Raw genomic sequence first — 57671 nt, 5'->3', positions numbered from 1 at the left:
TGAAAAGCAATTTGCATGTTGGATCACAATTATTGGATGCACTAAGTAAAGTGAAGCATCCGGTCGTAAAGTATCCTGGATTCTCCTATTATCCTAAATAATAATTGCTCAAAGCCACCCTTACTATAAAAATAACCTCTTGCCAATATTTATCTGCAAGAGGTTATTTTTTCTTCTTCAAATATTCTACCGAATAATTTGAGTACTTTACAAGCGTACTCCGACTCCCAGATGTTCATTCATTGCGCATTCTTATGCTATAATTCCATAACGATTTAGGTATTCCTTTTATCTCGAGAAAGCCACTATATATTAAATGCCGAATCCTATATTCCAAATAGAAAATATCAACAAACTCTTCCAGTTGTACAATTAATTCTCCTAATACTTCCCCAATTTTGATGAAAACATTGTTTCCTTGCTGTTTTTGGAGATTCTCGATCATCTGTAAAATCGGCGAATCAACATGATCTTCAGGCACGCCTTTTATTTCCCCATTTCTCCAAATACGCAGTACTTCTTTCGTTTTTGCTAATGCTTCCCACTCCAATTGTAAATGATTCCGTTCTTTATCAGATAGTGGAGTGTCCTTATTATTTTTTTCAAACAACATCTTTATATCTTGGGATTCAATTTGGCTGGTATTGAAAATATGTAACGGTTGTTTTTGAGTACTTATATGTTTTTCATACAGATCAGTAGAGTTTATTAGAAATAGCTTATTTGTTTTATCCTTTAATAAGTGGATTAGAAACCGCATACATACCTGTTCATTTGCATTGTTGCCATACCAGATATAGATAGGAACTTCACTTGGTATATCTTCTATTTCTCGAAGTGTATTTGAAAATTTTATGGGATATTCTGTTTCCTGTTCGAAGTTAATATTGTCGATTAACCAATCTTTTCGATAAGTTTGCGCCATTTTTTCATCCAGTTTACCCAATGGTCCAATGGAAAGAAAATCTGGAAAGCCTATTACAGTCTTTGGCCTTAGTAGACCGCTTTTTAAGGAACCCGCCGTAGATTCCGAGGAAACGATATGTACCGGTCCATTTGTACGTAACTGACGATTTTTTTGGATCTGTTGATTGATGAATTCTACCAGCAAGACCATGTCATCCTGATTGGCAAAAAATGTTCGACCTTGAGTAGATTTATTTTTTCGATGATCAAATGTTTCAAATTCAACTTCTTGTTCTAATTCAAATGTTCCCCAAGCTTCCGTTCTACTTAAATCCAAAACAGTTATGTAATTTTGTGTTTCGATTTTATAAACAAACACTATAGTTGGATCCATCAAGATATATATAAATGGATAGTTAATTTTAGTTTTTATGACCACAACCTCCTAAGAAATTACTTTTATTAAACTCGGACTCTATCTCAAAGTGACTTTTTCAAAAGATTTTTAAACAAAGATTCTATAAACAATATACATAATGAAATTTAACAGCATTAAAATTAACAACTGTACGGTTGAAGTGATAATAATAAATAAAACATCTGCAAATAATACCACTTCACCAGGTGGAAGTTCCGGATGGTCTAACACTATTAATATAAGAAATGAAGAAACAATAATCGAAACAAAGAATGCGCCATAGACGAATAGCGCATGTTGATAGAATTTTAGTTTTAACTTGCTGAACCAAAGAATAGTATTTATTAATACAATGATTATAGGAAAAACTAAAAATTGAAAAACTAATGTATCCATCATTTCGACTAGGATTGACCAATAAATAATTTGAGCCAAACAAAGAATAATCGTATTTGTAAAAGCCATCCAAAAGTACGAACGTTTATTTTTATCCATTTTCCACTCCGTATCTTATTTAATGATGAAGCTCGACATGAATATTCTTTTTAATTTCACCTAATGAAAAAGTGTTTCTTTGGAAGCTCCTTTCACTTTACTTATTCAACGTAAATACTATTAACTCCTTCTATAATAAGAAAGTACCGTTACGAGCAAATGCTTTCTGTACAAATCAAAGAATTCGATTTTGTACAACCTTGCTTCCATCATACAATACTTGTATATTGAGGATTAACGAATAAATATATTCCAAAGAGTGATCACATTGACTATTAAAAACGAAAATCTCCATTTCCGTTACTTTAAAATTAGAATAGCTTATGTAATTGTAGTTGCCACTACTATTTTCTTTGGGCTAGCCTCTAGGAAATACAGCTATAATCTTCCGTCGTTTTTAGCGGAAAACGCAGGGGATGTTATTTGGGCTATGATGGTCTATTACGGACTCCGTTTCCTTTTGGTACGTAAAACGTTATCTTTAGCTATTTGGATTAGTTTCCTTTTTAGCTTTAGTATTGAATTCAGCCAGCTATATCAAGGAGAATGGATAAAGCAAATTCGTGCTACTTCACTCGGAGCTTTAATATTCGGCAAAGGATTTCTGACAGAAGATTTATTTCGATATGCAGTTGGGATTCTGTTAGCCGCATTCCTCGATAAAGTGGTACTTTTGTTCATCCAGCGAAAACCTATCCGAAAATCACCAAAATGATATGCTAACAGAATAGTTTTTTTCAATATCACCTTTCGACGCGAACATTTTAACTTTTATTGACCTATCCTAATACACAATAAACCCCGCCGCCAAGAGGACTTACTTTCTTATAACGGTGGGGTTTGTTACTTAAAGGTAAAAACCCTATTCATAAAGGGGTATATCAATTTCTACCTTACCGTCCAAATACAGTGGATAGCTATTAATATGGAACCGAATTGGATTCACTACCTTTTCAAAATCAAATGTAGAAACTTCTGTGACATAAGGTTCTTCTCTGCTCATATGCGTTTCAATTAGATTATTACTTAAATTTTTGCCTTCTTGATCCACCATTTGAGAAAACAGCAGCCAACCGCTAGATGGATAAGTGACTTCCAATGTATTATCCGATGGTACTTGAACAGTAATATCCAAGTCACTCGGCAGATACAGCACTTTCTTTTGCTCAAAATCTACCTCGATATAGTTCGAGCCTTTTGGAAGTGCTTGAATTCTATCTATTTCTAGCGTTAATTTTTTCGGTTGTCGGAAGTAATTACTTTGTAAAAATAAGCTCACGTCACCGTCATGTACATTGCTGACTCCTCCCGAGTCATTACTTAGTTGGCCCCAATCTTCGCCATTCTCATCAATCAATCGTATCGATGTAAATTTTAGTAATTGCATCGTATTTTGTTCATCAGCAGCTAGACGGATTTCTGCACGTAATGGTGAAACTTTCAGCTGCTTAATATTAATTGTTTGACCGTCTACAACAACGTCTTGATTCACCTCATATACTTTTGGTTGTTCAATAGGCTTAGTGAGTGTGAACGGTACGGTGATCTTTGTTTCTGCTTCTGCTACATCACTCAAACTCATATTAAATTCAAATTTCCTATTTTCATACGATAAATCAGTGGCGGATACAATTTCAATTTTGTCTTCCTGCTCAGTCCTCTTACCTGTTTTCGAGGAAACGTAGGGATTTGTGACCCCAATTGGGATACCTTGTTGTGATACTCCTAAAGAAGTTATACTCAATTTGGAAAGGTCATAGGGAGATTCAAGCTTATAGAATAAAGTCATACCCGAATGATCAGCCACAACTCCCTGTAAAGTCAATGTATAATCGTCTTCTGTTACTACAATTCCTAGTTCTTCATAGTAATTATTTTCAACAATGTCACTGATTCCTTTATCAAAAGAAATCATATGTACGATAGAATCAAATCCTGGAATCTTGGCCATAGTCTGCGCAAATACCGGAGATACTCGAATAGAAGTTACAAACAGCAACAGCATAATAGCAGCGACACTGGCAAATGAATACAGACGACGTTTTCTTCTCTTACTCAACCCGTGCTGTTGCACAGCTTTTATGCGTGCTTGATGTAAGGCTTCTTTGGGGATTTCAATTGCTTCTAATTCCTCGGTGAGCTTTTGCAATTCCTGATTGTTCAAGTTAGTCATTTACAGTTCCTCCTTTTCCATTAGTACACGTAATCTTTTTAATGTCGTATGTAGCCTTGATTTCACAGTGCCCTCGGGAATTTTCTTTAACTGTGCAATATCCGCGTTCTTCATATCATGGAAATATTTTAAGTAAATGAGTTCTTGTTGTTCTGTTGGTAAACTTGCGATGATATCAACTATTTCGAATGGTTGCTGATCCACCGAAGCGACTTCCATATCATGATTATAGACAAATTTCTTTTGCTTCTTTTTCACGTCTAAACAGATATTAATGATAATTCGAACAAGCCATGTTGCTATGTATGCGGGTTCTTTTACAGTATGAATCTTTTTTAATGCTCGATAAGTCAGCTCTTGCACCGCTTCAACCGCATCATGCTCATTTTTCAGGTATGCAAAGGCAATCCGATAGAGCATCTCCTCATGTCGGGTTAATAGCTCCAATAAAGCCTGTTCTTCACCTGCAATTGCTTGTTTTTCCAAATCCATGCTCCCACCCCCTTGTTATCTATTAGACAGTTTGACATTGTAAATCGTTCATTTTACTTTCTCCATAAAAGAGTTCATTTTCGAAAGTGGATATCCGATCCAAACCTCTGTTCAAATTGTAACGCTTATTTAATTGTTGGAATAGATAAACTATTTCTTTTGACTCTGAAGCCAATTTCATCATCAGAAATTCCGTTTCCAAATACATCTAATAAAAAGAAGGGCGGCTTTCCCTAAGTTTTAATTAGGAGAAGCTGCCCTTTGTTTGTAATATTAATCTCTATTAAACTAATCGCTCTTTACTAATATTTACCTCGTTCATTTTATTTATTGATGCACAACTTCCTTCTCTAGTAATTCGTGTATAGATTTATATACATACCCAAGGTCTTCCGCAACCGCCTTGTACGTAACATGACCGTCTAATATGTTGACGCCTTTTGAAAGGGGCTCATTATCTAGACAAGCTTGGACATATCCTTTGTTCGCAATTTGTAAAGCATATGGTACGGTCATGTTTGTTAAAGCCATTGTCGACGTATAAGGAACTGCACCTGGCATATTAGCAACTGCATAATGAACAACCCCATGCTTTTCATATGTCGGGTTATCATGCGTTGTAATTCGGTCCGATGTTTCAAAAATGCCACCTTGATCAATCGCAATATCGACAAGTACAGAACCAGGACTCATGGACTTAATCATCTCTTCCGAAACGAGTTTTGGAGCTCGTGCACCCGGTATAAGAACTGCTCCAACAACCAGATCTGAATCTTTCACCGATACAGCGATATTATAAGGGTTGGACGCAAGTGTCTGCACATCATTTCCGAAAAGCTCTTCCAATTGGCGAAGTCGATCTACACTTAAATCGATAACAGTTACTTGTGCTCCCATACCAATTGCAACACGTGCAGCATTCGTTCCAGCAATCCCGCCTCCGATAATTGTCACTTTGCCGCGTGATACACCTGGAACGCCTCCTAATAGAACCCCTTTTCCACCGTGGATTTGTTCCAGATACTGTGCGCCAATTTGTGTAGCCATTCGACCAGCTACCTCACTCATCGGCGATAGCAATGGCAATGTGTTATTCGGCAATTGTACTGTTTCATAGGCAATTGCAACGACTTTGTTGTCAATTAGAGCTTTCGTCAGAGCTGGCTCAGCTGCTAAATGCAAATAGGTGAAGAGGATCAAACCTTCTCGGAAGTAGCCGTACTCTTCTTCTAATGGTTCTTTTACTTTCATCACCATATCAGCTAGCCAAGCCTCTTTTGCTGTTGCAACAACAATGGCTCCTTCGCGGTTGTAGTCCTCATCAGTAAAACCTGATTTTAAACCAGCTCCTGTTTCGATATAGACTTCATGACCAGCATTCTTTAATGTAACAACTCCACTTGGTGTCATTGCAACTCGATTTTCATTGTTTTTTATCTCTTTTGGAACACCGATTTTCATTTATACTCCTCCTCAGTCTACGTGTAGTATTCCTTGATATTGTTCAACCTTTGAAAGACTCGTTTTCTTTAAATACTTTTTTTAGTACCGCAAGGATAAAATCGACATCTTCATCCGTACAAGAAAGCGGTGGGCTAAGTGCTAGAATATTGTTATAACCGGCAACCGTATCCCCATTTCTTCCAATAATGAGTCCGTTTGCCTTACACTCGCCAATAATTTTTGCGACACGCGCATTAGTCGCTGGCTCTCTTGTTTCCTTGTCTTCTACAAGCTCAATCCCTATTAGGAAACCAAGACCGCGGATATCTCCGACAAATGGATGCTCTTTAAGAGTCTCTAACTCTTTTAGCACACGTTCTCCAATTTCAGCAGAACGTTCAAATAGATTTTCTCTTTCCATGATGTCTAGGTTTTTTAATGCAACCGCACAAGCTGCTGGATTTCCACCAAACGTATTTACGTGACGGAAATGGCTGTTTTCTTCTCCAGTGTCGAATTTTTCATAAATATCTTTGCGAATCGCGGTTACAGATAGTGGCAAGTAAGCACTTGTCAGTCCCTTTGCCATCGTAATGATATCCGGCTTTAGATTGAAATGCTGATGACCAAACGCTTTTCCTGTGCGTCCGAAACCACAAATCACTTCGTCTACAATAAGCAATACACCGTGACGGTTACAAATCTCTTGGACTTTTTCTAAATAAACAGGATGTGGAATGAGAATACCGCCACCTGTGATAAGCGGTTCCATTATAATTCCCGCAATCGTCTCTTTTTGCTCCCAAATAATCTTTTCTTCAAACTCCTGAGCACGTTGGATATTATATTCTTCGATCGATTGTCCTGCTGGTCTACGGTAATTATCAGGTGGTGCTACATGTAAGAATCCAGGTGCAAGCGGCTCATATTTATATTTACGTAATGCTTGACCTGTCGCTGCTAGTGCCCCCATTGAACTTCCATGATAGGCACGATAACGGGAAATGAATTTATAACGAGAAGGTTCCCCGTTTTGCTGATGGTATTGACGCGCCAGCTTAAACGCTACTTCATTAGCATCAGATCCGCTATTCGAATAAAAAATCTGATAATCGTCGCCAAGCATTTTGTTTAACCTTTCTGCTAATTCAATTGCTGGTCCGTGACTTTGAGTCATCGGTACATACGCTAGTTTTTTCATTTGCTCGTATGCTGCTTGTGCAAGTTCTTCACGACCATAGCCAACATTCACTGCCCACAATCCAGACATCCCGTCAAGATAACGGTTGCCATCATGATCAGTAATCCATGCTCCCTCTCCGCTCTCTACAACCATCGGAGGATTCTTTTCGTTGTAAGCAGAAATGTGATGCCATACATTTTCACGGTCTTTTTGCACTAATGACTTTGTCGTTTCTTTTGCTGTTGTCATTTTCTCCACTCCCTTTTTAATTTATAAGCTTCAGCCCATTTATCCTTTGTTGAACAAATACTTTACGATCAGTGACGTGCTGTTAACATTTTTTTGCGGGTGTAAAACTCAATTCCATCACGGCCATTGGCATGTAGATCGCCGTAGAATGATTTTTTATAACCAGAGAATGGGAAGAATGCCATTGGTGCAGGTACTCCAAGGTTTACACCAAGCATTCCCGCATCGATCTCCTCTCTGAACTGACGGATTGCTTTTGCACTATCTGTAAATAGACATGCTCCATTTGCGAACTCTGATTTGTTCGCAAACTCAATTGCTTCCTCCAATGCCTCCACCCTCACGATAGATAATACTGGTGCAAAAATTTCTTCTTTCCAAATCTTCATTTCCTGTGTTACATGATCGAAAATGGTCGGTCCAACAAAATAACCACCTTCTGAAGAGGATTTATCGCTACGGCCATCACGTAACAGCTTCGCGCCATCTTCAATACCTGATTCGATATAGCTTAATGTTTTGTCTTTATGGGAATCTCGAATGACTGGACCAAGGAATACCCCTTCTTCTAAACCGTTACCAATTGTCATCTTATTCGACTCTTCCACTAATCTTTCAACCAACTGATCTGCTACATCGCCTACAGCAACGACGACTGCACAAGCCATACATCTTTCTCCAGCAGACCCAAATGCAGCATTAATGATGTTAGTTACAGTTAAGTCCATATCAGCATCAGGCATGACAATCGTATGATTCTTGGCACCTGCTAATGCTTGTACGCGCTTGCCATTCGATGTTCCTGTTTTGTATACATATTCTGCTACTGGCTGTGAGCCTACAAATGATACAGCCGGGATGTCCGGGTGGCTAAGGATGCCGTTCACGATATCATGTGCACCATGTACGATATTGAAAACTCCATCCGGTAGGCCTGCTTCATGCAGTAGCTCTGCAAGACGATTTGCCAAAAGTGGCGTGCGCTCTGATGGCTTTAGAATGAACGTATTACCACTCGCAATTGCTAGAGGGAACATCCAGCACGGCACCATCATAGGGAAGTTGAAAGGGGTAATTCCTCCAATCACTCCAAGTGGATAACGGTACATACCAGACTCAACATTCGTCGCAATATCCGGTAGTTGTGTACCCATCATGAGTGTCGGAGCACCAGCCGCAAACTCTACACATTCAATTCCTCGTAGCACTTCACCATATGCTTCGTTGTAATTTTTTCCGTTTTCCATCGTAATGAGCTTCGCCAGTTCATCCCAGTTTTCAGTTAATAACTGTTGATATTTGAACAAAATTCGAGATCGCTGTGGAACAGCTGTCTTTTTCCATTTGGCAAACGCTTTTTTTGCAGCTCTTACTGCATTGTCCAAATCTTCCTTCGTAGAAATCGGAACTTCTGCAAGAATTTCTCCGGTTGCTGGATTCGGTACTTCTTCATATTTATCTGTCGTTGACTTTACCCATTGTCCATTGATGAAATTTGTTAGCGTTTTCTTTTCTACTGCTGTAGTCGTCATATTTTATTCCTCCTATTCTATTTCTCTTGATAGTTCATGCTATTTTCGATAGACTTCATAGTATACTTTACAAATTATTTTGACTATTGTCACTTTACACTATGTTAAATCATGACCTTATTATTTTTACGTTATGGGGAGGTATCTTTTGGATGAATGAATTGAAATTGACTGTTCGGGATGTGCTTGCTCGTGATTCGTTCAAATGTGCAAGAGTTATTGCGGGAGAAAGTGGATTAGAGCGGCAAGTGAAATGGTCACATGTGTTAGAAGTAAATGACTTTGAATCATTAATAAACGGAGGTGAAATGATTCTTACTACGGGAGGAGGTCTCCTACCAGATCTTCCTACGCAATTAGAATATGTGATGAAGTTGATAGAAAAAGATGTCGCATGTATTTGTATTGAGTTGGGAATTTACTTCAAGGAAATTCCGTTAGAACTCATTGAACTTGCAAATAAGCACTCTTTTCCGATTATTACATTTGAGAACACCGTGAAATTTGTTGATATCACCCAAGACCTACATACATTTATCATCAATCAACACCATCAAATGCTTTCACAGCTCGATACGCTGTCTAGAAAATTCAATGCTTCGTCTCTTACACCCAATGGTATTTTGAAAATCCTACTGGAGCTACACCATTTTTTTCAGCAAGGGGTTATATTCATTTCTGATAATGGGCGATCCTATTATTACCCATCCGAAAGTAAAGAGTTTGAAACAACCATCCGAACTTATCTTGAAACTTCTTCATCTTTCCATATAGAACAGAAACTATTTACGCTTGATAAACAAACATTTGCGCTTATGCCAGTTGAAGGACTTGGACAAACCTGGGGGTATCTGTGCCTCCAAGTGAAGCAATCAATGTCAGATGATTTCACCTTCCTTATTTTGGATCGTGCAGCACTTGCTATTGCACAAATTTTATTACGAAACCGCACGATTGAAGAACGTAAGCAGCATAGCGAGGATGAGTTTGTCCAAAACCTCTTAAACGGTCGAGATGTTGATCAGGACGATTTACAAACTTATTTGCCTGCTACTAGTCGCAATATGTATTATAGAATTTTTATCATTCGAATGAATTTCCCTGAGTCAAGATTCGATGAGGAAGATTGGGAAGAAATTAAACTGCAAAGGTCGATGATGATCCGTACACTCTTTAAACGTCATGGGTTTTTCCCAGCTGTTTCTTCGAGTAAAAGTGAAATAGCAGTCATAGCTTCTTTCATCGCAGCGGATTATTTAAAACTGGACAAAGACCGCTTTTCTCAGATCATTGATAGTATTATGGCAATGAAAGAGAATCACTTTATAGATCGGAAAGAATGTTCGTTTGGAGTTAGTATGGTGTATAAAGAAATTTCAGATGTAACGAACGGCTATGAAGAGGCAAACGAAGTACTCCAACTACTCCAAGCAACAATTTTAGACTCACATTTTTATGAAGACCTTGGTGTATATCAAATTTTACTCCCTTTAAAAAAGAGCGGATGTCTAGAAAATTATGTTCAAAATTATTTGGGAGCACTTATCGATTATGACGAGAAAATGGAAAGCGACCTTTTAGAAACGCTTTCTGTCTACCTAGAATATATGGGCTCCAAAAAGGAAGCTGCAGAACGCCTCTTTATCGTCAGACAGACGTTATATCACCGTATCGAAAAGCTGGAACAACTTCTTGGAGACGACTTTATGAAACCTGCGAATCGTCTAGCTCTTGAAACAGCCATTAAAGCATACGGACTATTAAACGGAAAAGCCCACCAAAAAAAGAAAGTCGCCACTGCTCACTGAAGCAAGGCGACTTTCTTTTTTTGTATACAAAATCAACAAGTTATTGTTGTATAAACTTCTTTACTTAAACAAGGATTTCCTAATTTGACAGAAAGCTTGTTGCCAGTTAAATCCATCACAATACTAAAAACAGTTTCCATCTTTTCATGTGACAACTTGGTTGGATTTTCATGTCTGCAAATAGAATCAGGATAGTTATCATGATCAGCTAATAAGGAAAAGATATCACTAGCCCATACATCGCCACTTAAGGAAGTTATCAGTCTATCAATTGCTTTTAAGCGATGATAGGAATCATCAAGAGGCTTATCAGCTACTACCTTTTGCATAGCAGGTGCGCAAATATGATTCGTGTGGATAAGTACCCCATTTTCTGGTTTAATTTGTGCTGTATAGATTGGTGAAACCTCTACACTTACTATTTTCTTCTCTCTTGAAGCAATTAAAAAATGCGCAGGTGAAGCCATCTGGTTGTGACTAACTGCAGATAATGCCTCATCGAACGTAAACGAATCTAAAATTGCCCGTAATCCAAGATGGATTGGAACTTTTGGCTCACAAGTACGCGTCATCAACGCATTTAAACATACTCCTACCCCTGCATCATTGCACCCAATCTTGCCAATAATACCGCCTTCTGTAACCATTTCAATGTTAGGTTTGTTACCTTGTTTAATTTTTAAAAATAGCAGAGAATCCGTTTGTTCACCTTTCCAATCCCAGTTTTGGGCTAACCAAGTTTTAGAACTTCGCGGCTCCGTAATTGCAAGCGATGTACATCCATCCGGTGAATTTGTTAGTGCGATTTCACTTCTTGTATTAAGCGTCAGTATATCTTCAAATTCGACACCAGCGCCTCGTGCAATTCCTTCCATTTCCTCTAGGTAATTAGGGCGATATGCCTCGATGGCATCCAAGTGCAATAGCGCTTTTTCTTTCGCTTCTTGCCAGGATAGTGAAGCATAGCCCTTAAATAGTTCTTCATATGTTTCCAAACTGCGATGTACTTCTTTCTTCCCTTGTACACCGTGTTCCAACCCAATATTAAAAGATGTTCCATGTAGTTCAATCGTTTTCAAGATTCCACTCTCCTATTATGAATTTACACCTTGCGACAGTTTTTCATAAACAACATCACCGTCAATCATCGTGAATTCAACTTGTATAGATGGAATATCCTCTACATTTGACTGTATGATCGATCGATCTAGGATAATAAGATCAGCTAATTTGCCGGGCTCGATTGACCCTGTCTCCTTTTCACTAAAAGAAGCATATGCCCCATTAATGGTATACATACGAATTGCATCCAATAATGATACCGTCTCTTTTTCACCAATTACCCTACCTGTTTGTGAACGTCTCGTAAGAGCACTATGGATTCCCCGCATTGGAGTGAAATCCGTAACTGGGCAATCGGAAGCTACTGCGGCAGGAACCCCTGCTTCTATATAACTTGCTAGCGGATACATTTGCTCCGCTCTTTTTCCATAACTTTCACAATAGCCATCCCCATATTCATATAAAAAAGCAGGATTCGGAGTCGGTATGACTCCTGCCGTTTTCATCCTTGCAATTAAGTCCGGAGCAGCAACCCCTGCATGTTCGATACGATGCCGAGCATCTTCACGCGGAAACTTATGATTTGCCTTTTCAATACAAGTTAATAGCATATCTATTGCCGCATCGCCTTGCGCATGGGCAGTAATTTGCCACCCTTGTTCATGTGCCGGAATAAATAATTCCTCTAACTCTTCCTGTTCAAAATAATGGACCCCATAATTGGATGGATTGCTTGTATACGGCTCTCTTGTCCAAATTGTCGGACCGCTACTACTTCCATCCAGAAAAACTTTCACGGGTCCGACTTTAAATCGGTCATTCCCAAGACCCGTTACAAACCCGGAAGCAAGTAGTGCCTTCACTACATTTTCCGGTTCGCTTAATGCCCCACCCATGGCGTATACCCTTTGTTTAATAACCCCTTTTAAGGTGTCTTGTTGAAGCGCTCGGAGATTGGAAGTGCCATAGCCCGAGGCGTCATGGACAGATGTAATTCCGGCTTTTGCAAAATGTTCTGATGCTACAGCGTGCGCCTTTCCGATTTCCTCCCTAGAAAATGTAGCCACTTGAAACATTTGCATATGAGCGTTTTCGAAAAGAAGACCTGTCGCTTCACCATTCTCCTTCCGTTCAATAATTCCACCTTCCGGATCTGGCGTGTTATTATCGATAGATACATGGTTAAGGGCATAACTGTTAACAGCAGATATATGACCGCATGCACGGACTACAATTATTGGATGGTCTGTAGAAACAGAATCGAGCTCTTCTTTTGTCGGGAAGCGCTTGTCTACAATTTTTTTGTCGTGATACCCCCAAGCTCGTATCCATTCTCCAGCAGGGGTACCTGCTGCTCGTTCTTTCAACTTTTGTAATAGATCATCAATTGATTTCACGGATTCATCCTTGCACGAAACAGAAACTTCATTTGTTCCATACATCGTTATATGAAGATGGGAATCAATAATTCCAGGAAGAAGACTTCGCCCATCCAAATTAACAACTTCACTATTTTCATCTTGCAACTTTAAAATTTCCTCTGTCGTACCTACCGCAATAATATGTTTTCCTTGCACAGCAACTGCTTCAGCGATCTGATTTCTAGCGTTAACTGTTAGTACCTCACCGTTAATAAATAAATGCTTTCGAGTCATAAAAATAGCCTCCCTTTAGAATTGTTTTTTAGAATTAAAATGAAATAGTTTCCGTTACCACTGGATTTCCTGTCAATAAATGCTCATCGACTACTAATTTCACAACCGTCCTATACAGCAGTTCAGTTCCAAGCGCAATATCTTCCGGAGCTGAATATTCTTTCGGATTATGACTGATTCCACCTTTTGATCGAACGAAAATCATTGCATAATCGCAAACGTAGGACATCGCAAGTGAATCGTGAAAAGGCCCACTCATCAGCTCAGGAGTATTGATCCCTATTTCCTCACTTTCACTTTTCATAATATTCATGATTTTATCGTTACAAAAACGAGGTTCACTCTTTGTATCTTCCGTGATTTTATAAGTTAAGCCGTGTTCAGTCGCAATTTGATTAATTGATTGACGCAATTCACTTTCAATCTCATCTCTTCTCGTTTCATCGATGTCTCGTAAGTCCACAGTAAATGTTACTTGTTCTGGTATTATATTACGTGAATCTGGAAACACCTTTAAACCTCCAACAGTTCCTACGGTTGACGCGCCGGGAATTTTACTTGTCAGTTCATTTAGTTTAACGATTACTTTCGCTGCACCAACGAGAGCATCTTGGCGCATTGGCATTGGAACTGAACCAGCATGACCTGCTAGCCCCGTCAATTCAACTGTCAGCCATAATGGGCCCGATATTCCAGTAACAATTCCAACTGCCTCGCCTTTAGCTTCCAAAACAGGTCCTTGTTCAATATGAAGTTCTAAAAACGCAGCAATTTTAGAAAGATTGTATTCAGATTCCTTGAATTTATCGGGATCACACCCAAATTCAATTAACGCCTCTCTTCTTGTAACACCATCTTTGTCTTGTCGATCTAATTCTCCTTCTTCTAGCTTGCCGAGTATCCCTCTTACGCCAAATAACCCTTTGTTAAATCTACATCCTTCTTCATCCGAGAATGCCGCTACTTCAATAGAAATAGCAGGGGTAATCTTTTGTTCTTGTAATGTTTGAACTACTTCAAGTGCTCCAAGAACTCCAAGAACGCCATCAAACCTCCCACCATAAGGTTGAGAGTCGATATGTGATCCGAGCATAAGCGCTGGTGCATCCGGATTTTCCCCTTCCAACCGTCCTATTAAGTTGCCAAAGTTATCAATTCTCGCCGAAAGGCCAACCTCTTCCATCCAACTTTTCACTTTTAATACAGCTTCTTTATCTTTCTTCGAGTGGGCAAGTCTAGAAACACCCGTATCCCCAATTTTTCCTATTTCAGCAAGTTCTCTTAGTTTCTCATTTAATCTTTCAGCATTTATAGTTAGCATTTTCTCGTTATCCCCTCTCCAATTTAATATAGAAACAGTAGTCGCTTATTTAGCTTCTTCCAGTTTAGTATGTTTTATGGAAGCGAATGCTCTTGAAACTATACTCACGATAAGCATAACTATTATGTTCGAGGTTAAAGCAACAAACGAACCATTGATATCCTGTACCCACTGAGGTGCCTGTGGTAGTAAATCTCCTATTCCAATTCCTTTTAACGTCATAACCAAAACAACGATAACACCTGTCACAATGCCCATGAATGCGCCTTCTTTTGTAATCATATTGTTTCGTTGAATACTTAGAAACAGTGCAGGAGCCAGTTGAACAATCAGACTATAGGACATAATATTTAATATGGCCATCGCCTCTCCGCCCGTTATTGTAAAATATAGAGCGATAAGTGAAATTATTACAATGAAGAGTTTAGAAACAGTCAACAAATGCTTATCAGAAGCTTTCGGAACAATAACCTTATATAAGTTTTGTGTAAGTCCTGCAGCGCTCGACATTAGCATGACAGAACATGGAACTAAAGCAGTTAACAGACCAGCCGCCCCAATGATTCCGATAACCCAAGGATCAAACGTCTTGATAGCTAATGTAAGAAGGGCAAGATCACCTTGCGCTGCATCAAGTTCAGGAATTACTGTAATGGCAGCAAATCCAACAAAGAAAATAAAGAGTAATAGAATGGTATACAAAGGTAATGTAATTGCATTTTTCTTCAAACTTTTCGCACTTTTCGCTGATAAAATGACCATAAATGATGTTGGAAGAATATAAAATCCGATTGCGTTAAAAATAACAGTGGAAGTAAACCACGAATTACTAAACCCTGTATCCGCCAATGTCAAGAGCTCTGGTTTTACCATCTCAACCGCTTCGAACATCGGCTTGATTCCTCCGAAGTAATGAAATGGGATGTAAATTCCCAGAAAGATGACAACAATTAAAATCATGAAATCTTTTATAATCGCCGTCCAGGCCGAACCATGGATACCTGAAACCATAACGTATGTGGCAACAACGGCCGCTCCTATACAACTTGCCACAACTGGAGAAATCGTACCATAAGATGCTTGAGACACTATGATTCCAAGCCCTTTAAATTGAATAACGATGTATGGAATTAGTGCCACACACCCTACTATTGCTACTAATACACCCAAAGCAGTGCTTTTATATTTAGAAACAAAGTAGTCCGGCTGTGATATAAGATTGTTCTCCTTACAATACTTCCATATTTTAGGGATGAACCAATAAGATAGCACATAAGCAAGAAAGATATAAGCTGGTACGTAATAAACGGCGGCACCTCTTGTGAACGTCCATCCGCTACCCCCGAGGAAAGTGAATGTTGTATACACTTCTCCTGCTATTAAAAAGAAGATGAACAGTGTTCCGAACCCTCGCCCTCCAACAGTCCATTGCTCCATGCTCATCTCTTTTCCTCGAGTAGATGATATTCCGAGATAAAGAGCCAATAATAGAAATAAGCTAATAATAATTAATGAGATATTCATTCTGTTTCACCTTCCCTATTATCTGGATCTAATTTATAAACAATGACTAATACTATTGGTGATAGTACCATCCAAAGTACAAGCCAAAACAATAAAAACGGCATTCCAAGGACATACGGTTCAACACGGTTTGCCCATGGTAGGAATCCTAGAAAACCAATAAAAGGAATTAAAATCAATAGTTGAATGTACTTCATAGAGCTCCTCCTAACTCAATTTCCACTGCAAAATAAGAGCAATTATCACAATTATCGCCAATACTATATAACTATTTTATTTTGTAATTACTTTCATTAGGTAAAAAAAAATGTAAATCTTCGCGCTTATTTGAACTTCTTTTATAAATTTCAAATACCAAATTTCACCGCTATATTTTTTATTTGCGTGTAGTTTCGCAATGCAATGAACCCTTTTTCTCTTCCAATCCCACTTTTTTTATAACCTCCGAACGGCATTTGTATACCACCTGCCGCGCCGTAATTATTAATAAACACTTGTCCAGATTTCATCTTAGATGCAACATAGTGTGCAACATCAATATTCTGCGTCCAAACACCTGCGACTAGGCCATAATCTGTCCCATTGGCCAATTGAATCGCATCTTCAACGTCATTAAAAGTGAACACACTTAACACGGGTCCAAAAATCTCTTCTTGAGCTAAAGAACAGGAATGAGAGAGTTCGTCTATAATTGTAGGCTCAATATAAAATCCACCTTCAGAACCTTCAATCGTTACCGATTTTCCTCCAGTTACAATTTTCCCTATACTCTTCGCTTCTTCAATCCGACTCATGATTTGATCATATTGCCGTTTATTTAGAATTGGCCCAATATCGTTATCTTCACTTCCTGGACCAATTGTTAGTTTACTGAATTTTTCTTTCAACTTGCTTAAAAACTCCTCTTTATATGAAGCTTCAACTAACAATCTTGACCCTGCAGAACATGTTTGACCTGCATTTTGAATAATCGCTTTCACAACACCTTCCAATGCCTTTTCTTCAGAAGCATCAGCGAATACAATGTTTGGAGACTTACCGCCAAGTTCGAGCGTTACAGGGACAACGTTATCCGCCGCTGCTTTCATTACGGAGATTCCTGTATTTACAGAACCCGTAAATGTCACGTGCGCAATGTCAGGATGTGACGCTAATGGACCTCCAACCTCGGAACCTAAACCAGTCACATGCTGGAAAATACCTTTTGGCAAACCGCTTGCCACAAACCATTCTGCAATTGCATGAGCGGTCATCGGCGTATCTTCCGCACTTTTCACAATGACTGCATTTCCAGTTGCAATAGCCGCTGCTACACTCCGGGAAATGATTTGGAGAGGATAATTCCAGGGAATAATATGTGCTGTTACACCCAGTGGTTCTAAAACAGTTACGTTTAATATGCCATCTTCGATAGGTATAGAATCACCCATCACTTTGTCTGCTGCTCCCCCATAAAACTCAAAATATCTGGCTGCAGCTTCAACATCTGCACGTGCTTGTGAAATCGGTTTTCCCACATCTGCACATTCCCACTCGCTCCATTGGTCTGCATTTTCTCTTATATAATTCGCAAGGTTCACCAGAAGTTGCCCGCGCTCAAAGGGTTTTACTTTTTGCCATTCATCGCTTTCGAACGCTCTTTGTGCGGCAGATACCGCATCATCCACGTGACGCTCATTTCCTTTTACAATTTCTGCAATTTTCTTGCCATTTGAAGGATTGAAAACTGGCATCCATTCATGACGATCATCACCAACCCATTCTCCGTTAATAAGCATTGGAATCCGTTTCATATTCATCACTACCTCTCATTATTACAGACCTCTTCCACCATCAACATGCAATGTAGCACCTGTCACCATCTTTGCAACATCCGACAATAAATAGGTGACGGAATGTGCAATATCCTCCGGTTGGATTAAGTCGCCTAATGGAACACTTTGTTTGAATGTATCAGCTTTCACAGTACCAACGTCCGCATTTTTTGCGGCGAATTGCCCAAGCATATTCGTATCTGCTGGGCCAGGATGGATCGTGTTTACCCGTATTGAATAAGGCGCCAATTCTATTGCCATTGCTCTTGAAAAACTTTCTGCGGCTCCTTTTGAAGCAATATATGATTGAAGTCCTGGTCGTGGCCTAACAGCTGAAATAGAAGCAATCGTAACAATTGACCCTTGGCGTTTCGGTTTCATATATTTCACAGCTTCTTTACACGTTATAAATAGGCTAGTCGCATTAATATTCATGATCCTGTGCCATTGCTCTAATGTCACTTCTTCTATCGGTGTTTGCGGTTGTGCAATACCAATTGCATTTACTACACCATCGATTTTTCCTTGTTCATTATTAATCTCCAAAAAGATTTCCGAGATTTTTTTTTCATCTAAGATGTTAGCTGCTTTGGCAACAAATTTAGATTGCGGAATATCTTTTAGTGAATCAACTGATAGATCGATGCCAACAACGAAAGCACCTCGTTCCAATAATTGCTGAACAATTGCTTTGCCCATTCCACCACCTGCACCTGTTACCACGATTACTTTATTAGTTAGTTCCATGAATTAAACTCCCCATTTTTTCAGTAATGTACTGTTCTTTAATTTTCTCCATAATTGCTGAACCCATTTGACTAGTTGTCGCATTTCCGCCAATGTCAGCTGTTATTACTTTCTTTTCAAAAAGCACTTCTTCAATCGCCTGGACTATTTTTAATGAGAGATCTCTTCTGCCCAAATGCTCCATCATTAGTGCTGCTGACCATATTTGAGCAATTGGATTTGCGATCCCTTTACCCGCAATATCCGGTGCAGATCCATGGACGGGTTCGAACATGGAAGGATAATTTCTTTCCGGATTAATATTAGCTGAAGGCGAAAGCCCTAATCCTCCAACAATTCCTGAACCAAGATCCGATAGAATGTCTCCAAACAAGTTCGATGCGACGACAACTTCAAATGATTGTGGCCTTTGTACAAAATAGGCAACAAGCGCATCTATATAATTCGATTCGAATTCTAATTCTGAAAACTCTTCTGTTACGACTCGCTTCACATGCTCGTCCCATAGTTTCAACGCATGCGTTACTGCGTTTGACTTAGTTGCACTCGTCACTTTTTTCCTGCCAGTGCTCACAGCATACTCACAAGCAGCTCTTGTTATTTTTTCAATTCCTGCACGAGTCATGATTGTATTTTGAACTGCAAGCTCCGTTGACTGTGACTCAAACAAACGGCCACCACTATCCGAATACTCCCCTTCGGAATTTTCACGGAAAATAACCAAATCGATATTTTCACCATTCCTTAGCGGTGAGGATATGCCTGGCAGCGTTTTCACCGGACGGAAATTAACGTATTGTTGGAATTGTTTTCGAATAGGCATGATTAATTCCCACACCGTGACGTTATCTGGAACACGCACATCCCCTATAGCCCCAAACAAAATGGCATCGAAATTTCGTAAAGTTTCTAACCCATCTTCCGGCATCATTCTTCCATGAGCTAAATAATAATCCGAATTCCACGGGAATTTCTCAATATTCAGCTTAAAATCATTCTCATGTTCTTCTAGTACGCTTAATACCTTCAAAGCTTCTTCCATTACTTCAATACCAATGCCGTCACCTGCAATGATTGCTAGATTGTATTCTGCCATCCTCGATCACTCCTCACCTTTCAAAAAGCGCAAAGCTGCATCTCTATAAATCGCTGTAGTTACTGCTAGTTCTTCTATGTCGATATACTCGTTAATTTGGTGAGGGATATCCCTGTCCCCAGCTCCGATTGTCACAATAGGTATACCATGCATATGAAGGAATGTCCCATCAGTCGCTCCAGGAACACCATTGTAGATAGGTTTCTCGCCTGTCACCGATTCAACTGCATCATAAATTGCTTTCACGACAGGATTATCGGCAGCTGTAATTGTAGAAGGTCGGTTATCCAGGATTGTCAATTCCACGTTAAAATCCGAATCATCTTCTTTTAGTCTATCAATAATAGAATTGATTTTCTCCAGTAGTTCATCATGGTTTTGCTTTGGCACTGTTCGAATATCAAGCGTCATCATACAGTGATCCGGTATGACGTTTATTTGGGCATCGCCTTTTACAGGCGCTTGTAAAATAGTTGGTGTAATGGAAGGCCACTTTAAGTACGGATCTTCACCCAATCTTGCTTGCTCTTCCTTTTCTAGCTTTTCCAGTTCCACTATGAATCTCGCCATCCGCCAGTTCGGATTAATACCGCTCCAGGAAATTGCGCCGTGTGCCATTTTCCCATAAACATCTACTCGTATACGCATAGCTCCTCGCTGTGCGATGCAGACATTATTTTCTTCTGGCTCGCAAATGATTGCACCATCTACATCATCTGCCCAACCTTGCTTTATGAAGTGCTTGATCCCAATCATTAACCCCTCTTCATCTACAGGAATACACAGAATTATTTTTCCAGTAAATTCTTCTTTGTCCTGAAGAAGTGAGTGAACAGCTGTGATCATGCACGCCAAATTTCCCTTTGTATCATTCGTTCCTCTACCGTACATCCGCCCGTCCACGACATGCGCACTAAAAGGATCATATGTCCAAGCGTCCTTATCTCCTTCGGTCACAACATCCGTATGACCTTCGAAAAGAAGCGTTTTTCCCGGTTTTCCAGAATCGACTATACCGATAACATTCGGTCTACCTGGAACCACCTCTTCTACATGTGTTTCAATTCCTCTATCTCTCAAATATTGTGCAACGTACATTGCCACTTTCGTTTCATTACCATGCGGATCATTTTCTCTATAAACACTCGGAATGCGAACAAGATCAGTCGTTAGATTAATCACTTCCTCCCGATCACGTGTATACGTGTCGTACTCTACGTTTGTTTTCATATAATCTCCCTTTCTAATCTTTTTTACCATCATATACACCCCTTCTAGGTCCTTAACTAAAAATTACTCTCAGACTTATGAAGATGTAATAATTAGGAAAAATACAACAATATCAAAACATAAATAAAGTTATATTAATTATTCAGAATATTACTAATTAATTTTATTAAGTAATCGCTTTCATTGAACTAGACAAAGTGTAAATCCTTCACCCAAAAAACTATACAGATTGCCTAAAGGATATATCTTATGAAAAAAAGGCTCCTACGTTGAAAACCTTGCACGATTTATCAATCAAGATAATGCACTAAATAAAAGAACTTCATATTTTTGGACGTCTGTATTAAACTATTAAATAGTTTAATAATTAAATAACAAAAGGAATTGAATTGTCCTAATGACAACTCAATTCCTTTTTTCATAACTTATTTACTTAACTGAATAGCCACCATCTACAAAAATTTGCGTTCCAGTTATGAACGATGACTCATCAGATGCTAAAAAAATTGTCGCTCCCACGATATCGCTTGGTTGCCCAATACGTTTCAACATTGTAAGGTCTGCCTCCTTAGCAACTACTTCTTCATCTTGTAAACGTGATCCAGTTAGGTTTGTCTGAATGGTTCCAGGAGCTATCGCATTTACCCGAATATTGCGGTCTCCTAAATCTAATGCCATATGTCGAGTCATGGCAGCAACTGCTCCTTTCGAAGCACCATACTGCACTGCATTTGCTTCTGCCAAAACAGAAGTCGTGGAAGACATATGAATAATGCTACCGCCACCTTGTTCATCCATAATTCGTGCAGCTTCTTGACTGCAAAAGAATACACCTTTTGCGTTTACATCCATTACTTTATCATAATCTGATTCTGTCAATTCAAGAAAAGGTTTTCTAATAGTAATCCCTGCGTTTGCCACCATAATATCAACCCTTGAGAACGCTTTCATTGATTTGTAGATTAATTCTTTAACGGAAGTTGGACTTGCTACATCTACTTCTACTGCCATCCAATCATCTTGGCGAGCATCAGATTGACTAGCCACTTCCAGTGCTGCATGGATGTTGATATCGGCGAATACAACCTTCGCCCCTTCTGCAAGAAATCCCTTGGCAATGGTAGCTCCATTTCCTGAACCTGCACCAGTTACGATAGCTACTTTATCTTTTAATCTCATCATTTCCTCCATCTCTTACACTTTTTCTGGTTGACTTGCATTCACTAAAGGTTGTACTTTACCACTAGTAGTGCGCTCATTTTTACTTTTCTTAAGTTCAATTTCATAATCAGACGTTTCCGTTTCAAATTCACTTTCCCAGAAATCGGCGTTCTTTATTCCAATCTTCACTGGATCAAATACGGGGTCTTTCCCAGCTTTTTTCTGTTCCCTATAATCTTTCAGTACTTTCAATGCCGGTTTTGTAAGAAGTAGTATAGCAATTATATTCAAATAAGCCATACTGCCTAAACCAATATCTCCAAGTGTCCAAGCTGTACTTGCAGAAATAATACTACCAGTTAGTGCAAAAAATAGAATACCAAACTTCAATAGATAGTCTAACCACGTTCTACCGTTTTTCTTATCGCGATTAATAAAAGCCAGACTTGTTTCTGATTTGTAATAATAGGCAATCATCGTCGTAAAGCAGAAGAAAAATAAAGCAATCGCAATAAAGGAATACCCAAAGCCTGAAAATACGGAATCCACAGCGAGCTGCACATTCATCGCACCCGCTTCTACCCCAGGTATATTAGTTGCAAGAGCTTCAGTGCCAGAAGGATGTACATTATACATTCCTGTGATTAAGATCATAAAAGCTGTCGCTGTACAAATAACCCATGTATCGATATATACAGCCATAGCTTGTACGAGCCCTTGCTTAGCTGGATGTGAAACTTCGGCAGCAGATCCTTCGAATGTTTCTCCACCCGATCCAGCTGCATTTGAGAAAAATCCACGCTGAACTCCCCACGCAATAGCAGAGCCGATAATTCCTCCGAATGTCGCTTCAGCACCAAAAGCACTAGAAATAATTAGTTTAAAAACGACTGGAATAGCTGTTATATTCGCACCCAGTATGATCATACAAACGATTAAGTACCCGATCGCCATAATGGGTACTAACCATTCCGAAACCTTGGCAATTCGCTTTACCCCTCCCAAGATGATCAAAGCTAAGAGAGTTACCATTGCTAAACCTGTAATAATCGGTGGAATGCCAAATGCACCTTTCATGGATGCAGCAACTGTATTTGACTGAATATTCATCAATAGGAAACCTTTCGCCACGATTGTTAAAACTGCGTATGCAAAAGCAAACTTCTTTAACCCTAATCCCTTCTCAATATAATAGGATGGCCCTCCGCGGTATTCACCATTCAGTTTGCTTTTATAAACCTGACCGAGTGTAATTTCAATAAAAGAGGTTGCTGAACCTAGAAATGCCATTAACCACATCCAAAAAATAGCACCGGGTCCCCCTAATGCAATGGCGGTTGCCACTCCTGCAATATTACCTGTCCCGACACGACTCCCTAAAGACATAGAGATTGCTTGAAAAGAGGAGACCCCACTTTTAGAACTTTTCCTTTGAAACATCAACTTGAACATATCTTTTAAATGGGTCACCTGAACAAACTTAGTTGCAATCGTAAAAAACAAACCAACTGCTAGAAAACAATAAATAAAATACTGATTCCACACCATCCCACTGAGCCAATTGAAAAAATCAGTCATAAACATCCCCCTTTAAAGTTTGCCTAATCAAATACTTTAACCGAGTTACTTTCTAAGCTTTTCACTAAAAATGGTTCAAAATGGTCACATCTGTTACAGATAAATGTCTTCGTGGCTTTAGGTTTTCAATAATGATTTCAGCTACATCATCTGGGTCCATATAATTATTCAGTTGGGCTTCAGGGTGATTATTTTCCCATAAATTCGTTTTCATATTCCCCATATAGACAGAGAAAATCTGTACTTTGGAATTTTTTAGTTCCTGTGCAATTGCACCTGAAAAGCCCTGCACACCAAATTTGCTTGCGCTATAGACACTTTCCGTCTCTTTTGCTATTTTTCCGGAAGCAGAAACAATATTTACGATGTAGCCTTTATTCTTCTCTTTCATCCCTGATATTACTTCCCTCGTGCAATAGATCGTTCCCTTTAAGTTCGTATCAATCATTTCGTCAATCTCTTTTTCGTGCAGTTCTTCCAAGTACTTGAAAATCCCCACACCAGCGTTATTGATTAAATAATCAATCGACCCACGTTCTTTTCGTATTATATCCATAATGACTCTAACACTTGGGATGGATGTCACATCCACTTCATAGATAGAATGACTGCTTTCCAGTTCAGTGGCTGTCCTAACGAGCTTTTCTTTCGTTCTTCCAAGTAAACACACATGTTTGCCAAGCGCTGAATACTTCTTCGCTAAAGATGCCCCAAGACCACTCCCAGCTCCTGTAATGACAACTGTTTCTTCTATTACAATTACCTCCTTTTGTGTTAAGAGCACATGAAGTACTCGTGTGTCAATAAACGGTATAGCTTTGTCCTGTTTGAGCGCCTAGAATGCTCTTTCTAAAAGCAAGGGCAACTCGTTTTGCTGGAACCGGCTCGTAGCCTTCAAAAGACGAACCATACTTTTCCTTTGATTCTTCCAATATATTTGGACTCACGCTATTAATGCGAATTCCTCTTGGTAACTCAATCGCTGCAGATTTAACAAAAGCACGAACACCCCCGTTTGCCATGGCAGAAGAAGCTCCTTTCACGATGGGGTCATCCATTAAAATCCCCGTTGTTAACGTGATGCTACCGTTATCCAAGATATACGGTAATCCTAGTAATACTAAATTCACCTGACCAAGAAGCTTACTGTTCACAGCTATGCTATTTAGTTCTGGGGTTAGTTCTTCAACGGCTCCAAAATGTGCTGCACCAGCTGTACAAACAAGTGCATCTATTTTCCCGACTTCATCAAACATATTTCGAATACTATCTGTCGATGTGATATCTACTTTAATAGTAGAATTACTTCTACTTGCTTGAATAATTTCAGCATTATCTTTCATTCCGTTAACAACTGCAGTACCAAGTGTCCCATTGGCACCTACTAATAATAATTTCAAATCTGCTCCTCCAATACCATTTTCTTATGAAACAGAGATTTCTTGTTTTATTTTCTGTTCATCTAATATAAATTGTTGGTATACAGTATCTCGCGCTTCCGGTATGCCTGGTTGAAACTGGATGAGCGCCTCTGCCCTTGTTTTTCTTACTTCCTCCATTGCTATAGTTAGTGCTAACTCCAATTCTTTACTGTTGCCATTCCATTCCGAAGCGATTGCCAGACCCGCTACTTTTCCTTGAGCCATTGCAACTTTTGCACTTTCTACACCTGTTATATTTCCTGCGACAAAGAGATTGGGGACATTTGTTTGCATTCGTTCACTATGTACAGGCACGTGACCGCCAAGTTCCTGTACGTATTTAAAGGAACATCCAACAATCGACGCTAGCTCAGACATCGGCGCTAACCCTCCAGCTATACAAACAAAATCGGCTTCCGTTACTTTTTCACTACCTTGAACCACTTTTCCGTCCGATGAAATACTAACCGTTCGGACACCCGTTACATGATCTTCACCTAGTATTTCGACAGCTGCCGTCTTAATACGAATGGGAATTCCAAACAGCTTAATCCCCCTTCTAGGAAAGCACTGGATGGCAAAGTTTGGGTTTACAAACTTTCCAAGCTTACCTGCCTGACGCAAAATAGCGGTTGGTGCCAAGTGCGTTAGCTTCATCAGTAATGCTAGAACTTTTTCCGGTATGCCTGCGTCTTTCGATATTGGCCCTACAACAGGAAGAACGATTTCTTTCACCTTTATTCCACATAATCTCAATTCATTTGCAATCGCCATAGACAATACATTTGCACCAATGATGACACAGGTATTTCCCGGCTTCACTCGGTGGACATTACCCATCACTTGTGCTGCCCCAATGGACATAACCCCCGGAAGTGTCCATCCAGGTATTGGGATAGGTGTTTCTGTTGCTCCTGTTGCTAACAGCAGCGTTTGAGCTTTCATCATTCCTTGCGAAGTATAAACCGTCCACCCTGAAACGGATTGGCTAATGTCTACAACGGAAACTTCACACTGAATTTCTACTCCCGCATTTAGTGCCTTTTGATGAAGTTTCTCGCCCATTTCTATGCCGTTCCACCATTCACCGTTAGGTTCTTGATGAAGTTGACCTAGTAGGCGTCCACCTACTTTCGGAAACTCATCAATCACTTTGACGTCAAGACCTTGCTCAGCCGCTGCAATTGCAGCGTTCAACCCTGCCGGTCCCGCACCAATAATCAATAAATTCAACAATTTGATTCACTTCCCTTCTTAAAAACAGAAAGTGAATAAATCTCCATACCTTCTGAAACGGGTGTCAAGCAAGCTCGAACAACTTTTCGTTCCCCAACTTGAACTCGGCATTCAAAGCAATGACCAATATTGCAATAGATCCCTCGCCCATTGCCACTCTCTTCGTGATACCGTAGTGTTTTAACACCCACAGCCATCATTGCAGAGGCAATGGTATCCCCTTCATACGCTTGAAAAGGTTTGTTGTTGAAGTAAATCGTAACCCGATTCCGTTCTGGAAGATTTCCAAGAACGGAATGATTAACAACTCTCATTGTCATGGTATCCCCCTCCTAACGCTCCAAAGGTTATAGGACGCACTGGTGGGCGGTAACTCAGTTGAATCTCATCCGTAACAGCCTTTTGGTTTAAATCTGCCACTATAGTATCGATGACATGTCGACAGGTTCTCCCACCGCAATATCCCATAGCTGCCCGCGTGCGGAGTTTCACTTCACGGGAGGAGCAGTTATATTGATAGACTGTTTCACTGATTGTCTTTAATGATACTTCTTCACATCTGCATATAATCGTCTTCTCATCGCTCATTTTAAGACCCTCCTAGATAAACCCGTCATATGGTCTTTGTGCTGTCGCCATATGCGCCCAGCGAATCATTGTAATAAAATCATAAACGGGTAGTCCGACTGCCTGTTGAATATCTGCAGCGTATGGGGGTAAATCGCTGCACTCCAATAGAATTGCCCCGATATCCCGGTTATCACGAACAAGCTCCAGAGCCGCACTTACAACTTCTTCACGTACAATGTCGTTATCGAAACTGCCTCTACTTTCAATGATTGCAGAGAACTCAGGTAATCTACCTAAATCCTTTACAACTACATAATCTGGATCGTCTATGCCACAACTTTTGTATAGAGCCGGAGTAATTCCATGACTATCAGCTGTTAGCATACCTACACGTTGCGTCGATTTTAATCCCGTTTTAATCCAAGGCAGCTGCACGACACTGGATAGAAATACAGGGATATCTACGGCATTTGCTACTTGTTCTTGAAAATTACCAAAAAACCCACATGCTCCACATATTACCCGAGCACCTTCTGCCTCAAATTGCTTAGCTGCACGAATGACATCGTCGACAAGCGTTGGATCTCCCACGTGAATTCTTTCTTGGGTGCAATTTGGCACGACCTTCAACACAACAGGAAAATCATAGGTTGCGAGATTGGCTACATTACCTGGTAAAATGGGATACCAACACTCATCTAAATACAAAATCCCAACAGAAAAGCCTGAGATATACTGTCCTTTCTTCATATGAACTTTCGATTGTTTTCCTTTTTCAATAAAACCATATTCTCTTTGATTTACAGTTTGCATAGACATGTTGTCAATCCCACCTTTAGATTTATGAATAAAAGGAGAGAATAGCTTTTCAGCTATTCTCCAAAATTATTAGACTGGGCTCACTTCGTAGCCAAGTTCAGAAAGTGTTATGTGCATTTTTTGTTTTAATTCTTCAGAGGCAGGTACGAGTGGTGAACGTACCGTTCCGCCTTTTAGTCCAATCATGTCAAGTCCAGCTTTTACCGGGCCTGGGCTAGGCTCCGCTTCAACGTAATCATAGAGTGGTAGCAGCTTTTGGTTGAGTGCAATTGCTCCCTCAATATCTCTTTCTTTTGTGAATAAATCATAAATTTTAACAATCTCTTTTGGTATTAGATTAGGAATGATTCCGGTTGCTCCGTCTCCTCCAACAGCTAATGTCGGTAAAATCAGATGTTCGTATCCTGTCAATACAGAGAAGTCTTTTTGATCTTTTGTCAGTCCAATTACTTTACATGTATGTTCTTGGTCTGTTGTATTCTTGACACCAACAATTCCTTCAATTTTACTTAATTCAGCGATCAACTCAGGAGAAAGCTCCACGCCTGTTGCAGAGGGATAATGATAGATGACAATCCCGATACCGGATTGCTCTGCAATTGTTTTATAGTAGTCGATGATGCCCGCTTCACTTGTCTTCATATAATAAGGCGTAATAACTAACGCACAATCCGCGCCAATTTGCGCTGCATATTTCGTTAGTTCAAGTGTTTCTTCCGTTCTATGGGCACTTGTTCCAGCCATAATCGGAACACGGCCATTCGAAGCATCGACTGCTGCTTTTAAAACAGATTTTCGCTCCTCTAGTGTCATCAGTGAATATTCACCTGTACTTCCACCTGCAAGCAGACAGTGGACACCCCCATTAATTAGGTGCTCAATCAATTCGTTATACGCCTCAAAATCTACCTTTCCTTGTTGGTCAAAAGGGGTTGGCATTGCTGGAATCATTCCAAATGGTTTATACATAGTTCATTCCTCCAATTTTTTATCTATTAATAGTTTGCTACCTTTTCGAATTGTTTGTAACGTGAAAAGTTTAACCTGTCTATGTTAAAATCTGTTTCTTCTCCTGCGATTAACTGCGTAATCATTCTTCCGGTAATGGGGGCCATACTGATGCCGTCACCTTCGTGCCCGCTTGCTATAAAAAAGCCTGGCACCTCCTCGACTTCAGAAACGATTGGCAAATGATCAGCCACCCACGGACGAATACCAGCATACGCGCGAATGCAATTGATATCTTTGAGGATTGGCAGAAATCGAATCGCTCGTTCAGCAATTCCTCGCATAACATCATTTTCCGAACTGATATCGTACCCTTTAAATGCACGATGTCCTCCTAGTAGAAAGTTATCAGCTTCTGTCGGTTCAATTGTAAAAGCAATATTATTCTCTTCTACAAGCTTACTGACAGCACGTTTATAGGTAATATCTTCAAATTTAGAAAGCATGTAGCCGAATTCATGCACTTTTTGACTAACGATCGGTTTAGTTTTTTCCGAAATTAAAACCATACCTTTGCGTGGTCGTATAGGTATATCAATTCCTACCATTTGACCAATCTTCGCTGCCCAGACACCTGCACAGTTAACAATATGATTTGTATGAAGCGTTGTTCTATCTGTTTTAACGGATTCAACACGCCCATCAGGTCCTTGATTAATTTCTCTTACTTCGTGGTTTGTGAATAGCTTAAGTCCATATTTTTTTGCTTCTTCTATAAAAGCAAAGCATACTAAGTAAGGGTTCATCGTGGAATCGACTTCCGTCCAGATTCCACCTCGTAAGTCTTTTGCCAAATAAGGTTCAATGTCGAGCAGTTCCTTGTTATCCACCATTTTCATGTCATACCCATCGGCTATTTGTTGGGCAACGTAACCTTGCGCAATTTCAAGCTCTTGTTCCGTTTCACAAACATACAAGCTCCCTCTTGATGAGAATTCAAAATCAAATGAGAACTCCTTTGCTAACTCTTTATAAAGCTGGATACTTTTATATCCTATTGCTGTATCAATGCCTGGTTTCTTATCACAAATGAGCGCTACTGCATCACAACGACTAGATGTTCCGTGTGCAATGTCGCCTTTTTCTACAAGTGCTACGCTGTAGCCTGCTTTGGACAAATGATAGGAAACACTTGAACCGATAATACCAGCACCTATGACGACAATATCAAAACTGGTCATGATGGGACCTCCTTATGCCTCATAACTCGTCAACCTTTATACCATCCAGACGGTTGCACATGAAGAGAGATGTTAATCTGTTTTGTCAATAAATACTCTTCAAAGCCGTATGTTCCTAGATCTGCGCCAATTCCGCTTTGTTTGTAGCCACTCCACGGTGCCTCGTTAAAAGTTGGATGATAGGCATTGATCCAATTAATACCTGCTTGCAGACCACGGATAACACGTTGTGCTTTCGCTCCATCATTGGTAAATACAGCAGCGGCTAATCCAAAGTCAGTGCCATTAGCCAACTCTAGCGCTTCTTGTTCTGTTTCAAAAACTTGAATTACTAGTACTGGCCCGAAGATTTCTTCTTGAACTATACGCATATTCGGTTTTGTGTTTGTAAAAATTGTTGGTTCGATAAAGTTGCCTTTCGCAAGTTCACCATCCGTTATTCGATTTCCTCCACATAACAGCTCCGCGCCCTCTTCCACACCAATTTTCACGTAGTTTAATACACTTTCCAGATGATCTTCTGAAATAAGAGGACCCATTTCCGTGTCTTTATCCCAGCCTGGTCCTATTTTAATTTTTTTTGCCCGTGCAACAAGCTCAGGTACAAACTTGTCATAAATAGATTTCTCCAAAAGGAGGCGTGAGCCCGCGGAACAAACTTGTCCTTGACCTGCAAATATTGCAAGCAGCGCATAGTCAACTGCCGTATCAAAGTCAGCATCCGCAAATACAATATTCGGGGATTTCCCACCAAGTTCCAGGCTCACCTTTTTAATCTTATCTGCTGCATCTTTCATTATTTGTTTGCCAGTCGATGTACCTCCAGTAAAGGAGATTTTATCTACATCAGGATGATTGACAAGCACGTCGCCAATAACCGAACCAGAACCAAGCACCAGATTCGCAACACCACTTGGAAAGCCGACTTCATCTAAAATTTCAAACAACCGAATGAGCGTTAATGGTGTTTGCGAAGCAGGCTTGATAACAAGCGTACAACCGGCTGCCAATGCTGCCGACATTTTCTGTGCAGCCATGACAAGCGGATAATTCCAAGGGACAATTTGTGCAACAACCCCTATTGGTTCACGGACAACCATCGCTTGTATCTCATCCGGTACCTCATAGGTTTGACCATGTGGCTTTGTAGCAAGGCCAGCATAGTATTTAAATTGATTGATCGCATCTTCCACATCCGCTAGTGAATCCTCATATACTTTCCCATTATTTAATGTTTCTAGCATGGCAAACTCTTCTTTGCGTTCTTCTAACTTACTTGCAACTTTTAATAGTAGGTCCGCTCTCGTTCGGGCATAGACTGTTTTCCATCCATTTTTATAAAAGGCGTCTTTGGCAGCTTTTACAGCTATGTCTACTTCTTCAGCTATACCTTCTGTTACTAACGCTATAATTTCATTATTTGCAGGGTTTATGATTTCCCTCGTTTTATTTGAAACACTTGTAATCCAGTTTCCATTCAAGTACATTCTTTGAACTGTTGTTTTTTCCCGTAGGACCGCTTCAAATTTTTCCATCGTGATTGTCATATCTACTTTTCTCCCTTCTTCAAAAGTTAACGTTTCAGGTCTTCGATTCTAGGCAAACTTTCCATATATTAGCCACCTTGCTAGGTATCGAATCGGTTTTGTTGAAAAAATTGTGCCAATTTACATTTCACACAATGATTTTCAATTCAAGGTTAGTAGTTTCCCTTGATTTATTTTCAGTATAGTCTGATTATTATAATTAGTGAAACGAATGTTTATCATGATATGTATTAATTATTTTCATATTCAAGGAGGCTAAAGTAATGACTATTCAAAGATATGAAATATTCAACAAAGTTGTTCAACTACAGAGCATCACAAAAGCAGGTATCGAATTAAGCCTTACACAATCTGCTGTAAGTCATGCAATTAAAAGCCTGGAAGATGAATTGGGTTTACATTTACTACTTCGCAATAGATTGGGGATCAAACTGACTAGAGAAGGGGAAAAAATATATGAGCATACACTGACCATCATTCATGCTCATCATAATTTACTACAGGATGCTTACGCATTAAATGGATTAGAATCAGGAGCTATAAGAATAGGAACCTTCGCCAGTGTAACGACCCATTGGCTTCCTACTATATTGAAGGAGTTTAAAAGGAAACACCCCGAAATTATCGTTGAAATATTGGAAGATGATTACGAGAGTCTAGAAAATGCGGTTCATTTAGGAGAATTAGATTGTTGCTTCACAACAGCACCTACAAAACATAATATCGATTTTTTACCATTGCACAAAGATAAGTTATTTTGTATTGTTTCAAACGACAATCCTTTACATACACAAACTACTATGAGTCTTCAGCAACTCGAGAAATATCCAATAATTAAACCTAAAAAAGGGTGGGACAGCGAGGTTATAACTTTTTTTAATAAATACAAAATTGATCCAACTGTTAAATTTGAAATTTCTGATGACCAGTCAATCATTGCCTTGGTGCAAGCAAATATCGGAATCAATATTCGTCCTGAACTTGTTTTAAAAAACGCTCCAGAAGGTATTACAGCGCTTGAATTTGAAGATGAGGCTTATAGAATTATTGGTTTAGGATTTACAAATCAGACTTCCCATGCAACAAAAAGCTTTATCTCTATTGTTAAAGAAATCTATCAAACTATTTAAAAAGATACTAAATAAAAAAATATCTGTGTATGTTGTACAAGTAAGTACCTGCACAAACTAATTGAAAGCGCAATAGGGCCCTTAGCCATGCAATAACAGCTCCGCTTTTAGTCAGCGGTGGCTTTAGAGGCCAAGAATGTTTCAAAGGAATTCTTCATCCTAACTATATATTAATAGTTTTCTTCGCTTAAATTCTTGTTCGAAATATTTTAGCTGTGCAACCCTTTAACACTCTGTATAATTCAATTCCGTATCAATTTACAACTTGTCCAGAAAAACATATTGGCGTTGATGTATAATTTAACTAATTACTTAAAAGAATATTCTAACAAAAGTTTTAAAGCGCTTTAATGTTTGAAAGGAGGTAATAATATTTCTCACCTACAAAAAGAACAGCACATCAATTTATGAACTGATTACGCTTAAGTTACTAAAAAATTCACATTTCGAGGAATTATTACTTACACAAGGGGGAATGTAAATGACGAGTCAGCAAGAGCAGTTAAAATCGGACTTAAAGATCCGACATATTAGTATGATCTCCATTGCAGGTGTAATTGGAGCAGGTTTATTTATCGGTAGTGGGGCAGTAATTAACGCTTCCGGTCCAGGGGCGATTCTATCCTATGCATTTGCGGGGGCAATTGTCGTATTGGTCATGAGAATGCTCGGAGAAATGGCGGCTGCCTATCCGACTAGCGGCTCCTTTTCAACATACGCGAGTGATGCGATTGGACCATGGGCAGGTTTTACAATTGGATGGTTGTATTGGTTTTTCTGGGTTGTCGTTATCGCGATTGAAGCGATTGCGGGAGCAGCGATTATGCAGTACTGGATACCTGATTTTCCACTTTGGCTAATGGCACTTATCTTAACTGTATTATTGACGCTTACTAATCTTTTTTCTGTTAAGTCTTTTGGTGAATTCGAGTATTGGTTTTCACTTATTAAAGTCATTAGCATTGGTTTATTTCTTGTACTCGGTCTTTGTGTCATTTTTGGATGGTACCCTGGTGTAAATGCACCTGGAACAGTAAATATACTGGGTGCTGGTGGATTTATGCCAACTGGCTTTGGTTCTGTGTTGCTAGGAATTACAGTAGTTATCTTTTCGTTCATGGGTACGGAAATTGTCGCAATTGCAGCTGGAGAGTCCGAGCATCCGGGAAAAGCAGTTCGAGTGGCAACTAACAGTGTTATTTGGCGTATTCTCATTTTCTATATTGGCTCTATCGCGCTAGTCGTAACACTATTACCATGGAATTCGGCTAATATACTCGTAAGTCCGTTCGTTGCGGTTCTTGATTATATCGGTATCCCCGCAGCAGCGCAAATTATGAACTTTGTTGTTCTGACTGCAGTTCTTTCTTGTTTAAATTCCGCTTTATATGCAAATTCTCGGATGTTGTTCGGGATGGCGAAGAAAGGCGACGCGCCAAAAGGATTTTTGAAACTAAGTAAAAAAGGTGTTCCAGTTCGAGCAATACTATTCAGTACAATATTTTCATATGTTGCGGTTATCTTTAGCTATACTTCTCCGGACAAAATATTTTTGTTTTTAATTAATTCATCAGGGGCTGTGGCTCTATTAGTCTATCTTGTTATCGCATTCTCTCATTTACAGATGAGAAAAAGGCTGGAAAAGGAGAATCCCGAAGCACTTCAGCTTAAGATGTGGCTTTTCCCTTACTTGACGTATGCAACTATTATCATTATTTCGGGAATATACGTCGCTATGCTTATCATTGAATCATTGCGTGTACAAGCCCTACTCACTTTGCTAATCGCTAGCTTGACCGTTGCTTCTTATTTCATTTTTGTTCGAAAGAAAGATAAAGTCGGGGAATTGAAGGAAGGTATTTTACAAGCTTCCTCCAGGACAATCCGCTAGGTAAAATAGAAAAGACGATATCCGCTTTGTGTAGCGATATCGTCTTTTTTCATTCATTTGTTTTCGGGATACGCTGCATCACCAAAATATCTGTCTCTAATAATATTGCAATGATGAAGCTCGTGACCTACAATAATTGCTATTAATGCACGAACAGTTACTTCTGAATTATTTGCAGTACCGCGACGAAGTAAATCATCCTCTGCTAAGCTTCTAATTAGGTGAATGGTTGATTGGCGCACAATGTTCAAATTTTGAAGAAGATCTTTTACTGACTGTTTATCAAATGATGCGTGTTGGGCATATTCTTTCTCATCAAAACCAGGAAGAGAAACAGTATCTCCACGCGAGATAGCTAAAAGTCTATATGCCATTACTCGCTCTGCATCTGCCATATGGCCAATCACTTCTTTTACACTCCATTTTTCAGGTGCATAACGAAAATGAGCTTGTTCATCTGAAATATCGAGTAGTAAGCCAATCGTTTTTTCCATTTGCTTCGTTAAAGTTTGTATAAAGTCTCCATCAGGTACTAGCTTTACATAGTTTGAAAAGTCTGGTGCATATTCGTCTTCCTCCAGTAATTTGTGCATGTAGATTCTCCTTTATCGTTAATACTTTTACATATTCGGTGAACCATCTATTTATTCGTTTTACCAATTCAGTCGAGTACCATTAAATATGTTGAAGATCTTCTTTTAAGATGGAATACATATACAAATCTTCAAATTTACCATTTGCGAATTCATAATGTCTTAACAATCCTTCTTTTTGAAAACCTTGTTTTTCTACTAGTTTTTGAGATGGCACATTCGTTTGTTCAATTAATGCCTCAATTCTTTCTAATTGAAAATGCTCAAAACCATATTGAACGACCGCTTCTAACACCTCGCTGGCTATCCCTTTACCCCAATGAACTTGACTCAATTCATAACCAATTTCTGCTCGGTAATGTTTAGGTTGTCTATTAAGAAACCCGCAACTTCCTATTACCTTACCGGAATCTTTTAGGGTAATGCCCCATCGAATTCCTGTCCCTTCTTCATATATAGATTGATACCATTTTATTTCATCCCATACGTCTTCCACTGATTCAAAAGGTTCTAACCCCATCGGCTTTACAACATCTTGATCCGATAAATATGTATACATATCTTTAGCATCGTCTATTGATACTTTTCTTAAGATTAATCTGTTTGTTTCTAATGTAGGAAAATCTTTTTCCATTGTATTTAACTCCTTTTAATTCCTTGATTATCTTTTTAATGTATCCCCAATTTTAGAACTTCATCTAAGATTTGCAGCGATAGCTCATGGTCATTCATCACATAAGGAAGTTCTTCTGGCTCCACCCAGATCCTGGTCTTTGTTTCATTCTCTCTTAAAAAAGGAAGACACTCTTCAATATCCATTCGATAAAACATTTGATAACCTATTAGAGGATATGGGCCATCTTGTACAAAGTGAGGGTTACCTTCGTGGTTCACTTCCACTGCACCAACGTACTTTATCTTTCCCTTCACATATCCTTCTTCATATGCCTCCCTATGCATTGCTTCTTCAGGAGTTTCTCCAAACTCTATATGTCCTCCTGGAATGTTGAAGCCCCTTTTTTTCACTTCAACCAACAAAACTTTATCTTGACTAAAACAATAACTATGAACACTTGTCACAATTTCATTTGGGCCTATGCTTTTGTGGGGATGCCATTGAAGACTAATTTTATGTCCTCCCCAATCAACATATATTTGTTCATTCATGATAAACCTTCTTCCCTTCTTCCACAAAGTAATTGGTGGAATAAATAGAAAATTAACTCTACTAAACTATTATACCAATTTTAGTTGAACGTTCTACATTGAATTCATCTCTATTTCATAAAATCTATTGAACGGTTAACTTCCATCAAAAGGAAGGAATGTCTTCAGAAAAGGTTAAACTTTAGCTGAAAAGGGTAAAAAGACAAATAGAAGAATCGATACTCTGCAAAATAGGGGCACTAAACTGAGGGCTAACGCAGAATATGTATCATTCGTGTAATCCCTAATATTATTTATCACATAGGAGGTGAAGTCTTACTTTAAAGTAAGACAGCTTATTGACTATATTAAATCTAGCGATATTCATTTTTTTACTAGTATTAACCGGTTTTTTCGTGGCAACCGAGTTTGCCATCGTGAAAGTGCGAAACTCACGAGTTGACCAGCTTGTTGCAGAAGGACGTAAAGGATCTCTTGCAGCAAAGCATGTAACCACACACTTGGATGAATACTTGTCAGCGTGTCAATTAGGTATTACTGTAACCGCACTAGGAATTGGGATGGTAGGCGAATCAACATTTGAATTCATCTTACATCCATTATTCGAAACTATTGGGATAGGCACTGATTATATCCACTTCTTTACGATAGGAGCAGCATTTGCAATCGCCACTTTTTTACATGTAGTTGTTGGAGAACTCGCACCTAAAACGGTTGCCATTCAAAAGGCAGAATCAGTGACACTTGCTTTTGCAAAGCCAATTATGATTTTCTATAAAATCCTATATCCATTCATTTGGCTCTTAAATGGTTCCGCTCGTGTGTTAGTTGGTTTAATAGGGATGAAGCCAGCCTCAGAACATGAGCTCTCCCACACGGAAGAAGAACTTCGTCTATTGTTAGCAGAAAGCTTCAAAAGCGGCGAGATCAATCAGAATGAATTGAAATATGTTAACAATGTTTTTGAATTTGATGAGCGTACTGCTCGTGAAATTATGGTGCCCCGCACAGAAATTGTTGGATTTGAAAAAAATGCAACGTTTAATGATGTAGTAACGATTATTTCAGAAGAACGTTATACACGTTATCCTGTTTATGAAGAAGATCGAGATAATATTATCGGTTTTGTTAATATTAAAGACTTTTTGACGCAAGGTATTAGCAATCGAATTACAGCAGAATCATTCGACTTAGCAAAGTTTACAAACCCTGTGATCAATACTATTGAAACAACACCAATCAATAATTTATTAGTAAAAATGCAAAAGGAGCGTATTCATATCGCTATTTTGTTGGATGAATACGGTGGCACATCGGGCCTTGTTACAGTAGAGGATATTTTAGAAGAAATCGTTGGTGAAATTCGCGATGAATTTGATAATGATGAAATAGCAGATATCCGAAAATTAAAAGATAACCATTATATAATTCATTCAAAAGTGTTATTAGAGGACGTAGCCAAATTATTAAACATTGAAATAGAAAACCCAGATGTCAATACAATCGGTGGCTGGTATTTCACACAAGATACAGACCTAGCAGAAGATAACTATATCGAGCATGCTGGATATGAATTCTCGATTTATGAAAAAGAGGGACACCAATTGCATTTTATTGAAGTAAAAAAATAGCTACTTGCACATTAGCAGCGAAACTCCTAGGGAATAAAGAACCTAGGAGTTTTTTGCAAGCTAATAGATTTAGAATAGCTCATAATTTTTAGTGCTTATAAGGTATTTATCGGGCTGCTTTTTCCAAACATCATTTGACAACTATCTGATTTTTACTATTATTTTCCCTTTCGCCCTTCCTGACTCTGCATATTCCATTGCTTTCTGAGCTTCTTCAAAAGGAAAAACTCTATCAATTATAGGTTTGATTTTACCAGTCTCAATAAAGTTTGCGATTATACGCAATTGTTCTCCACTTGGCTTCATAAACAAAAATGTATATCGAACATTATGTTTTTTTTCAAGTTTAGTAAGTTTAGTACTTGCTATTGAGAACAAGAAAGTTTTCAAAAATCCAGAACCAGATTCTTTACCAAACCGAGCATTCGGCAAACCGGAAACGGAAACAATTTTCCCTCCGCTTTTTACCACTTCGAATGATTTATCGAGTATATCGCCTCCAAGTGTATCAAATACGGCATCATAATTTTTCAGTATCTCTTCAAATTTTTCTGTCTTGTAATTTATAATTTCATCTGCACCAAGAGATTTTACTAGATTTGCACCAGCTTCGCTTGCAGTCGTTGCAACAGTGGCGCCCACTAATTTGGCCAGTTGAATAGCAAAGGTACCGACACCACCGGCCCCAGCTTGTATCAAAACTTTTTGTCCCTTTTGTACTTGTAAAATGTCTGTTAGGGCTTGATAGGAGGTTAATCCAACCAGCGGGATCGATGCAGCTTCTTCAAAGCTCAAATTTTTAGGTTTTAAGGCGATGTCATCTTCGTGAATAGCAATATATTCAGCAAAAGTACCGATTTTACTCTTACGTGGTCGTCCATATATTTCGTCACCAATCCTAAAACGAGTCACTTTAGCTCCAACCTTTACAACGACACCCGAAAAGTCATTCCCTAAAATAAGAGGCATATTATATTTAACTAACATTTTCACTTTCCCATCACGTATTTTAAAATCTATAGGATTAATACTTGCCGCATGAATTTCTGCGAGTACCTCATAATCACCAATTTCCGGTGTGGGTATTTCTTCCAAACGCATTGAAACTTTTCCATATCTATCAATAACCATTGCTCTCATAGCCTATACCTCCAAATAAAGTTTGTTTATATTTCATCATTTCTATAAAAGTTCTGCATGAACTTATCAATATCCGACACAAGCGTTCTTAATAAGCCTAACTCTGTGCGTACATTAATATAATAAAAGTTTTTTGTCCCTTCTTTACGCATTAAAATAACTCCTGCATCTCGTAAAACCTTCAGATGATGGGATACAGCAGGTCGAGAAAGATGTGTTTGTTCAGTGATTTCTCCCACACGCAATCCTGTTTGACAATCCGTCCCCATTAGAACTAGCAAGATCGATTGACGTGTTTCATCACCTATGGCCAATAGTACTTTCTGAGAATTAATAAAATCCTCTTTGATCATACTTAGTTGTTCCTGTTTATTCATTCAGTAAAATACCTCCAATAATCTGTTCAATGGTTTAAGTTGATGAACCATAATGCTGAATACAACCATATACCATTGTTAGGTTAGATTCAATATTGAGAAAGAAAATCGAGACGAATACATATTATGTATGGGAAGCTTTACTCCGTTATTATAAAATAAACACTAGAGAAGTAATCTAGAGTTCTTCTAAAAAGAAGTACCCCCCTGAATCGTATAGTAAATTTATTACGATTCAGAGGGGTGTTTCTTTTACTTGTCTATTTTATTTTAGACCACATTTTCGTTCTCTTACTTCCTCTTTACTGCGAGCTTGACCGATACATTAAGTGGTTCTTTATAAACTCCAGTATCATCAAGCGATAATAATTCTTCTTTTAACTGTTGTTCAAATGACCGGACATTTTCACCTAAAAATCGTTTCGTACCATAAGAAGTGGAATATATATTACCGATAATAGAATCCACTGTCCATACTTGTTCGTAAGTTGGCATCTCGTGGATCTCTAAGTCAAATGTGGAATTTGAAATAATAGTTTGATGGCTAATGGTGGGATGAGAATATGTCGTGTTGCCTGCTCTTCTTTCATTTCCATACCAATGCTTGACTACCTCGTCGACTTTCTTTTGCCATGGTAACTGCTCCTTATTAGGGGAGTAATTATCAATAATCGCTACCCCACCGCCAGGAGCAACCATTGCATCTAAAGTTTCGAGAACCTTTGCTCGATCCATCCAATGAAAAGCCTTTGCGATTGTCACCAAACGAAATGTTTCATCCGATTTCTCTTGATATGTATCGAGATCGCCAGTAAACCATTCCACATTTTCTGCTCTAATTTCTTTACTTAGGCGTATCGCTTCATCAATCATTTCTGACTCCGTATCAATTCCAACTATCCCTTCAAACCAATCAGTGAATCTCAACGCTAATTGGCCAGTTCCACAACCTAAATCAAGCATTCGATCGCTACCATCGAGAGAAAATCTTTCAATTAAAAACCTAATTAATGTTGCTGGATACATTGGTCTAAAACGTGAATAATAACGAGCCGTCCCTTTGAATAAATCTTCTCCATAAGCTGTCATTGTTAATGCTTCCTCTCTTCCGTGTATGAAGCTTTTAAAAATCCTAATACGTTACTTACAAACTTTTCTGTTTCCTCTAATTCAGGAAAATGGGCACTATTATTAAATAAAATCCATTCACTGTTCGAAAGATTTCTATGTATTAGATTGGATATTGGAATTCCCGTACTCCTATCGTAAACACCAGTGATGATTAATGTCTTATGAGGGATATTGTTAAGCCGGTCATATAGCGGAGGAGTTACAGGGTGTTCCTGCAAAACTGTTAACATCCGTCCTGTGTTATGTAAATTACTTTCTATTACTAACTCTCGGTATTTTGAAGCAACCTCTGGATCCACAAAGAGTAGTCGGTCAATTGTTTCCTGATCAACAATTTCCCATACTTGTTTGTATTTATGTTCAATAGAGGTATTTTTCTTAAGTATTTCTTCTATCTTATTTACTAGAGTCAAATCTGCAATCGACAGAAAACCAGCTATTTGAATCATATATTGCGTCTTTAGATTGATCAGACTAGGACCTGATAAAATTATCTTGTTTATAAGGTATGGGAAGTTTGAAGCGAACTCAAGCGCTAACTCCCCTCCAAACGAGTAACCTAGTAAGTCTATTTTTTCACTACCTGCCCATTCAATAATTTCCCAAAAATCATCAACTAATTCATTCATGCTATAAGCATTATCGTCAGTTGGTTTACCACTTCTTCCACATCCACGCTGCTCATAATATACAACTGTTCTATCTTCAGACAGATAAGGACCGACAGTTTTTTCGAAAGTATAAAGGTTACCACCTGGACCCCCGTGAATAATAAATAAAGGAATCGTATTATTTTCTTTTCCCACAACCTTTATCCAATGGTTTACTCCATTTATATCTATTTGATATTCCCCGTTTTCTTTATTCATAATGACTCCTTTTGCCCATGTTTATTTACTTTCTAAACAGTCCTGTTCAATTTTATTTCAAAAGTAGGATGAGTGACATAATCCATATATTTTATTTTCCCATCCAATTCCAAATAAGCTTTAAATCTAGTTCGAATAGCTGGAGCTGTTACGAAATCAAGCACTTTCTCTTGCGCTATCCACTGACTATTTGATGTTTCCTCTGAAGTAGCCAGTTCTCCTCCTAATGGTTTGCATATAAAATCCACCATTAACTTCGTTGGAACATCTGTTACCCCGTCGTAAAATTTATGAATTCCTGTATTGGAATAAACACCAATTAGTTTTGATACAGCTACATCTATCCCACTTTCTTCTTTTATTTCCCTGATTAAAGCATCCATTAGGTTTTCTCCCACTTCTACTTGGCCTCCAGGGAATACCCAACCACCATGATGTGTCTTTACCAAAAGAATATTTCCTTGTTCATTCTCTACGATACCGCCTACTGCTACAATATGCGTTGGCATTACCATTGCTTCAACCTCCCTAGGTTTATTAATTTTACTTTTTATATGAAGCTAATTACATTCTATATATAAAATTCATTCTTTATCATTTGGCTACTTCCATTGCTCCCTATTTATCTTTTACTGCTTTGACAATGAAAAAATGCGGGTTTTTCATTAACTTTTCATATTTTTCTGGTTCCTTCATCTGAAATTCTTTCGTTGGCTGCGGTTCTACTATTTTCACCAAAGAAAAATAACGGAGTGTTTCGCTTAGTATTTCTTGAAGCGGGCGACGATAAAATGGAACATCGATTAGTTTTCCTTCCCTTTTCCATTGATCGACAATATATTCAGTGGAAAAGTAGTCGCCATTCTCGGATAATTTTATATCCATAAATGGATGATGCACGGAAAATAATAATATCCCATTTGGTTTTAAAATTCGAAGAAACTCACTAAAAGGCTTGCTCCAATCTTTCATATAATGCAGAACTAAAGAGCTCACAATGACATCAAACGATTCACTTTCAAAAGGTAACTCTTTCTCTAAATCTAGACATAATACTTCTGCATTTTCTCCTATTCGCCTCTTTGTGGCCTCTACCATTTTAGGGCTAATATCAGTTGCTGTGACAACAGCACCTAAGTTAACTAATTGGGATGTATACCAGCCAGCTGCACATCCAGCATCTAAAACATGCTTATCTCTTATGTCTATTGGAAGTAATTTCATCATTGCAGGTCGTTCGTATTGGGTGTTAAACAGACTTTTTGTATCCACATTATGTTCATAATCATTGGCCAGTTGATTATATGTTTCTTTTATATTCACTATTTTTCCTCCCAAAATTTAATAGGTTAAATCAAATCTATTCTTGTAAAAGTCTTGAATAGTATTACCCAAGCATGGGGGATGAAGTTTAAACCTGCCCAATATATATGATTGTTTCGTTCGGTACAAGAAGCATGCCGTCAGCAGCATACTTATCAAACAAATAATTCAGCTCTGTTAGATAGAGATCATATTGTGCATCGTTTTCTTTTAATGAATAGGACGCAGACAGATTTCTTTCGATAAACTTTGATTTATCAAATGGTAAATTATTTGGAAAACGATATACGGTAAAGTTGCTAAAGAACTTTTGAATGCTTTCATCCATATATCCGATTCCTCCGCTAAAACCTTTGAAATCTGGACAAAATCTCCGAAAAATTTGTTCGTTCTCTTTTACCAATGGACTTTCCATTATTCGGGAGTTCCATATTAACATAACCTTTCCGCTCTCTTTGATAATGCGCTGACATTCCAATTTGAATTTTTCTGTATTAAACCAATGAAATGCTTGGGCCACTGTGATAAAATCTACGCTTTTATCGGGCAGAGTTGTATTTTCAGCTGCTCCATTCACAGGATGAAACGTCGTAAACTGTGCCAATTTCTTTTCAGATTCTCTACGCATATCCTCATTTGGTTCCACTCCATATACATGGCATCCAAGATCAAGTAAAACGTTCGAAAAAATTCCTGTGCCAGAACCAATATCGGCAACAAATGAATTTTTTCCGACTCCACTATCAGACAACAAACGAACCAACTCATTTGTATATCCAGGTCTTGCTTTAGCATAAACTGCAGCTTTTCCATCGAATTTCTGTGTATTGTCCATTCTAAGCTCTCCTCTCTTATTTCACGTATCAATTTACCAATCAGCGAAACGCACTCAATTCATTTAGTTTGATATTTCTTCTCGCGTACTCTTCCAAAAGACTTTTAACCTTATTCATCATTCTATTTTATTCCTTATTTAATAATCGTTGGTTTCCATCTTTTTAATTAATTCTTCGAAAATTTATATACACCAACCAATAAACATAGCATGCTTAAAGCCCAAACAACGCCGGCAATCCCTATACGCAGTGAGATCTCTTCAGATGCCATTAGATGGTTAGTATCAAAGGAGATCGCCCCTAGTAAAAAGTAAACGGCTACTGAGAAAAGTAATAGATGCAATAATATCCAAGTGTATACATAACTTTTATGTTTATTTTTATACCAAATCAATGTTGTTGTTATTATTACAATTCCCATAACAATTACAAAACCACCTATTAACAAACCCATTACTTCTTGTTCTAATGACATTAGAAAACTCCTTTTAATTTTACGCTATAAAAACGCATCGCTTTTGGAACGCCTTCTATTTCAAAAATCCCTTGTAAAATTAATTCACGTACTCGATATTCGAAAAAAGCATCGCCAACATATTGTTCTGAGCTTCCAAGTACTTCTCCGATTAACCGTGCCGATTTCATAAAATCGGGCTTCGTTTGTTTATTATGCAAATAGCGCAATTGCTCGATAATAAATGTATCGAAGTAATTTTCTGGCACACTTTTAATTTGGTCATCCTTCCAAATACGCAGTACTTCAGTTGTTTTCGAAAGTTTTCCCCATTCTTCTGCAAGTTTGTTACGGAGTTGTTCTGTTAATGGCTGTTCATTTTTGTAGGTTTTATAGATCCTATTTAATTTATCATGTCCCAATTCTCCTGTATGAACTGGAATGATGTTTGGCCATAGATGTTGAAAAGCTGTACTAATATTAAGGAGACGAATGTCATTTTTCTTTTCTTTCAGGATTTGCAAAACAAATCGTGCGCCGATTTGTTCATGGGCATTGTTTGCTGTCCATATGTAAATTGGTATATGCTCAGGTATTGCCTTTATTTCTGACAGCGTTTGTATAAACTCTTCTATATAGGTATGTGTGGTCTCTTCGTCCAAATTAATATGTAAGAACAACCACTTTTTTCTTTGTTTAAGTCCTTCTTCGGTGTGTAGTTGGTTCACGGGACCGATAGAAAACAAATCGGAAAATCGAATTACCTTCTCATCACTTGGTAGTGCTATTTTTAAGCTTCCTGCCGTCGAATCCCCAAACACGATATGTATTGTATGATAAGGCTGTTGTTTTTGTTTAGAGGAATACTGTAGCAATTCCTGATACTTTTTTTTCATGTTTTCAGTAAATTCACTTTCTGTATAGCTTTTTTTCTCTAGCAATTGAATTTGTAAAAAATGTTGGAGTAACAGTGATTTTGCTTCCTGCTCCGATAATTGCTCTATGAATTTTTTTAATTCCTGTATCATTTATTTATCACTCCTTTTGTTTGATTAAGAAATGTAACTTTGAATTGCATCCCACACGAAGATTAGTGAAGTGAGAGGAAGCAATATACAAAAGATAAGATTACTTCGAAAGATTGCCTTCCACATGCCCGTTCCATTTCTCATATACATAACCATTAAAGTAGTTGATATACTTACCATTGAAAAAAGTAAACATAGGGAATCTTTTTGTCTCTCAATCTGATATTCAATCGCTTCCACTTTCCATTCGTATTCTTTCGACAATGATATTGTTTGAGTACTTTTTTCAGTTCCAATTAAATTGAATGATTTAATCGTTATTTCATTGTTTGATGCTGAAACGACTTCATAACCATTTGGCGAATAGGAAACGTTGTAGACGAGAAGATAGGATAAATAGACCAAAGTGAGCATAACAAAAAAATATGGTACAAATGCTTTTATTTTTTGAGTAAAAGTTTTCTTCATATGAACCTCCCTATAGACTCCCCACTCTCCTTATTAAATAAGTAGGTACCTTCTTTTGTATAAATAATATAATGTCCGATGGATTTTTTCATTTCGGTTGTTGGAATTATTTTTTCTCTCATTGTACTTTCAACTGTAGTTACTGCTTCTTTATATGTATAAGTTGGTAAAGACCAAATAAATAGAACCATTAGCAGGGTTAATTATGTAAGTAGTGATTACTCGTTGCTATTATATATTCCCATCCGATAAATAAGTAAAAATGACTCCACTGGTTCCTAAAAGGAATGCTCATCTGCCCCATTTCCCTGTATTATCAATAAAGACATAATTGCTTGCAGTAAAAAGAAAGTAATATGCAAACTCCACTTATACAGTAAAAATACTTCTTTTCCATTCATTCCCTCCTCGTATAATTGTTCTACTTCTAGACTCGAAAGTCCTTCTAATAATAGGAAATAAAAAAGACCAAACGCATACAAACGTTCAGCCTTCTATTATTTCTTATGTCCCCCAAGCAATCCAGCACGTTTTCTTGCAGTTCCTGCTTCCGTATAAGAAACAGCGCGCAATATCGCATTGGAGCCATATTTACCTCGGAGGTAATCCATTGTTTTCCCCAGTTCTCGAACCTTCCATTTGTCTTCTTCAAATAGGCTTAGCTGCATGGAATACTCGGGTTCTAGATTAGTAATGGAAATCGCCAGCTTGCGAACAGGTCTGTGATCATAAAATTCATCAAAGATTTGTTCACATACTTTGTACATGGTCATCGTTGCATTTGTTGGTTCATCGATTGAACGGGAACGATTAAACCCTCCACCAAACGCGTTATGACTATAACTAATGGATAGATGAATTGTTCTTCCTGCCATTTCAGCTTCGCGAGCACGTCTTGCCACATCTTCACACATTTCTAATACGACCGTCATGATCTCCTCTTTGGAACGGTAATCACGAAATAGCACTTGCCCCTTTCCGTAACTAATTTGCCCTTCAGCTAACGGTGCACCTAGCTCTGACAAATCAATTCCTCGTGCATGATGATATAATTGGTTGCCCATAACGCCAAACTTAGCCTCTAATGTCTCAAGCGATGTGTTCGCTAGATGCCCAACACTTATAATTCCCATATTATTTAATGTTTTTTCTAAACGTGAGCCAATTCCCCACATTTTGCTTAATGGAGTAATCGGCCATAATTTTTTGGGCACATCTTTATATGTCCATTTTGCGAAGCCTGTTTTTTTCGCTTCTAGGTCAAGGGCAAGCTTCGCCATCAGCATATTTGGTCCCATTCCAACCGCACACGGTAATTGAAACTGGTTATATAGACCGCCTTGTATACGCCTAACTGTGTTTTCAACCGGTCCCCATAATTTTTCGGTTCCTCCCAAATCAGCAAAGCATTCATCGACGCTGTACACATGAATGCATTCACTTGGAACGAATTGATTTAAATACCGTGTGATTTCCATGGAAACGCGAACGAAAAATTCCATCTTCGGTTCGATTAAATGAATAGACGGATGATCTGGAATTTCAAAAAGCCGTGTTCCTGTCTTCACTCCAAAGTTCTTTTTCATCATAGGGGATGCGGCAAGCACAATACTACCTTTTTGTTCTAAATTTCCTATTACCGCAATTGGCGTGCTTAGAATATCGAGTCCTGCATCCGCTGCCGCACAGCTCGCGAAAAAGCTCCGTATATCAATGCATATAATTTTTCGATCTTCTAACCCTTCATGCATCGTCTCTCTTCTCCTTTAACAAAGAACGTTTGTTCTTATTGTATACCGAACATTCGTTTTTATTCAAGAAGGTTTTATTGGTAATAAATCCAAATAACTGGTGAAATGAAATGTTTTTTTGCACAAAAACAGCTTTGTATCGATACAAAGCCATGAAATATCAAAATATTTTACTTGTTTCTATTGCTTCCAGAATGAATTGAATTCCTTCATCAATTCTATCTTCCGGGATACTAGTTGTATTTATCTTGAGAAATTTATGATTTTGTTTATACCCTGTCAGATAATTTCTTTTGTAATCATCGACAAGAACATGGCGTTTCGCTAATTCTCGATGAAGCTTATTCATATTAATTTGTTTCGGTAGCTTGATGACCGTATGCATCTGATGATTATCATTAAATTGGTAATCCGAAAAGTAAGTTCTTAATACATTGCCCAGCGTTTTTGCTTTTTGTTGGTGCCTAAATACAATTTTATCTTTATGATGGGCATATAATCCACTTTTCATAAACGTCTGCATAATAACCTGACTCAAGGAATTTGTATGAATATCAATAATTTCTTTAAAGCTTTGGAAAATCTCAATCATATTTTCAGGTAGAACAGTGATACCTAAACGCTGACCAGGAAACATAATTTTAGAGAAGCTCTTTAAATAAATCACCCGCTGATTCGTATCCATTTCATAAAGTGTTTTGTAGCTATTATCTCCTTCAAAATCTCCTAAATAATCATCTTCTATTATGTAAAAATCATATTTTGCCGCGAATTCTAAAAACCTCTTTTTTTCTAGTTCATTCATCGTTGTGCCGAGTGGATTATGTAGCCGTGGCATCAAGTAAATATACTTAGGACGCTTACTTTGGATGATTTCTTCTAATTCTCTTAAATTAACCTTATCCAAATCTCGATGGCAGGTGACATAATCCAAATGAAGCCGTTCAATTAGGTTGATGACTTGATGATAGGTTGGCTGCTCTATCAGAATTGATTCCTTGTTTGTCAGCATTATTAAAGAAAGAATATGCAAAGCTTGCTGTGTACCACTTGTTATCATGATTTGTTCTTTTTTGGTAAAAATCTGTTCTTCTGCTAATAATGCTTGAAATGAAATTTTTAATTCTTCATTACCGGTAGTTGCCCCATAGGTGAATAGTTCTATCTTCTCATTTTGAATAGCTGCTTCCAAACATTGCGAATAACTGTCCAATGGAAAATCAGTCCAAGAAGTAGAGGAAGTGGAAAAGTCATATATTCCATCAAAAGAAGGGATATTTCCTTTTCTAGAAATGATAAAATAGCCCACATTTGGCTTAGCGTAAATTCTATTCGTATCAACCAGGTGTTGTAATGCCTGCGTTATCGTAACTTGACTCACTTCAAAGGTATCCATCATTTTCCTTACTGACGGAAGACGCTCCACATACTTTCCCAGCTCTATACGTTGTAAGATTTCATTTGCTACTAATTGGTGCTTCCGCATCTCATCCCTCCTCTAGATTTATATTACCATGGATCTTTTATAGGTATGCTTCACTTTGCCATGTTTGTATCGATACACATGTAAAAAGAAGTTCAGTTTATATGCCATCTCTTCTATATTCTAAAAAAGAAGGGAGAGGAGATCGTGAAAAAAAATAGCGCATTACTGGCAACAGTCGCTTTTTCTATTATTCTTGGATTATCTTTTATGTTTCTTAAGATTTCTTTAACATACGGAGGACAATTACTTATATTGGCACAGAGATTTACATTTGCCTTTTTAGCATTACTTTTATTTTTAGCGATAAAACCAATCAATTTACGATTAAATAAGAAGGAAGCTTTAGTTGTGTTCATTATTTCATTGTTCTATCCGATTCTATTCTTCACCAGCCAGATAATGGGACTTGATCAGTCAACGGTGACCGAGGCAGGAATCATTCAAGCGATTGCACCTGCTATAACGGTTCTATTGGCAAGTTTGTTTTTGAAGGAGCATATTCGAATAATACAAGGGACCGGAATCTTTTTAAGTATAGCGGGAGTCATTTTTCTACAATGGATGAACAGTTCTGGAGATGATGATTTTCATCTAATCGGTAATCTGTGGATTATCGTATCGATTTTTGCAACTGCATCTTGGCAAGTGATGTCTAGAAGTGCAACCAAATCGATAGCACCTCTTCAAATTACGGTATACATCGTGTCCATTGGCTTTCTATTTTTCAATACCGTGTACTTTATAAACGAAGGCTCTGCTAAGGAATATATTGATTCTCTGACAAAGATTCCATATTTGTTTTCGATTTTATTTTTGGGCGTCCTATCTACATTAGGTACGTCTTTATTATCTATTTACGCCGTATCAAAACTACCGGTTATTCAAGTAAGTGTGTTTAACAACGTTGCAACTTTAATTACCATTCTTTCGGGTGTACTGATTTTAAGCGAGCCATTTCATTATTTTCATGTTATTGGTGCGGTAATCATAATTTTGGGAGTTGTTTTGGTTAATACGAAAAGATCCATCTGGCCAAAGCAACAGATCAAATAAGCGTCAGTTTCATATAAAAAATTTATAATTATTAATCTGGAATATTTCAGAAAAACAAAAGAGAGATATTGCTTTTGTACAATATCTCTCTTTTTATCCATTTCCTCTAGCGAAGTTTTGGTGGAAAAACCAGGTCAATTTTGATTGTTTTAACCGCTTTATATACTTGCAAAATGCAATCAAATCAATATTTTCACTTCAAATGCTCTGTAAATTATTCACGCTATATAATCAGTATAAATAGAGTTATTTTACAAAAGATTGCTTTTTTATACAAGGACAGCTACCGGTTTAGACTACTTTAAAGATGGTCGACAGTAATACCTAAAGTTTCGTATAATCCCGCTTTGCCCCTCTCTGTAATTTTTACAGCTCGGTCAGGAAGCTTTTCGAACCAGCCTAGGTCAAACAAACGCACTAAAACGGCTTTTCCTAACGACCCAGCCAGATGGTAGCGTCTTTCGCTCCAATCCAGACACTTTCGAGCAAAATGTCTTCTATTCTTTTGTAAAATATCCGTATCGATTTCTAAACAATAAAAAAACTCTTTCCCCTTATCCGTTACAAGAAAATCATCTTGATCTTCTATTAAATATTCTTTTTCTAAAAAGGCTTCTGTTATAGATACTCCAAGTTTTCCTGCCAAGTGATCAAAACAAGTGCGAGCAATTTTAATTTTCTCTGCTCGTGAAGAACTCTTTAGGGAATTGATACGTGCAGGAGGGGCAATAACAATCAATGTTTCTATCGCTCTGGCCACATCAGTACTTGCCAGGCGAAAGTAACGATGTCGACCATGTTTTTCTACACGAACGAGATTTCCTTCTACCAGTTTTGTCAGATGACTACTTGCAGTTTGCAGTGTGATATTAGCTTTTCTCGCTAACTCAGTAGCTGGAAGACCATCAAGACCGAGAAGAGCATCCAACATTGCAGCTCTCGATGTATCAGCCATTAGTTTTGCGATATATGAAAAATCAGGTTTGCTTCCCATGGTTATTCCTCCATGAACATTTATACTTCGATTATAGTCGAAGTTTTCAACTGATACAATAACAGTAATGAGAGAAAGGAGAGATAACAATGAATGAGAATGATTTACTAGTGCTGAACTTTGAGGAGATTCGTCGGAGGAGCATTAAATTATGGACATCCATTCCTGCCGAAAAAATGGATTGGCGTCCAGACGCTGAAGCAATGTCTTGCAAGGAAATGATAAGACACGTACTTGAAGGCGAATATCTTTATCATCAAATTTTAATAAAGCATATAGACGGGACTAACATAGAAACACATAACCCTTATGACTCAAAAGTCTTTACCACCATTAACGAAGAATTAGAATTCTCACAATCATATCGAAATAAATTCTTAAAATTCGTTAAGTCATTTAATACGGACGATCTAACAAATATAAAAATAGACCGATCTGACGTCGGATATATTCGAGAACTTGGAGATATGTTGCTAAGAATCGCTTATCATGAATCTGTTCATACTGGACAACTTCTTGATTATTTACGAACAGCAGGAGTTCAAAGGCCGAATATATGGGACTGATATTTCCTATGAAAAAAGAAAGATTAGCTCTAAATACTGACATTCGATAATCGTGCGCTATTATGTGCAATTTATAAAGCCTAATTTCTCATTCTAATGAAGAAGTTAGGCTTTATATATCTAACGGGGTGAGGAGTGGGATGCTTGGATAACTATATGTTCACGATCCATTTATATTTTGAACTGCTTGCATGTTCAGCTGCCGAAATATTGCATTTTACTATTAATTTTTATTCAGGTCATCTCTTATTTGTATTTACTACCAAATCAAAAAAACAATTTATACAAAACATACCCAACTATTAAAACAACGATTAATATTCCTATCCCTTTCCATCCCATACCGCCTGTTAAATCCGTTAAATTCCCATTGTTTCCTCTATTTAAGGCATCGTTTAGAGAACCAGTCGGATTATTTTTTAGTTCCTCTTGTCTCAATCGCTCTCTTTTTTCTTTCGCTTTATCGTGATTATTCAAAATAAACACCTCCTAGGAATAGCTTTGGTTGTATCTCTATTTGTGGGAATTAAAAAACATTTTTAAGCCAAGTCATCATTCGTATAACGTGAAAGGGTTCAAACCAAACAACTAAAAAGAGAATGAGAAAAAAAGAAGTAAGTGTTATAAATTTTGTACTTCCTGCTTCCTTTATAAATATGGCTATAAAACAAAATATAGCCCCAATTAGTATAAAAATAAATCCGATAAGGATAAGAGGCTCAAAATATCCTTCTATTATCCAATTCACTGTAAAGAAAAGAATTCCTAAAAGCATGAAAAATATGGAGATTAAACTGAATCGTTTCATATTGCACCTCTAGTTCATTTTCTGAATATGACTCCATGATTCCATATAAAGTTCCACTTCCTGTTAAATGAACCTAATCTATTAGCCGTTCATCAACTTCATTAATTTATCCAATTTCTTTTCAATTTCTTGAAGTTGATTCTTTTGTGCTTGTTGATTCAAGAGCAATCTTCTGATAAATAGTGTAAACGATACTACAAATAAAATGATAAGTCCCCACACGATAATCAGATAAATCATTTCTCCCATATTAAACATTAAAACACCACCTTATTTTGAAATTTTCGAGCATAACTGCAGGAATTTGTTTATTGTTCATTTAATCGTAAATATTCTAAAGTGATTTCTACTCGCTCTTGTACTGTAGAATCTCCTTCTATTCTCAATACCGGACAAGTTAAGTCGGCTATCCAACTTTCATGCAGTGTCTTACTCCTAACTTCCATTCCTGCATGATCATATAAGGAAGCCCATTCCATGAACTGCTCATACTGTGCCTGTTTAATACCACCAGGTAATATTTCATTGCCATATCTTTGAAACTCTCTTTCTTGCAACCTCTTCATTCTGATATCTTGCGGAATCCACAAAAAGATTACCAAATCAAAATAAGATTTAAAGCTGTCACCCCAACCACATAATGCTCCCGACAGTACTGTCCTTTCATACTTATATAAGTCTTCTTTCAGTAATTTCTTTCTATCATCTATGCTTCTTATGTCTGTAAATTTATTGAGCCAGAAATATTCATCCGTATCAAGATGAGTATAGAACAATTTGTTTGCTAATGAGTCTCCTAGTGTGGACGCTCCTGAACCAGAAGCACCGAAAATATGTATTTTCTTCATTTTTCCCCTCTCAGCTTAAGATATTTTTTAGGTGTTTCTCTCCATTTCTATTAAATTTTTTAAGTAAATATTGTGGCTAATGAGGATATAAACACTCGAAGTAAAAACGAAACAAAAAGAAGCCGTCCCTTTAAACAAACAAAATAATTTAAATATTAGTACTAATACGTTTTAAATGAATATAAAGTTTCAAAATTGATTATTTAAGGACGTTTTTAACAAAAACAAAACCAGCTCAATCTACATTAAGCTGGTTTTGTTATGATATTTAACTAAGGATATACATTAATCAATTGAGCGCACTTGAATTGGAATAAGTGAATTGACTAATTGCTCACGGTGTTGTTCGTATTGTACAGGTAACATTAAATGCGTCCCCATTGTTTCAATTGTTTCATCATGTGCAAATCCTGGTGGGTCTGTTGCAATTTCAAATAGTATTTCTCCTGACTCACGGAAGTACAGTGCATTAAAATAATTGCGGTCTTTCACTTCGGTTACATGTTGACCATGTCTCATCGCATACTGCTGCCACTCTAGATGATCTACATCATCCTTCGCTCGCCATGCTATATGGTGAACAGTACCGACACCCATTGAGCCTCTTACACCTGTTACCATTTTTAAATCGATGATATTACCGATATCTGCTGGAGCTTTGAAGCGTGAATAATCACCTTCCGTGCCTACCAATTCAAGCCCCATTACCTCCGTTAAGGTTTTTGCAGTTTCCTCTGGTCTGGTAGAGTAAAGCGTTGCACCGCCAAAGCCTTTAATCGCAACTTCCGGTGTTACTCCACCAAATGTCCAGTCGTTTTGTTCCCCTTCTGCACGTTCAACAAGCTCTAAATGTAAGCCATGTGGATCGTCAAATTGAATCAATTGCTCACCAAAACGCTCCGCTTTTTTAAATGGAATCGCAAATGTAGCGAGACGGTTGACCCAGAAACTTAATGATCCTGTTGGCACTACATACGTTGTGACGCCTACTTGACCGTCTCCAATTTGTCCTTGATATGCATTTGCCCAAGGGAAAAACGTAATAATTGTACCTGGCTTTCCACCACCATCTCCAAAGTATAAATGGTATGTGCCAGGATCATCGAAGTTCACTGTTTGTTTGACTAAACGTAAACCTAATATTCCTGCATAAAAATCGATATTTTCCTGTGGATGCCCCACAATTGCTGTAATATGGTGGATACCCGCAGTTTGTTTTTTCATCATTATTTCCTCCTTAGTTAGTTGTTAACTTCAATAAATTAAACGTTCAGCTTTCGATAACAGCTTAATCGTGGATTATTACTCAATAGGCTTTAGGTTTGCCTCTATCTCTGCACGTTTGTCTTCTAAAAATGGTGGTAAATCTAGTTTTTTACCAAGTAATTCGATGGAAGAATCTACTGTAAATCCTGGTCCGTCTGTTGCCAACTCAAATAAAATTCCGTTTTTCTCTCTAAAATATAAGCTCTCGAAATAGTAACGGTCAGTAATTTTCATTACCTCAAAACCAAAGTCTTGAATACGCTGCTGCCACTGATGTAGCTCTTCACTATCTTTTACTCGGATAGCTAGATGATGTACACTTCCTTTGCCAGGTTTTTCTTTTGCTCCATCTTGCTCTACAATAACAATTTCACCAAAAGCCTGTCCTTTTATTGACTGATAGATAGCTTCGTTTTCATTTCGAGAAGCAAGCTCATACCCAAAGAGGTTTTCTAATGTGCTCGCTAAGCTATTATGTGATCGTACCGTCATTTCCACAGCACCCATTCCAAGAATACGATGCTCACTTAAAACAATTGAATCATCCCAAGACTGCCAATATTCCGGCACTGCGTCACCATTATTATTTAGAAGGACCAGTCGAAGTCCCTCACAATCTTCAAAATGTAAGGCTTCACGCCCTGCATACATGGTCAACTCTCCATGTTGCACATCTAGTAATTCAAACCTTTTCTTCCAATATAGCAAGCTATCATAAGAAGGGACGAGCAAACCAATACGCGTAATAGCATTGGTTCCTCTCTTTGTCCTTCCTGCCATAGGCAATTCAAAAAAAGACAGCTCTGTTCCTGCACTTCCTGTTAAGTCACCATAAAATAGATGATACATACTTGGATTATCTTGATTGACCGTTTTTTTCACTCTCCGAAGTCCAAGTACATTTTGATAAAACTGATTGTTTTGTTGTCCTTTTTTGGTAATCATCGAAATATGGTGATGCCCTGCTATTTTGTTCATCTTGACACTTCCCCTTTCTTGAATCTGTTATCCTCATTCATAAACCCTGAGCGAAACCTTCAATCTACTTGATAACGTTTTGCTCAAAATTTATTCATATAAAGCACAAAATGTACATGCACTCATGTACATTTTGTGATTTGTAAAGAATTACATACAATAAACTTATTTACGAACTGTATTTAGTGCATTTGTCCAAGGAATCACTTGGTCTAACATTTGGTTTACTGAATCTGCTTGAACTGCAGCTGGTTTGAAATCTGTACCGTTTTCGAAGTCTGTAAATAATGACAATGCAGGATGTACACGTACGTGTGCTACTAATAATTCACTTAAAATACCACGTAAATGTTCTGTTGCACGAGCTCCACCTACAGAACCGTAAGACACGATACCTGCTGCTTTGTTGTTCCACTCTTCACGTAAGTAATCTAGTGCATTTTTAAGGGCTCCTGTGATTGAGTGATTGTATTCTTGAACGATGAATACAAATCCGTCTTGTTTTGCGATAATTTCTGACCATGCTGCTGCACCAGATGCGTCGCCGCCTGCTTCACCTAAAAGTGGTAATTTGTAATCAGCGATATCAATAATTGTGTAGTTAGCGTCTCCGCGTTTATCTGCTAATTCTTTTACCCATGCTCCTACTTGTGGACTTACGCGTCCTTCACGTGTTGAACCTAAAATAATACCTATATTTGATTTTGTCATTGTTTTTTCCTCCTCAGGTTGTTGTTGTGTTCCAAATAATTTACTTAAAAATCCCATTTCTTCTATTTCACCTCCTTACAAGTACTCTTTTTGGATATTTAGTGTGCTACGTATTGTATTAATCGGTCGCACGGATGCTTCAATTTGTTCGCGTTTTCCTTCAAGGAATGGTGGTAACGATAAAATTTCTCCCACTGTTTCGTAAGGTTCATCGCCCATAAATCCTGGACCATCTGTTGCCCATTCAAAAAGGATGCCAGGTGCCACACGTGCATATAAAGATTCAAAGAAGAAGCGATCCACATATCCCGAAATACCAAAACCGGCTGCTTGCATATGGTCAATCCACTCATACAGTACTTTTGTATCTTCTACGCGGAAGGCTGCGTGATGTACTGTACCATAGCCTTGTCGTCCTGCAGGGAAAGTCGTATTATGTTCCACAATTACTTGTGCGCCATTTCCCCCTTTTCCGACCTCAAATAAATGTAGAGAATCTTCTTGTGCTATTTCACGCATCAACATTACTTTTTCCAAAACCTCTTTGAAATAATCAAATTGTGCAATACGAATATGAATCGGCCCTAAACCTGTAATCGCAAATTCAAGTGGTACTGGACCATTTTGCCAAGGCGTCCCAGATGCAATACCCTCGTTAAATTCATCTGAAACTAACATATATTGCTGATCATCGAAATCGACAAATGAAATAGTTTTCTTACCGAATACTTCTTTAATACCGGAATTTTTTACTTCGTATTTATTAAAGCGTTTTACCCAGTAATCCAGTGCGGCATCTGTTGGAACGCGGAAAGCTGTTTTATATATTTCATTCGTACCATGTGTCCCTTTGGGAATACCCGGAAAATCGAAGAATGTCATATCTGTACCAGCTGATCCTTTATCGTCTGCAAAGAATAAGTGATACGTCTGAATGTCATCCTGATTGACTGTTTTCTTTACTAGACGCATTCCTAATACGTAAGTGAAAAATTCATAATTCTTTTCTGCGCTACTTGTAATCGCTGTGACGTGGTGAATTCCTTTTAAATGATTCATTCTATTTCCTCCTTTTATTTCAATTAATTAATGAATCTCGAATTCGAGATATATATTAAATTATTTTTCACTTCTACCTAACTTTTTGATGTATTTTAATCATTTGTTTCCTATCTAACTACTCCTTGGCTGAAGAAAGATAACAGGAACAGCATACGATTTACTGTGGCCATTTTCAAAAAACATACTCCTCAAAATGTCTTCAAATAAATAATCTTTAAATGAATTATCTTTAATTCGAACTAAATATAACATGTAACCATTTTAGCTGTCAACACTTTCGTTTATTTTAGTTAAAGCTGGCGTTTATCTTATATTATTATGCTTCCCAACCTCTTTGATTTGCTCAAAATAGAGTAGGCGCATGAAAATTAATTCATGCGCCTCTCGCAGATCCGTACGTGCGGGTCATCGCATACGGCTCCTCCATGCTTATCCCCTTTG

Annotated in this window: 59 protein-coding genes (1 of these 59 running past the window's edge); 8 read left to right on the top strand and 51 right to left on the bottom strand. The window is 38.0% G+C overall.

The window, feature by feature from the left end; translation table 11 throughout:
• Positions 1 to 101, top strand: the 3' end of a protein-coding gene (locus tag ACIP9W_RS20170) for an oxalate decarboxylase family bicupin (protein WP_400792936.1). 1090 nt of this gene lie to the left of the window's left edge; only the last 101 of its 1191 coding nucleotides appear in the window; its start codon lies off the left edge, out of view; its stop codon occupies positions 99 to 101.
• A gap of 134 nt (positions 102 to 235) precedes the next feature.
• Here the strand turns inward: ACIP9W_RS20170 and ACIP9W_RS20165 are convergent, their stop codons facing one another.
• Positions 236 to 1345: a DUF1835 domain-containing protein gene (locus ACIP9W_RS20165; RefSeq protein WP_400792935.1), complete on the bottom strand. Its 1110-nt coding sequence runs from the start codon at positions 1343 to 1345 to the stop codon at positions 236 to 238.
• 66 nt (positions 1346 to 1411) lie between these two features.
• On the bottom strand, positions 1412 to 1819 hold the full coding sequence (locus ACIP9W_RS20160) for a hypothetical protein (protein WP_400792934.1): 408 nt from the start codon (positions 1817 to 1819) through the stop codon (positions 1412 to 1414).
• Positions 1820 to 2078: 259 nt separating this feature from the next.
• Here ACIP9W_RS20160 and ACIP9W_RS20155 point away from each other — a divergent pair, with 259 nt between their 5' ends.
• Positions 2079 to 2534 carry a ribosomal maturation YjgA family protein gene (locus ACIP9W_RS20155; RefSeq protein ID WP_400792933.1) on the top strand — a complete coding sequence of 152 codons (456 nt, stop codon included), beginning with the start codon at positions 2079 to 2081 and terminating at the stop codon, positions 2532 to 2534.
• 147 nt (positions 2535 to 2681) lie between these two features.
• Here the strand turns inward: ACIP9W_RS20155 and ACIP9W_RS20150 are convergent, their stop codons facing one another.
• The 5 genes from ACIP9W_RS20150 to ACIP9W_RS20130 form a co-directional block, all read right to left on the bottom strand.
• Positions 2682 to 3992, bottom strand: a complete 1311-nt coding sequence (locus ACIP9W_RS20150) for a DUF4179 domain-containing protein (protein ID WP_400792932.1) — start codon at positions 3990 to 3992, stop codon at positions 2682 to 2684.
• The gene (locus ACIP9W_RS20145; RefSeq protein WP_400792930.1) at positions 3993 to 4484 is read right to left on the bottom strand and encodes a sigma-70 family RNA polymerase sigma factor; all 492 of its coding nucleotides are present in this window, start codon (positions 4482 to 4484) and stop codon (positions 3993 to 3995) included. It abuts the gene before it with no gap.
• A 327-nt stretch (positions 4485 to 4811) separates the two neighbouring features.
• Positions 4812 to 5945 (bottom strand): alanine dehydrogenase, encoded by a 1134-nt coding sequence (gene ald / locus ACIP9W_RS20140; protein ID WP_400792929.1) that lies wholly within the window; start codon positions 5943 to 5945, stop codon positions 4812 to 4814.
• Positions 5946 to 5988: 43 nt separating this feature from the next.
• On the bottom strand, positions 5989 to 7359 hold the full coding sequence (locus ACIP9W_RS20135) for an aspartate aminotransferase family protein (RefSeq protein WP_400792928.1): 1371 nt from the start codon (positions 7357 to 7359) through the stop codon (positions 5989 to 5991).
• A 68-nt stretch (positions 7360 to 7427) separates the two neighbouring features.
• Positions 7428 to 8891 (bottom strand): CoA-acylating methylmalonate-semialdehyde dehydrogenase, encoded by a 1464-nt coding sequence (locus ACIP9W_RS20130; RefSeq protein WP_400792927.1) that lies wholly within the window; start codon positions 8889 to 8891, stop codon positions 7428 to 7430.
• Positions 8892 to 9043: 152 nt separating this feature from the next.
• Between ACIP9W_RS20130 and ACIP9W_RS20125 the strand changes: the two genes are divergently transcribed.
• On the top strand, positions 9044 to 10699 hold the full coding sequence (locus ACIP9W_RS20125; RefSeq protein WP_400792926.1) for a PucR family transcriptional regulator: 1656 nt from the start codon (positions 9044 to 9046) through the stop codon (positions 10697 to 10699).
• Between the two features lie 32 nt (positions 10700 to 10731).
• Here the strand turns inward: ACIP9W_RS20125 and ACIP9W_RS20120 are convergent, their stop codons facing one another.
• The 20 genes from ACIP9W_RS20120 to ACIP9W_RS20025 form a co-directional block, all read right to left on the bottom strand.
• Complete coding sequence (locus tag ACIP9W_RS20120) at positions 10732 to 11778, bottom strand: C45 family autoproteolytic acyltransferase/hydrolase (protein ID WP_400792925.1); 1047 nt, start codon at positions 11776 to 11778, stop codon at positions 10732 to 10734.
• A 15-nt stretch (positions 11779 to 11793) separates the two neighbouring features.
• Positions 11794 to 13416, bottom strand: coding sequence for an amidohydrolase (locus ACIP9W_RS20115; RefSeq protein WP_400792924.1), 1623 nt, complete (start codon positions 13414 to 13416; stop codon positions 11794 to 11796).
• 34 nt (positions 13417 to 13450) lie between these two features.
• Entirely contained in the window at positions 13451 to 14737 is a 1287-nt protein-coding gene (locus tag ACIP9W_RS20110; RefSeq protein ID WP_400792923.1) for a M20 family metallo-hydrolase, read from the bottom strand.
• A gap of 45 nt (positions 14738 to 14782) precedes the next feature.
• Positions 14783 to 16261: a sodium:solute symporter family protein gene (locus ACIP9W_RS20105; RefSeq protein WP_400792922.1), complete on the bottom strand. Its 1479-nt coding sequence runs from the start codon at positions 16259 to 16261 to the stop codon at positions 14783 to 14785.
• Positions 16258 to 16458, bottom strand: a complete 201-nt coding sequence (locus ACIP9W_RS20100; protein WP_400792921.1) for a DUF3311 domain-containing protein — start codon at positions 16456 to 16458, stop codon at positions 16258 to 16260. Before ACIP9W_RS20100 ends, ACIP9W_RS20105 begins: the two co-directional genes overlap by 4 nt.
• Before the next feature lie 150 nt (positions 16459 to 16608).
• Complete coding sequence (locus ACIP9W_RS20095; RefSeq protein WP_400792968.1) at positions 16609 to 18054, bottom strand: aldehyde dehydrogenase family protein; 1446 nt, start codon at positions 18052 to 18054, stop codon at positions 16609 to 16611.
• Between the two features lie 21 nt (positions 18055 to 18075).
• Complete coding sequence (locus tag ACIP9W_RS20090) at positions 18076 to 18822, bottom strand: SDR family NAD(P)-dependent oxidoreductase (protein ID WP_400792920.1); 747 nt, start codon at positions 18820 to 18822, stop codon at positions 18076 to 18078.
• Entirely contained in the window at positions 18809 to 19918 is a 1110-nt protein-coding gene (locus ACIP9W_RS20085; protein WP_400792918.1) for a tartrate dehydrogenase, read from the bottom strand. The genes ACIP9W_RS20090 and ACIP9W_RS20085 overlap by 14 nt, the downstream gene beginning before the upstream one ends.
• 6 nt (positions 19919 to 19924) lie before the next feature.
• On the bottom strand, positions 19925 to 21148 hold the full coding sequence (locus tag ACIP9W_RS20080) for a M20 family metallopeptidase (RefSeq protein WP_400792966.1): 1224 nt from the start codon (positions 21146 to 21148) through the stop codon (positions 19925 to 19927).
• 429 nt (positions 21149 to 21577) lie between these two features.
• Positions 21578 to 22330, bottom strand: a complete 753-nt coding sequence (locus ACIP9W_RS20075) for an SDR family NAD(P)-dependent oxidoreductase (protein WP_400792917.1) — start codon at positions 22328 to 22330, stop codon at positions 21578 to 21580.
• A 12-nt stretch (positions 22331 to 22342) separates the two neighbouring features.
• Positions 22343 to 23887, bottom strand: coding sequence for an alanine/glycine:cation symporter family protein (locus tag ACIP9W_RS20070; protein ID WP_400792916.1), 1545 nt, complete (start codon positions 23885 to 23887; stop codon positions 22343 to 22345).
• Between the two features lie 64 nt (positions 23888 to 23951).
• On the bottom strand, positions 23952 to 24671 hold the full coding sequence (locus ACIP9W_RS20065; protein WP_400792915.1) for an SDR family oxidoreductase: 720 nt from the start codon (positions 24669 to 24671) through the stop codon (positions 23952 to 23954).
• 16 nt (positions 24672 to 24687) lie between these two features.
• Positions 24688 to 25287 carry a short chain dehydrogenase gene (locus ACIP9W_RS20060; protein WP_400792913.1) on the bottom strand — a complete coding sequence of 200 codons (600 nt, stop codon included), beginning with the start codon at positions 25285 to 25287 and terminating at the stop codon, positions 24688 to 24690.
• Positions 25288 to 25311: 24 nt separating this feature from the next.
• On the bottom strand, positions 25312 to 26544 hold the full coding sequence (locus ACIP9W_RS20055; RefSeq protein ID WP_400792911.1) for an NAD(P)/FAD-dependent oxidoreductase: 1233 nt from the start codon (positions 26542 to 26544) through the stop codon (positions 25312 to 25314).
• Positions 26538 to 26864 carry a (2Fe-2S)-binding protein gene (locus tag ACIP9W_RS20050; protein ID WP_400792910.1) on the bottom strand — a complete coding sequence of 109 codons (327 nt, stop codon included), beginning with the start codon at positions 26862 to 26864 and terminating at the stop codon, positions 26538 to 26540. Before ACIP9W_RS20050 ends, ACIP9W_RS20055 begins: the two co-directional genes overlap by 7 nt.
• Complete coding sequence (locus tag ACIP9W_RS20045; RefSeq protein ID WP_400792909.1) at positions 26845 to 27132, bottom strand: (2Fe-2S)-binding protein; 288 nt, start codon at positions 27130 to 27132, stop codon at positions 26845 to 26847. Before ACIP9W_RS20045 ends, ACIP9W_RS20050 begins: the two co-directional genes overlap by 20 nt.
• Before the next feature lie 12 nt (positions 27133 to 27144).
• Entirely contained in the window at positions 27145 to 27933 is a 789-nt protein-coding gene (locus ACIP9W_RS20040) for an aspartate/glutamate racemase family protein (RefSeq protein ID WP_400792908.1), read from the bottom strand.
• 69 nt (positions 27934 to 28002) lie between these two features.
• Positions 28003 to 28902 (bottom strand): 4-hydroxy-tetrahydrodipicolinate synthase, encoded by a 900-nt coding sequence (gene dapA / locus ACIP9W_RS20035; RefSeq protein WP_400792906.1) that lies wholly within the window; start codon positions 28900 to 28902, stop codon positions 28003 to 28005.
• 26 nt (positions 28903 to 28928) lie between these two features.
• Entirely contained in the window at positions 28929 to 30122 is a 1194-nt protein-coding gene (locus tag ACIP9W_RS20030) for an NAD(P)/FAD-dependent oxidoreductase (RefSeq protein WP_400792904.1), read from the bottom strand.
• A 29-nt stretch (positions 30123 to 30151) separates the two neighbouring features.
• Entirely contained in the window at positions 30152 to 31669 is a 1518-nt protein-coding gene (locus ACIP9W_RS20025) for an aldehyde dehydrogenase family protein (RefSeq protein WP_400792903.1), read from the bottom strand.
• A 263-nt stretch (positions 31670 to 31932) separates the two neighbouring features.
• On the opposite strand from ACIP9W_RS20025, the gene ACIP9W_RS20020 reads away from it, so the two are divergent.
• Both ACIP9W_RS20020 and ACIP9W_RS20015 read left to right on the top strand, forming a co-directional pair.
• Positions 31933 to 32799 carry a LysR family transcriptional regulator gene (locus ACIP9W_RS20020; RefSeq protein WP_400792902.1) on the top strand — a complete coding sequence of 289 codons (867 nt, stop codon included), beginning with the start codon at positions 31933 to 31935 and terminating at the stop codon, positions 32797 to 32799.
• 481 nt (positions 32800 to 33280) lie between these two features.
• Positions 33281 to 34690, top strand: a complete 1410-nt coding sequence (locus tag ACIP9W_RS20015) for an amino acid permease (protein ID WP_400792900.1) — start codon at positions 33281 to 33283, stop codon at positions 34688 to 34690.
• A 53-nt stretch (positions 34691 to 34743) separates the two neighbouring features.
• Here the strand turns inward: ACIP9W_RS20015 and ACIP9W_RS20010 are convergent, their stop codons facing one another.
• The 3 genes from ACIP9W_RS20010 to ACIP9W_RS20000 all read right to left on the bottom strand — a co-directional run bounded on the left by ACIP9W_RS20010 (position 34744) and on the right by ACIP9W_RS20000 (position 36450).
• Complete coding sequence (locus ACIP9W_RS20010) at positions 34744 to 35283, bottom strand: DinB family protein (protein ID WP_400792898.1); 540 nt, start codon at positions 35281 to 35283, stop codon at positions 34744 to 34746.
• A gap of 82 nt (positions 35284 to 35365) precedes the next feature.
• On the bottom strand, positions 35366 to 35917 hold the full coding sequence (locus ACIP9W_RS20005) for a GNAT family N-acetyltransferase (RefSeq protein WP_400792897.1): 552 nt from the start codon (positions 35915 to 35917) through the stop codon (positions 35366 to 35368).
• Between the two features lie 35 nt (positions 35918 to 35952).
• Entirely contained in the window at positions 35953 to 36450 is a 498-nt protein-coding gene (locus ACIP9W_RS20000; protein WP_400792896.1) for an NUDIX domain-containing protein, read from the bottom strand.
• 338 nt (positions 36451 to 36788) lie between these two features.
• On the opposite strand from ACIP9W_RS20000, the gene ACIP9W_RS19995 reads away from it, so the two are divergent.
• Positions 36789 to 38081, top strand: coding sequence for a hemolysin family protein (locus tag ACIP9W_RS19995; protein WP_400792895.1), 1293 nt, complete (start codon positions 36789 to 36791; stop codon positions 38079 to 38081).
• Between the two features lie 141 nt (positions 38082 to 38222).
• Here the strand turns inward: ACIP9W_RS19995 and ACIP9W_RS19990 are convergent, their stop codons facing one another.
• The 13 genes from ACIP9W_RS19990 to ACIP9W_RS19930 all read right to left on the bottom strand — a co-directional run bounded on the left by ACIP9W_RS19990 (position 38223) and on the right by ACIP9W_RS19930 (position 48944).
• Complete coding sequence (locus ACIP9W_RS19990) at positions 38223 to 39221, bottom strand: NADP-dependent oxidoreductase (RefSeq protein WP_400792894.1); 999 nt, start codon at positions 39219 to 39221, stop codon at positions 38223 to 38225.
• Positions 39222 to 39247: 26 nt separating this feature from the next.
• Complete coding sequence (locus ACIP9W_RS19985; protein WP_400792893.1) at positions 39248 to 39598, bottom strand: ArsR/SmtB family transcription factor; 351 nt, start codon at positions 39596 to 39598, stop codon at positions 39248 to 39250.
• Between the two features lie 291 nt (positions 39599 to 39889).
• Positions 39890 to 40687: a class I SAM-dependent methyltransferase gene (locus ACIP9W_RS19980; protein ID WP_400792892.1), complete on the bottom strand. Its 798-nt coding sequence runs from the start codon at positions 40685 to 40687 to the stop codon at positions 39890 to 39892.
• A gap of 2 nt (positions 40688 to 40689) precedes the next feature.
• Positions 40690 to 41598 carry an alpha/beta fold hydrolase gene (locus ACIP9W_RS19975; protein ID WP_400792891.1) on the bottom strand — a complete coding sequence of 303 codons (909 nt, stop codon included), beginning with the start codon at positions 41596 to 41598 and terminating at the stop codon, positions 40690 to 40692.
• A gap of 32 nt (positions 41599 to 41630) precedes the next feature.
• A complete protein-coding gene (locus ACIP9W_RS19970) occupies positions 41631 to 42113 on the bottom strand; it encodes an NUDIX hydrolase (protein ID WP_400792889.1) in 483 nt (160 codons plus the stop codon).
• 103 nt (positions 42114 to 42216) lie between these two features.
• Complete coding sequence (locus ACIP9W_RS19965; RefSeq protein WP_400792887.1) at positions 42217 to 42921, bottom strand: class I SAM-dependent methyltransferase; 705 nt, start codon at positions 42919 to 42921, stop codon at positions 42217 to 42219.
• An 88-nt stretch (positions 42922 to 43009) separates the two neighbouring features.
• Complete coding sequence (locus tag ACIP9W_RS19960) at positions 43010 to 43756, bottom strand: class I SAM-dependent methyltransferase (protein WP_400792885.1); 747 nt, start codon at positions 43754 to 43756, stop codon at positions 43010 to 43012.
• A 167-nt stretch (positions 43757 to 43923) separates the two neighbouring features.
• Positions 43924 to 44232 carry a hypothetical protein gene (locus ACIP9W_RS19955; RefSeq protein ID WP_400792883.1) on the bottom strand — a complete coding sequence of 103 codons (309 nt, stop codon included), beginning with the start codon at positions 44230 to 44232 and terminating at the stop codon, positions 43924 to 43926.
• Entirely contained in the window at positions 44232 to 45239 is a 1008-nt protein-coding gene (locus tag ACIP9W_RS19950; protein WP_400792882.1) for a DUF1835 domain-containing protein, read from the bottom strand. The genes ACIP9W_RS19955 and ACIP9W_RS19950 overlap by 1 nt, the downstream gene beginning before the upstream one ends.
• A 24-nt stretch (positions 45240 to 45263) precedes the next feature.
• Positions 45264 to 45707: a hypothetical protein gene (locus ACIP9W_RS19945; protein ID WP_400792881.1), complete on the bottom strand. Its 444-nt coding sequence runs from the start codon at positions 45705 to 45707 to the stop codon at positions 45264 to 45266.
• A gap of 278 nt (positions 45708 to 45985) precedes the next feature.
• On the bottom strand, positions 45986 to 46189 hold the full coding sequence (locus tag ACIP9W_RS19940) for a hypothetical protein (protein WP_400792880.1): 204 nt from the start codon (positions 46187 to 46189) through the stop codon (positions 45986 to 45988).
• A 15-nt stretch (positions 46190 to 46204) separates the two neighbouring features.
• The gene (locus tag ACIP9W_RS19935; RefSeq protein WP_400792878.1) at positions 46205 to 47458 is read right to left on the bottom strand and encodes a Y-family DNA polymerase; all 1254 of its coding nucleotides are present in this window, start codon (positions 47456 to 47458) and stop codon (positions 46205 to 46207) included.
• A 160-nt stretch (positions 47459 to 47618) separates the two neighbouring features.
• Entirely contained in the window at positions 47619 to 48944 is a 1326-nt protein-coding gene (locus ACIP9W_RS19930) for an aminotransferase-like domain-containing protein (RefSeq protein ID WP_400792877.1), read from the bottom strand.
• A 144-nt stretch (positions 48945 to 49088) separates the two neighbouring features.
• Between ACIP9W_RS19930 and ACIP9W_RS19925 the strand changes: the two genes are divergently transcribed.
• Positions 49089 to 49997: a DMT family transporter gene (locus ACIP9W_RS19925; protein WP_400792876.1), complete on the top strand. Its 909-nt coding sequence runs from the start codon at positions 49089 to 49091 to the stop codon at positions 49995 to 49997.
• Positions 49998 to 50298: 301 nt separating this feature from the next.
• Here ACIP9W_RS19925 and ACIP9W_RS19920 read toward each other — a convergent pair whose 3' ends face one another.
• Positions 50299 to 50991 (bottom strand): ArsR/SmtB family transcription factor, encoded by a 693-nt coding sequence (locus ACIP9W_RS19920; RefSeq protein ID WP_400792874.1) that lies wholly within the window; start codon positions 50989 to 50991, stop codon positions 50299 to 50301.
• An 89-nt stretch (positions 50992 to 51080) separates the two neighbouring features.
• On the opposite strand from ACIP9W_RS19920, the gene ACIP9W_RS19915 reads away from it, so the two are divergent.
• Positions 51081 to 51557, top strand: a complete 477-nt coding sequence (locus ACIP9W_RS19915) for a DinB family protein (protein ID WP_400792873.1) — start codon at positions 51081 to 51083, stop codon at positions 51555 to 51557.
• Positions 51558 to 51824: 267 nt separating this feature from the next.
• On the opposite strand, the gene ACIP9W_RS19910 is transcribed toward ACIP9W_RS19915, so the two are convergent.
• The 7 genes from ACIP9W_RS19910 to ACIP9W_RS19880 all read right to left on the bottom strand — a co-directional run bounded on the left by ACIP9W_RS19910 (position 51825) and on the right by ACIP9W_RS19880 (position 57227).
• Positions 51825 to 52034: a DUF6366 family protein gene (locus tag ACIP9W_RS19910; protein ID WP_400792872.1), complete on the bottom strand. Its 210-nt coding sequence runs from the start codon at positions 52032 to 52034 to the stop codon at positions 51825 to 51827.
• 412 nt (positions 52035 to 52446) lie between these two features.
• Positions 52447 to 52623, bottom strand: a complete 177-nt coding sequence (locus tag ACIP9W_RS19905; protein WP_400792870.1) for a DUF4083 domain-containing protein — start codon at positions 52621 to 52623, stop codon at positions 52447 to 52449.
• A gap of 50 nt (positions 52624 to 52673) precedes the next feature.
• A complete protein-coding gene (locus tag ACIP9W_RS19900) occupies positions 52674 to 53213 on the bottom strand; it encodes an ATP-binding protein (protein ID WP_400792868.1) in 540 nt (179 codons plus the stop codon).
• Positions 53214 to 53498: 285 nt separating this feature from the next.
• A complete protein-coding gene (locus tag ACIP9W_RS19895; protein ID WP_400792964.1) occupies positions 53499 to 54437 on the bottom strand; it encodes a ring-cleaving dioxygenase in 939 nt (312 codons plus the stop codon).
• 78 nt (positions 54438 to 54515) lie between these two features.
• Entirely contained in the window at positions 54516 to 55457 is a 942-nt protein-coding gene (locus ACIP9W_RS19890) for a ring-cleaving dioxygenase (protein WP_400792866.1), read from the bottom strand.
• A 165-nt stretch (positions 55458 to 55622) separates the two neighbouring features.
• Entirely contained in the window at positions 55623 to 56225 is a 603-nt protein-coding gene (locus tag ACIP9W_RS19885) for an NADPH-dependent FMN reductase (RefSeq protein ID WP_142536879.1), read from the bottom strand.
• Between the two features lie 18 nt (positions 56226 to 56243).
• Positions 56244 to 57227: a ring-cleaving dioxygenase gene (locus ACIP9W_RS19880; RefSeq protein WP_400792864.1), complete on the bottom strand. Its 984-nt coding sequence runs from the start codon at positions 57225 to 57227 to the stop codon at positions 56244 to 56246.
• Positions 57228 to 57671: the final 444 nt, after the last annotated feature.

This window comes from Psychrobacillus sp. NPDC093180 (genome assembly GCF_044754065.1).
GTDB lineage: Bacteria > Bacillota > Bacilli > Bacillales_A > Planococcaceae > Psychrobacillus.
This window is presented reverse-complemented; position numbering and strand designations above follow the sequence as displayed.

Coding starts and splice junctions, on each gene's coding strand:
- ACIP9W_RS20160 (WP_400792934.1), bottom strand. CDS start 1,819: ATGGATAAAAATAAACGTTCGTACTTTTGGATGGCTTTTACAAATACG.
- ACIP9W_RS20150 (WP_400792932.1), bottom strand. CDS start 3,992: ATGACTAACTTGAACAATCAGGAATTGCAAAAGCTCACCGAGGAATTA.
- ACIP9W_RS20145 (WP_400792930.1), bottom strand. CDS start 4,484: ATGGATTTGGAAAAACAAGCAATTGCAGGTGAAGAACAGGCTTTATTG.
- ald (WP_400792929.1), bottom strand. CDS start 5,945: ATGAAAATCGGTGTTCCAAAAGAGATAAAAAACAATGAAAATCGAGTT.
- ACIP9W_RS20135 (WP_400792928.1), bottom strand. CDS start 7,359: ATGACAACAGCAAAAGAAACGACAAAGTCATTAGTGCAAAAAGACCGT.
- ACIP9W_RS20130 (WP_400792927.1), bottom strand. CDS start 8,891: ATGACGACTACAGCAGTAGAAAAGAAAACGCTAACAAATTTCATCAAT.
- ACIP9W_RS20125 (WP_400792926.1), top strand. CDS start 9,044: ATGAATGAATTGAAATTGACTGTTCGGGATGTGCTTGCTCGTGATTCG.
- ACIP9W_RS20115 (WP_400792924.1), bottom strand. CDS start 13,416: ATGACTCGAAAGCATTTATTTATTAACGGTGAGGTACTAACAGTTAAC.
- ACIP9W_RS20110 (WP_400792923.1), bottom strand. CDS start 14,737: ATGCTAACTATAAATGCTGAAAGATTAAATGAGAAACTAAGAGAACTT.
- ACIP9W_RS20105 (WP_400792922.1), bottom strand. CDS start 16,261: ATGAATATCTCATTAATTATTATTAGCTTATTTCTATTATTGGCTCTT.
- ACIP9W_RS20100 (WP_400792921.1), bottom strand. CDS start 16,458: ATGAAGTACATTCAACTATTGATTTTAATTCCTTTTATTGGTTTTCTA.
- ACIP9W_RS20095 (WP_400792968.1), bottom strand. CDS start 18,054: ATGAAACGGATTCCAATGCTTATTAACGGAGAATGGGTTGGTGATGAT.
- ACIP9W_RS20090 (WP_400792920.1), bottom strand. CDS start 18,822: ATGGAACTAACTAATAAAGTAATCGTGGTAACAGGTGCAGGTGGTGGA.
- ACIP9W_RS20085 (WP_400792918.1), bottom strand. CDS start 19,918: ATGGCAGAATACAATCTAGCAATCATTGCAGGTGACGGCATTGGTATT.
- ACIP9W_RS20080 (WP_400792966.1), bottom strand. CDS start 21,148: ATGAAAACAAACGTAGAGTACGACACGTATACACGTGATCGGGAGGAA.
- ACIP9W_RS20075 (WP_400792917.1), bottom strand. CDS start 22,330: ATGATGAGATTAAAAGATAAAGTAGCTATCGTAACTGGTGCAGGTTCA.
- ACIP9W_RS20070 (WP_400792916.1), bottom strand. CDS start 23,887: ATGACTGATTTTTTCAATTGGCTCAGTGGGATGGTGTGGAATCAGTAT.
- ACIP9W_RS20050 (WP_400792910.1), bottom strand. CDS start 26,864: ATGACAATGAGAGTTGTTAATCATTCCGTTCTTGGAAATCTTCCAGAA.
- ACIP9W_RS20045 (WP_400792909.1), bottom strand. CDS start 27,132: ATGAGCGATGAGAAGACGATTATATGCAGATGTGAAGAAGTATCATTA.
- ACIP9W_RS20040 (WP_400792908.1), bottom strand. CDS start 27,933: ATGTCTATGCAAACTGTAAATCAAAGAGAATATGGTTTTATTGAAAAA.
- dapA (WP_400792906.1), bottom strand. CDS start 28,902: ATGTATAAACCATTTGGAATGATTCCAGCAATGCCAACCCCTTTTGAC.
- ACIP9W_RS20030 (WP_400792904.1), bottom strand. CDS start 30,122: ATGACCAGTTTTGATATTGTCGTCATAGGTGCTGGTATTATCGGTTCA.
- ACIP9W_RS20025 (WP_400792903.1), bottom strand. CDS start 31,669: ATGACAATCACGATGGAAAAATTTGAAGCGGTCCTACGGGAAAAAACA.
- ACIP9W_RS20020 (WP_400792902.1), top strand. CDS start 31,933: ATGACTATTCAAAGATATGAAATATTCAACAAAGTTGTTCAACTACAG.
- ACIP9W_RS20015 (WP_400792900.1), top strand. CDS start 33,281: ATGACGAGTCAGCAAGAGCAGTTAAAATCGGACTTAAAGATCCGACAT.
- ACIP9W_RS20010 (WP_400792898.1), bottom strand. CDS start 35,283: ATGCACAAATTACTGGAGGAAGACGAATATGCACCAGACTTTTCAAAC.
- ACIP9W_RS20005 (WP_400792897.1), bottom strand. CDS start 35,917: ATGGAAAAAGATTTTCCTACATTAGAAACAAACAGATTAATCTTAAGA.
- ACIP9W_RS20000 (WP_400792896.1), bottom strand. CDS start 36,450: ATGAATGAACAAATATATGTTGATTGGGGAGGACATAAAATTAGTCTT.
- ACIP9W_RS19990 (WP_400792894.1), bottom strand. CDS start 39,221: ATGAGAGCAATGGTTATTGATAGATATGGAAAAGTTTCAATGCGTTTG.
- ACIP9W_RS19985 (WP_400792893.1), bottom strand. CDS start 39,598: ATGAATAAACAGGAACAACTAAGTATGATCAAAGAGGATTTTATTAAT.
- ACIP9W_RS19980 (WP_400792892.1), bottom strand. CDS start 40,687: ATGACAGCTTATGGAGAAGATTTATTCAAAGGGACGGCTCGTTATTAT.
- ACIP9W_RS19975 (WP_400792891.1), bottom strand. CDS start 41,598: ATGAATAAAGAAAACGGGGAATATCAAATAGATATAAATGGAGTAAAC.
- ACIP9W_RS19970 (WP_400792889.1), bottom strand. CDS start 42,113: ATGGTAATGCCAACGCATATTGTAGCAGTAGGCGGTATCGTAGAGAAT.
- ACIP9W_RS19960 (WP_400792885.1), bottom strand. CDS start 43,756: ATGGACAATACACAGAAATTCGATGGAAAAGCTGCAGTTTATGCTAAA.
- ACIP9W_RS19955 (WP_400792883.1), bottom strand. CDS start 44,232: ATGTCATTAGAACAAGAAGTAATGGGTTTGTTAATAGGTGGTTTTGTA.
- ACIP9W_RS19950 (WP_400792882.1), bottom strand. CDS start 45,239: ATGATACAGGAATTAAAAAAATTCATAGAGCAATTATCGGAGCAGGAA.
- ACIP9W_RS19945 (WP_400792881.1), bottom strand. CDS start 45,707: ATGAAGAAAACTTTTACTCAAAAAATAAAAGCATTTGTACCATATTTT.
- ACIP9W_RS19935 (WP_400792878.1), bottom strand. CDS start 47,458: ATGCATGAAGGGTTAGAAGATCGAAAAATTATATGCATTGATATACGG.
- ACIP9W_RS19930 (WP_400792877.1), bottom strand. CDS start 48,944: ATGCGGAAGCACCAATTAGTAGCAAATGAAATCTTACAACGTATAGAG.
- ACIP9W_RS19920 (WP_400792874.1), bottom strand. CDS start 50,991: ATGGGAAGCAAACCTGATTTTTCATATATCGCAAAACTAATGGCTGAT.
- ACIP9W_RS19915 (WP_400792873.1), top strand. CDS start 51,081: ATGAATGAGAATGATTTACTAGTGCTGAACTTTGAGGAGATTCGTCGG.
- ACIP9W_RS19905 (WP_400792870.1), bottom strand. CDS start 52,623: ATGTTTAATATGGGAGAAATGATTTATCTGATTATCGTGTGGGGACTT.
- ACIP9W_RS19900 (WP_400792868.1), bottom strand. CDS start 53,213: ATGAAGAAAATACATATTTTCGGTGCTTCTGGTTCAGGAGCGTCCACA.
- ACIP9W_RS19895 (WP_400792964.1), bottom strand. CDS start 54,437: ATGAAAAAACAAACTGCGGGTATCCACCATATTACAGCAATTGTGGGG.
- ACIP9W_RS19890 (WP_400792866.1), bottom strand. CDS start 55,457: ATGAACAAAATAGCAGGGCATCACCATATTTCGATGATTACCAAAAAA.
- ACIP9W_RS19885 (WP_142536879.1), bottom strand. CDS start 56,225: ATGGGATTTTTAAGTAAATTATTTGGAACACAACAACAACCTGAGGAG.
- ACIP9W_RS19880 (WP_400792864.1), bottom strand. CDS start 57,227: ATGAATCATTTAAAAGGAATTCACCACGTCACAGCGATTACAAGTAGC.